We start from the raw sequence: 57,418 nt of genomic DNA on the forward strand, positions 1-57,418 counted from the left end.
CAGCTACGCTAGCTTCATCCGAACGTAAAGCAAGAACATCGCCATTATCCATAATGAAGCAATTTTCTTCAGGGATGCCACAATCATTTGCTATGTTCATGTGCATACGCTGCATACGATATTCACCATGAATTGGCATGAAGTACTTCGGTTTAATTAGACGTAACATTAACTTTTGTTCTTCTTGTCCACCGTGTCCACTTGTATGGATATTTGAAAGTTTCCCGTGAATTACATCAGCGCCAGCGCGGTACAACATGTTAATTGTACGACTTACGCTAATTGTATTTCCTGGAATTGGTGAAGAAGAGAAAACAACTGTATCTCCAGGAATAATTTGAATTTGGCGGTGTGTACCATTTGCAATACGTGAAAGTGCTGCCATCGGTTCACCTTGACTACCTGTACATAAAATAACAACTTTATTAGCTGGTAAGCGGTTTAGTTGAGATGCATCTATGAATGTATCTTTCGGGCAACGAATATAACCAAGGTTTTGTCCAATTTCAATCGCTGCTTCCATACTTCGACCAAACACAGCTACTTTACGGTTGTTTTCAACAGCAGCTTCAACAACTTGTTGTAAGCGGTGGATATTTGATGCAAAGGTTGCGAATATAATCCGTCCTTCTACTTTACGAAAAATGTCTTGAATGCTATCACCAACGCGACGCTCAGACATAGTAAAGTTTGGAACTTCACTGTTCGTACTATCAGATAATAGACATAGTACGCCATCTTTACCGATTTCAGCCATTTTTGTTAAATCAGCTGGTTCACCAACTGGTGTGAAGTCAAATTTGAAGTCACCTGTATGAACAACTTGACCTTGAGGTGTTTTCACAACAACGCCGTACGAATCTGGAATACTGTGAGTTGTACGGAAGAAGGATACAGACGTTTTTTTGAATTTAATAACGTCATCTTCTTGAATCTCGTAAAGTTTTGCTTTACGAAGTAAGCCGTGTTCTTCTAATTTGTTTTTGATGAGTGCAATTGCTAATTTTCCGCCGTAAATCGGAATGTTCACTTGACGTAATAGGTAAGGGATTCCGCCGATATGATCTTCGTGACCATGTGTAATGAATAACCCTTTAATTTTATCTTCGTTTCGCACAAAATAAGTGTAGTCTGGTATTACATAATCGATCCCGAGAAGTTCGTCCTCTGGAAATTTAATTCCAGCATCAATTATAATAATTTCATCTTGAAATTGAACAGCGTATGTATTTTTACCGATTTCACCAAGCCCACCGAGAGCAAATACAGCAACTTGGTCGTTTTTTAGAAATTTCATATCGCTATACGATTTCCGCTAATGTTAAATCAGCGTTTTCTTTTTCATATTCAAGATGAGCGCCAGTAACAGACTGAACAAACTCGATATTATATGCGAACTTATTTAACTTTGTACGAACATCCTTTTCAGACGTAGCCTCTAAATATAAAACTTTTGTATTTTCACGTACTGGAACCTCAGTTAATTTTTCTTGATAAAATACTTTAAAAATCATTTGGAAAACCTCTCCTTGTCTATGTTTTGCATTATCTGTTACTTATTATAAAGCAAACAGTCACGATTTTCATGTTTTTTCGAATGAGAATGAAGAAAAAGCCCGAAATGGGCACAATTTAAGCGATTGTCTTTTTACGGACTAGACCGTTTAAATAACGCTTGAGCTTTTTCTTCAGCTTCTTCAGCATGATTACTCCTTCCTTTCCTTATTTTAAACATGCCTATTACTAGTGAAAACTCTATCTCTGATATAAGAGATAGGACAAAAGTGAATGGTGAATCTTGTCCTTTCCCATACAGTGAAAGTTATTCTATAGTAACGATCAGTAGCCGTTAGTTATAGGTATAGTATGAGGAAGAATGGAAAAGAAAATTCATCCGAACAAGTATCTACATGTTTTACTAATATATATATGCAAAGTTTACAAATAAGGTCAGAAAGGGAACGCTTTCTTCACAGATGTTTAATATGTTATACTTTTTTTTAGAATTTGAAAAGTGATATTCAAAATAGGAATATAGAGTCCCAGAAAGGATTTTGACAAATGAATGATAAAATTGTCTTTTTTGATATTGATGGAACATTATTAGATCATGATAAAAAAATTCCGCAATCTACACGAGATGCAGTAAAACGGTTACAAGAAAAAGGTGTACATGTAGCAATTGCGACAGGGCGCGCGCCATTTATGTTCGAAGATATTCGCAGGGAACTTAATATACATAATTATGTTAGTTTTAATGGACAATATGTTGTCTTTGAAGATGAGGTAATATTTAATAATCCGTTACATCCAGATGCTTTACATAGGTTTACTCAGTTTGCAAAACAAGAAGGATATCCACTTGTATATCTTGACCATCAAGATATGAGAGCATCAGTGGAATATCATGATTATGTGAAAGAAGGCTTTGGAAGCTTAAACTTTGAGCATCCAGCATATGAGCCTAATTTTTATGAGGAACGTAATATTTATCAAACACTACTTTTTTGTGAAGTAAATGAAGAGGAAAAGTTTATTAATCATTATCCAGATTTTCATTTTATTCGTTGGCATGCATATTCAATGGATATCATTCCGAATGGTGGTTCTAAGGCAAAAGGAATTGAGAAATACATTGAAAAGTTAGGTTTTAATCGTGATCAAGTGTATGCATTTGGAGATGGCTTAAATGATTTAGAAATGATCGAAGCCGTTGGCACAGGTATTGTGATGGGAAATGGCCATGAAGACTTGAAAAAACTTGCAAATCATGTGACAAAGGATGTTAATGAAGACGGTATATATCATGGACTAAAGTGGGCTGGATTGCTATAAGTGAATATGGAACCCATTTCATAATAAAAAGGCGGAAGATTAACTTCCACCTTTTTATTATTATCGCTCTAGAGGTTTGGAATCATCAGGAGCGGCAAAAGGATTTTCTTTATTGATATGGTCATAGAACATAACGCCATTTAAATGATCAATCTCGTGTTGGAATACGATTGCTGGTAAACCTTTTAAACGCAATTTTACTTCTTCTCCGTTAATAGAAGTTGCTTTTACTGTAATTCTTGTATAACGAGGAACATAACCAGGTACTTCGCGGTCTACAGACAGACAGCCTTCACCACCCTGTAAATATGTACGTTCAACAGAATGGCTAATGATTTTTGGATTGAATAATGCATGGCTATATAATGTACCATCCGCATCGGTTACATGAACTGCAATCATTTTTTTTGAAACACCGATTTGCGGAGCCGCTAATCCGATTCCAGGGCGTAAACTATATTTTTCAGCCATTTCAGGATCTTGGCTATTTATTACGAATTCAATCATTTCTTTTAAGGTAGTTGTATCTTCTTCGCTTGCCGGTAATGACACCTCTTCTGCAACGTTGCGCAAAATAGGATCTCCTTCGCGAATAACATCTTTCATTGTAAGCATATGTAATCTCTCCTTTCCTCTTTAGTCTACCAAAGGAGATGGAAAAAGTCATCGGCAAGAAAGGGAAGGCATTTTGGAAATTGTTCTATTATAGAGTAGTTATGTATGTGATAAAACGAAAAAGACGGCAAAGCCGTCTTTTTCTTTCCATAGTTGTTTCGTTTTACATTAGCGAATGCAAGCAGCACCAACGATAATTAAAAGAATAAACAACACAACGATTAAGGCGAAGCCGCGTCCAGACCCGCCACAAGAACCGCCATAACCGTAGGAAGGATATGAACAAGTTGGATAGCAATATGAGTATCCGTACATGAGATGACCTCCTTTATCATTTCCCGCTAATACTGCGGTTACTATAATGTATGGAAGAGAGGGTAGAAATGTATAGGTATTTACCTAAAAAAGGAAGAGTAGTTTGTATATTTTTGTTACGAAGAGAGAAAAACTAAAGAGAATTAAATCGTTTACATATTATTCTAAGAGAAAAAATAAGTGAAAAAGGGAATAATATAACAGTAGGTCAATGCTTACTAATACAGATGTAAAAAATAAAAACACGTTTGTGTAGTAGAAACCTGCATATTATTTATAAAAAAACGTATTCAAAGTAATTGACATCGTAATTAGAATAGTTGTAAACTAAAAAACGTGATCAAGATTGTATTAATATGTTTCTGAAAAAACATTAGTACAGATTGTTAGGTACACAAAATTATTCTCAACCGACATACAAACATGTTGGTTTACATCGTTGCGCTTTTTAAACTGGAAAATAGCCAGTGAAAGCGTTTCAGAATATGGTTCAAGAGAGGAAGAGGTGAACGGAATGGGTACTAAAACAAAAAAGACCCTATTTAATGTTGATGAGCAAATGAAAGCTATCGCAGCTCAATTTGAAACATTACAAATTTTAAATGAAAACGGTGAAGTTGTGAATGAAGCAGCTATGCCTGAATTATCTGATGATCAATTAAAAGAATTAATGCGTCGTATGGTGTATACTCGCGTATTAGATCAACGTTCTATTTCTTTAAACCGTCAAGGACGTTTAGGTTTCTACGCACCTACAGCTGGACAAGAAGCTTCTCAATTAGCAAGTCATTTCGCACTTGAAGCAGAAGACTTCATCTTACCAGGATACCGTGATGTACCACAATTAGTATGGCACGGATTACCATTATACCAAGCATTCTTATTCTCTCGTGGACACTTCATGGGTAACCAAATGCCTGAGAATGTAAATGCATTAGCTCCACAGATTATTATCGGTGCGCAAATCATCCAAACTGCTGGTGTTGCGTTAGGTATGAAACTACGTGGTAAAAAATCTGTTGCAATTACTTACACTGGTGACGGTGGTGCTTCACAAGGTGACTTCTACGAAGGTATGAACTTTGCAGGTGCATTCAAAGCTCCAGCAATCTTCGTTGTTCAAAACAACCGTTATGCAATCTCTACTCCAGTAGAAAAGCAATCTGCAGCTAAAACTGTAGCACAAAAAGCAGTAGCAGCAGGTATTTACGGAATTCAAGTAGACGGTATGGATCCATTAGCTGTATACGCAGCAACTGCTTTTGCTCGTGAGCGCGCAGTAAATGGCGAAGGCCCTACTTTAATCGAGACTTTAACATTCCGTTACGGTCCACATACAATGGCTGGTGATGACCCAACTCGTTACCGTACAAAAGATATCGAAAACGAATGGGAACAAAAAGACCCAATCGTACGCTTCCGTAAGTTCTTAGAAGCTAAAGGCCTATGGTCTCAAGAAGTTGAAGAGACAGTAATCGAAGAAGCAAAAGAAGATATCAAACAAGCAATTGCTAAGGCTGACCAAGCTCCAAAACAAAAAGTAACTGATTTAATGGAAATCATGTACGAAAAAATGCCTTACAACTTAGCTGAACAATATGAAATCTACAAAGAAAAGGAGTCGAAGTAAGCCATGGCTCAAATGACAATGATTCAAGCAATCACTGATGCTTTACGCGTTGAAATGAAAAATGACCCTAACGTACTTGTATTTGGTGAAGACGTTGGTGTAAACGGCGGTGTATTCCGTGCTACTGAAGGTTTACAAGCTGAATTTGGTGAAGATCGTGTAATGGATACTCCACTTGCAGAGTCTGGTATTGGTGGACTTGCAGTTGGTCTTGCACTTGAAGGATTCCGTCCAGTTCCAGAAATCCAATTCTTCGGTTTCGTTTATGAAGTAATGGATTCAATTTCTGGTCAATTAGCTCGTATGCGTTACCGTTCTGGTGGACGTTGGACTGCTCCAGTAACAGTTCGTTCTCCATTCGGTGGTGGTGTTCATACTCCTGAACTACATGCTGATAGCTTAGAAGGATTAGTGGCTCAACAACCTGGTCTAAAAGTTGTTATTCCATCTACTCCATACGATGCTAAAGGTCTTTTAATCTCTGCGATTCGTGACAACGATCCAGTTATCTACTTAGAGCATATGAAATTGTACCGTTCATTCCGTCAAGAGGTACCAGAAGGTGATTACACAATTGATTTAGGTAAAGCTGATATCAAACGTGAAGGTACAGATGTATCTGTTATCGCTTACGGTGCTATGGTTCACGCTGCATTAAAAGCTGCTGAAGAACTTGAAAAAGAAGGTATCTCTTTAGAGGTTGTTGACTTACGTACAGTTCAACCATTAGATATCGAAACAATCATCGCTTCTGTTGAAAAAACAGGTCGCGTAGTTGTAGTTCAAGAAGCTCAAAAACAAGCTGGTATTGCAGCTAACGTTGTAGCGGAAATTAACGACCGTGCAATCTTAAACTTAGAAGCTCCAGTTGTACGTGTTGCAGCTGCTGATACAGTATTCCCATTCTCTCAAGCAGAGAGCGTATGGTTACCAAACCACAAAGATATTGTTGAAGCTGTAAACAAAGTAATGAACTTCTAATTTTTAGCTTTTCATGTGCAAAAGAAATCAGCACATGCTGGTTTCTTTTGTACATATTCCATAATAATGAAATGAATCAGGGGGCTGAATTCCGTGGCATTTGAATTTAAACTACCAGATATCGGTGAAGGTATCCACGAAGGTGAAATCGTAAAATGGTTTATTAAACCAGGCGATGAAGTAAACGAAGACGATGTACTTCTTGAAGTACAAAATGATAAAGCAGTAGTAGAAATCCCTTCTCCTGTTAAAGGTAAAGTACTTGAAGTACTTGTAGAAGAAGGAACAGTTGCAATCGTAGGAGATACATTAATTAAATTTGATGCTCCTGGATACGAAAACCTTAAATTTAAAGGTGACGATCATGATGAAGCTCCAAAAGCTGAAGAAGCAGCAGTAGAAGCTCCAGCAGCGGAAGCTACTCCAGCAGCAACTGCAGAAGTAGTAAATGAGCGCGTAATTGCTATGCCATCTGTTCGTAAATACGCTCGTGAAAAAGGTGTAGACATTCATAAAGTAGCTGGTACTGGTAAGAATGGCCGTATCGTAAAAGCTGACATCGATGCATTTGCAAATGGTGGACAAACTGTAGCAGCAACTGAGGCTCCAGCAGCAGTAGAAGCTACTCCAGCAGCAGCGAAAGAAGAAGCACCAAAAGCACAACCAATCCCAGCTGGTGAATATCCAGAAACTCGTGAGAAAATGAGTGGTATCCGTAAAGCGATTGCGAAAGCAATGGTTAACTCTAAACACACAGCTCCTCACGTAACATTAATGGACGAAGTAGATGTAACAGAACTTGTTGCTCACCGTAAGAAGTTCAAAGCAGTAGCAGCTGACAAAGGTATTAAATTAACTTACCTTCCGTACGTTGTTAAAGCTTTAACATCTGCATTACGTGAATACCCAATGTTAAACACTTCTTTAGACGATGCATCTCAAGAAGTAGTTCATAAACATTACTTCAACATCGGTATCGCAGCTGATACAGACAAAGGTCTATTAGTACCAGTTGTTAAAGATACAGATCGTAAGTCTATCTTCACAATCTCTAACGAGATCAATGATCTTGCTGGTAAAGCACGTGAAGGTCGTCTAGCTCCAGCTGAAATGAAAGGTGCTTCTTGCACAATTACAAACATTGGTTCTGCAGGTGGACAATGGTTCACTCCAGTTATCAACCACCCAGAAGTAGCAATCCTTGGTATCGGCCGTATCGCTGAAAAACCAGTTGTGAAAAACGGTGAGATCGTTGCAGCTCCAGTATTAGCATTATCTCTAAGCTTTGACCATCGTTTAATTGACGGTGCAACTGCTCAAAAAGCGTTAAACCAAATTAAACGTCTATTGAATGACCCACAATTATTAGTAATGGAGGCGTAATAACAATGGTAGTAGGAGATTTCCCAATTGAATTAGATACAGTCGTTGTTGGTGCAGGTCCTGGTGGATACGTTGCGGCAATTCGTGCAGCACAATTAGGTCAAAAGGTAGCAATCATTGAAAAAGCTAACCTTGGTGGCGTATGCTTAAACGTTGGATGTATTCCTTCAAAAGCGTTAATCAATGCAGGTCATCGTTATGAGAATGCAATGCATTCTGATGACATGGGTATTACTGCAGAAAACGTAAAAGTTGACTTTACAAAAGTTCAAGAATGGAAAAACGGCGTAGTTAAGAAATTAACTGGCGGTGTTGAAGGCCTTCTTAAAGGTAACAAAGTTGAAATCATTCGCGGTGAAGCTTACTTCGTAGATGCTAATACATTACGCGTTATGACTGAAGATGCAGCTCAAACTTATACGTTTAAAAATGCTGTTCTTGCAACTGGTTCTACACCAATCGAAATTCCAGGATTCAAATACTCTAAACGTGTTATCAACTCTACAGGTGCTTTAAGCTTACCTGAAATTCCTAAAAAACTTGTTGTAATCGGCGGCGGTTACATCGGTATGGAATTAGGTACTGCATATGCTAACTTCGGTACAGAAGTTACTGTAGTAGAAGCTGGCGACGAAATCTTAGCTGGTTTCGAAAAAGCTATGAGCTCTGTTGTTAAACGTGCTCTACAGAAAAAAGGTAACGTAAATATCCATACAAAAGCTATGGCTAAAGGCGTTGAAGAAACAGAAACTGGCGTAAAAGTTAGCTTTGAAGTTAAAGGTGAAATCCAAACTGTAGAAGCAGATTACGTATTAGTAACTGTAGGTCGTCGTCCAAACACTCAAGAAATCGGTCTTGAGCAAGTTGGAGTTAAAATGACTGACCGCGGCATCATCGAAATCGATGAGCAATGTCGTACAAATGTACCAAACATCTATGCAATCGGTGATATCGTTCCTGGACCACCATTAGCTCACAAAGCTTCTTACGAAGGTAAAGTAGCTGTAGAAGCAATTAGTGGCCATGCATCAGCTATCGATTACATCGGAATTCCTGCAGTATGCTTCACTGATCCAGAACTAGCATCTGTTGGTTACACTAAAAAACAAGCTGAAGAAGCTGGAATGACTGTAACTGTATCTAAGTTCCCATTCGCTGCTAACGGTCGTGCATTATCATTAAACAGCACTGACGGTTTCCTACAACTTGTAACACGTAAAGAAGATGGCCTTCTTGTAGGTGCTCAAGTTGCAGGTGCAGGTGCTTCTGATATTATTTCTGAGATTGGTTTAGCTATCGAAGCTGGAATGACAGCTGAAGATATCGCTCAAACAATCCATGCTCACCCAACATTAGGTGAAATCACAATGGAAGCAGCTGAAGTTGCTCTTGGAATGCCAATTCACATTGTAAAATAATTTAAGTAATGTAAATAGCCCTTCTCTTATTGTAAGAGAGGGGCTATTTTTATTTTCATCAAATGACTTGCAAGGTCTTTAAACGTACTTGTCGAATGAATATATAATACTTTAACAAATGATTCAGGCTTAACTTACTTCGAAGGTAATATATATCATCCTATAATATGTAATTGATTCAAACTTACCCCCATATATTAATAAAATAGAGCATGTCAAAGGAGAAGGTTCCATGAAAATATTACATGTTATATTTTATCATTTACTACTATGGAGTGGCTTTTCCACTGTATTAACATTATCGAATGGTGATAAGTTTCATTATAAAGTTATTCTTTTTTTCGTATTTCTATATTTAGCCTATGTAATAGCATATTTTGTATTGCACGTAAGAAAGCAAGCTTTATTTCTTACATGTTCGAATTGTATATTATTTTTAATCATATTATCTATTTTTTAAATTAGCGTTTATAAAAATACATTGTTCTTCCATTAAATAATTGTAACTCTCCTTCTAATTTCTTCGCTAAAAAACGGCAAAATTCATTTGCTTTCCCTTTGTCACCAAATGTTGCATTAGGTGGTAAAGAAACTTGGATGAAAGATTGTTCATTTTCTATACCAACACCAATATAAATTGAGTCATACCGGTCGTGAGTGGATTGAAGTTTTAATGTTGTTGTAGATGTATCTAAAATTTCATAAGGAAAAGCGGTATTTGTATACGTGTAATTAATTTGGGCACCAGTTTTAGAAGTAACTGTTTTATAATAATGAAAAAGTTGTTTTATATCATCTATTGAAACTGATTGTTGGTTGGATTTCGGTACAAGCGTAATAAAGGCGTGTTGCATATAAGTTCCCCCTAGCTTAGTAGAATACTATCATTCTACATCCTACTGAATTTTTTGACAATTAAAAGGAGTATTACATGTTTTGTTTAATATACTATTAATGAAACGTGATGTAGAAAGGTGGAAACCAATGTTTGAAAAATTGTATGATGAGCATGAAAGTGTGAAGGTACGATTTTTAGGGTTTATGACACATGATACACGTTATGATTTTGGTGTTATTTATACAAATATGTTTTTTGGAAAGCCGCTCATTGTTTGTATGCAAACAGGAAGGTCTACTTTACTCGGACGAGATGATGTAGAGAATGTTCAATATATACAGGAGATTTTTAAATTAGGATCAGAAGAGGAAGCAAAGGAGTTAGCTCAGTTTTTCAAATTTCTAGTTCCGTCAACTTCTTTACATGCGGAATATGAAGAATAATTAATGTGAAACAGTCGTACTTATAAATATGGCTGTTTTTTTATTTTAATATCGCATACTAATTTAAATTAAAAATATTTAATGTGTTATACTAAAAACCTATTGACGTAAAAAGTATAACATATTAAAATGAAGACAGAAAGTTAAGCGGTTACAAAAAGTTTTTGGGATTATAAACTTAGGGGGAAATGAAAAATGGGAACAATCGTATGTCAAGATTGTGAAGGTACAATTGCACACTTCGAAGATGAGAAAGTAACGGTACTTTACGGGAAATGTGGATCTTGCGGATGTGATCACACAGAGCATACAAAAGCCCAATAATTGATAGGAAATGGACAGCTAAAAGTTTTTAGGACCATAAACTTAGGGGGAAATGAAAATGGGAACAATCGTATGCCAAGTATGTGAAGGAACAATCGGACATTTTGAAGATGAGAAAACGACGGTACTTTACGGAAAATGTGGAACAAATTGTGACTGTGCTAGAAAAGATAATGCGAAAGCTTAATGATAAATAAATAGATTACTATTAAAACTCAGGGGGAAATGAAAATGGGAACAATCGTATGCCAAGTATGTGAAGGAACAATTGGACATTTTGAAGATGAAAAATCAACAGTACTATACGGGAAATGTGGATCTCATTGCGAATGTGACCATAAAGAACATACAAAAGCTTAATAATAAGAAAAAGCGCCTACATGTGTAGGCGCTTTTTTAATAAATTGTAGTTGTATGACCAACTGTTGCAACGATTGCATCATCTCTAATTGGAATAAAGCTTATGGATGTCTGTGGTGTACTAGAAGAAGCATATTGGCTCATTATACGGCTATCGATACGGGTAATAGTATCGGTCAAGAAAGCTGAAATAAAAGCGTAAGGGACTCTTCGTTCATTTAATGAATAAATAATTTCTTCTTTTGTTTTTACACCCACGCCATGTCCGTAAAAAAAGAAATTTCCTAAATAGATTGTGTTTTCTCCTTGCCACTCAATCGTAGCTGGATTCACTTGTGGGTTTTTAAAGTAAACGAGGTCACCTGGAACAAGATCGCCACCGTTTTTTGTTATGAGCCTTAGATCTTGATCGTAGTCCCATGTATAAAGTAAAAGATTTGCAAATAGACGATTGAAAGTTTCTTCCTCATACAATGATAGTAAAGCTTTATAAAAAATAATGATCATAGCGGTTGCGCATTCAGTTCCATATAGTTTTCCATTTTTAAAAATATCTTGTATGGCAATAGAAGATGGTATGTTTGGAAGAAGCTCGAATCCTCCAAGGGATGTTCTTTTCCAATACTGGGGGTTGCAAAAGGATTGTTGAAATGTGCGAAACTGAAATCCACTTTGAAAAAGCTCTAGTGCAGAGATAATAATATTAACTCGTAAATTGAGATCAAAGCTGAGTTCATCAGCTGTTCGGAAGGAATAAACTTCTTGATTTCCTGCCATTATTGATAAAATTTGTTGTTTCTCTGCTGCAAATGGCTCATATTCATTTGTAATATAAGGATGTACAATAGAACGGCCTATTACAATCATAATAGTATCCCCACCTATACGTTACATTCTTAAGTATCGTATGAAGAAAAGGAAAAAAGGTGAAAAAAAAGCCTATCAACTGATAGGCTTGTACTCTTTAATAACACGTAATGTTTGTAATGTCATATCTTCAGGACCTTGTACAGGTAAACCTGCTTCTAAGTTTTTCCGAATATACTCTAAGTTTTCTTGTGTAATAATTTCCCCCGGAGTAAAGATTGGAATCCCTGGCGGATAAACCATAACAAAATCAGCTATAATACGACCCGCTGCATTTTCAAATGGGATGACTTCTGTTTCCGAATAAAAAGCATCTCGAGGAGAAAGTGCTAGCACTGGAATTTCTGGAATCTCTACTTGTACTTGAACACCTTTATCTGCCCTATTTCTAAATGTTGCTGCTAAATCGTGTAAAGCTGCAATAAGTGTATTTGTATCACTTTCTGTATCTCCCAAAGTGATAAGACATAGTATGTTGTATAGATCTGAGAGTTCTACTTCAATGTTATATTGCTCTCTAAGCCATACTTCAGCTTGGTGGCCGGTAATACCTAAATCTTTTACAGATACAATTATCTTTGTAGGATCATAGTTAAAGGTAGCATCTGTACCTAACATTTCTTTTCCAGGACAGTAAAGATGCTCAATAGAATTTATAGCATCACGAACATGCTCAGCTAATTGTATTGTTTGTTCTATGAGTGCTGTTCCTTCTGTAGCAAGACGTTTTCTCGCAACATCAAGGGATGCTAACAAGATGTAAGAAGTTGATGTAGTTGTAAGCATACTAATAATAGATTGGACATGCTTTACATTCACTAAGCCTTCTTTCACATTAAGAATAGAACTTTGAGTTAAAGAGCCTCCTAATTTGTGAACACTTGTTGCTGCCATATCCGCACCAGCTTGCATCGCTGACATAGGTAATTCATCGTGAAAATGAATATGAACACCATGAGCCTCGTCGACTAGTACAGGGATGTCATAAGAATGTGCTAATTGTACAATCTGTTCTAAGTCTGCAGCAAACCCAAAGTACGTTGGGTTAATAACAAGTAAGCCCTTTGCATCTGAGTGCTCTTCAAGTGCTTTTTTGACAGATTGAATTGTGATTCCATGAGAAATACCGAGCTTCGGATCGATTTCAGGATGCATGAAAATCGGTTTTGCACCTGAGAAAATAATAGCTGACATTACTGATTTATGCACGTTTCGTGGTACTAGGATTTTGTCACCAGGACCGCAAACGCTCATCACCATTGTCATAATAGCGCCACTTGTACCTTGAATAGAAAAGAAAGTATGATCTGCACCGAATGCAGCGGCTGCTAAATCCTGTGCTTCTTTAATCATACCTTTTGGATGATGTAAATCATCGAGTGGCGCAATATTAATTAAATCAATTGCTAATGCATTATGCCCAATAAATTCGCGAAATGTAGGATCCATGCCCTGTCCTTTTTTATGACCAGGAATATGGAATTGAATTGGATTTCGCTTACTGTGCTCAACTAAAGCGGTAAACAATGGTGTTTCGTATTGGGACAATCTATACACCCCTTCTTCTTCATAATATTTAGTGTAATTTGTTTTATATAATCCTGCTCTAAAAAAGTGTAGCCTTTTTTAGAATAAGGCTTGTTTTTCTGCCATTCAAAAAATCGTTTTTGAGATGGTAGCTTCACTTTATTTTCTATAAAACAAAAGCATTATATCACCAATAATTATAGATGTATAGAAAAAAATGTTTTTAAGGTGAGTATGTTTAATAGTTAGCCTCAACTAATGAATAGAGGAAGACAATTCCATTAAAATGAATAAATAGTGTATAATGCAGAGTGGCTATAATGAAGAATAAAATATTCTCTTTAAGATAGCATAATGAAACAAGAAGAAATGATAAATGAGGTGCGAAATGGAATATCAATATCCGTTAGATTATGATTGGTCAAATGAGGAAATGGTTACAATTGTTAAGTTTTATGAAGCGATTGAGAAAGCTTATGAAAAAGGGATTATAAGAGAAGAGTTAATGGGTTTATATCGTCGTTTTAAAGAGATTGTTCCATCGAAAGCAGAAGAAAAGAAAATTGATAAAGAATTTCAAGAAGTAAGTGGATACTCTATATATCGTGCTATTCAAAGGGCAAAAGAAGTCGAAGAACAAAAGCTCGTAAAAATGTAAAAAATATTTTGAAAAATAAAAACTGAAGTGATATAATGTGATAACAACTAAAAACGGACAATATAAATTGTCCGTTTTCTACTATCGATTACACAGTGCATATAAAGGAAGGAGTGATTGCATCGTAGATTCAATCTTAGCAAGGAATTGTTCGTTGGTCATTGCTGAAAACTCCTCTGGTGATATATGAATACCAACTAATAATTCTGCTTTTTTTACAGTAGCTAATCGTTCAATCATCTTTTGTAAGTCTTCGGTTTCAAGTGTTTTATGTAATTTCACACTTGGTTTAGTATGGTCAATGGACCAAACGAAGTCATTTGGAATATTTGTTTTTAAATCATTTAAATGTTCTAAGAAGGCATGAGCCGTCTCAACTTTTTGTGGACACTCATAGATTAAACCAAAGTATATGAAGGCATGAGTACCCCATAAGCCGATTTGGAAATGCGGTAGCATTTTATATCCTCGTTTATTTGTTGAAAAAGCAACCCAAGTATCGTTTGGTGGATTGACTTTGCGGCGTGCGTGTTTTGCAACATGATAAAAAAAGTTCTCATCAGTTTGTTTGGATAAGTATTCTGCAAATTGTTCCCCTAAAGCTTCTAGCTTAGGATGAATGTTCGTTTTAATTGCACTCATTCGTTCTTCGAGACCATCAACTGTAAAGACATCAAAATCAGTTGACTTGAATGTTTGTATTGTCATGATTGTTCCTCCAACTCCTATTTTGCTTTTATTTTAGCATAGCTTGTACTATTCATAAAAAAAACAGCACAAAAAAATTTAAATAAAAAAATATAATTTTGTTGCATAGATGATTTATCCAACATAGTATAGTATAAAACAAAAAATCAGAAAATTGAATTAATTCTAGTCCGAGGGCAGACGAATATTGGGAGGAGGCAAATAATATGAGACAGGTGATTAATGCGTTAAAGAGAACAGATGCTGAAAAGAGAATACCGGTGCTACGTTTGGAGCTAGATTATGAATTAGCAACTTTATATGATGCGATGATGGAAGATGACAAACAGAAAAAAGAAGAGTGTGTACAAAAGTTAGAAGTGTTAAGACTTGAAATGATTCGTTTAGAAGCGTAATAATAGTATATGTATAAAAAATTAGTTGGTGCGAACCTTATAAAGGGTTCGTTTTTTCTGTGAACAGTATAGATCGGAGTGTTTAAACATGCAAGAAGTATGGAAAGACATTGATGCACACGCCAAACGGTGGATTCGGGATGCAGGAGAGCATTTAATGGCATCAATGAAAAAAGCACTTATTATAGAAACAAAATCAAATGCAGCTGACTTAGTTACAAATATGGACCGAGAGATAGAACAGTTTTTAATTGGGAAAATTAAAGAAACATTCCCGAATCATAATATTTTAGGAGAAGAGGGTTATGGAGACGAGATAACGTCTTCTGACGGGGTTGTTTGGTTAATTGATCCAATTGACGGCACGATGAACTTTGTTCATCAAAAAAGAAATTTTGCGATTTCAATTGGGATTTATGAGAACGGTATCGGAAAGATTGGACTTATATATGATCCAGTGCATGATGAACTATATCATGCAGTCAAGGGATATGGAGCTTTTTGTAATGATATATCAATTCCTACACTGAAAAAAGGAACTGTAGAGCAAGGTATTGTAGCTTTAAATGCGATATGGCTTACAGATAATCCATTGCTTAATATGGAAAGTATGATGGCACTTGTTAAGAAAGCAAGAGGCACAAGATCATATGGCTGTGCAGCGTTAGAGATGGTATACGTTGCAACAGGAAGAATAGATGCATATGTAACGCCGAGATTATCACCATGGGATTTTGGCGGAGGAAAGATAATTGTAGAAGAAGTTGGAGGTAAGGTGACGACATTCTCTGGAGCGCCACTTTCTATCATAGAGAAGAGCAGTGTGTTAGTTGCAAAACCAGGAGTGTATGAAGAAGTGTTATCGTTTATATGAGAGCAACAAAAAAAGTAAGAGGCTGTGTATAAGCTTCTTACTTTTTAGCGTTATTGTGATTTGCGCATTTTTCTTTTTGTTACAAAACCGTATCCAACTGTAACAAATGTGCCGATAATGCAAATAATAATACCGATTGGACTATTTTCAGCAATCATAATGCCGATACCGATTAAGAAAATAACACCGATAATTGCAGTTAATAAAAAGCGATATTGAATGTGTTCCATTTCTTCACCCTCCAATCTCATTTTACTTTCACAAAAGTAAGAATACAACTATATTTTCATTCTTGCTTTTATTTTAATTGCTATTGTATCCCCTTCGCTCTTATAATAGAGAAGGATTAAAAAGACATTAGGAGTTGGACATGTTGAAAAAACGACAAGATTTACGTAATATAGCAATTATTGCCCACGTTGACCATGGTAAAACAACACTTGTTGACCAGTTATTACGTCAAGCGGGGACTTTCCGTGCGAACGAACACGTTGAAGAACGCGCAATGGATTCAAATGATCTAGAAAGAGAACGCGGTATTACAATTTTAGCGAAAAATACAGCGATTCACTATGAAGATAAAAGAATTAACATTTTAGATACACCTGGTCACGCTGACTTCGGTGGAGAAGTAGAACGTATCATGAAAATGGTTGATGGTGTTTTACTTGTTGTTGATGCATATGAAGGTTGTATGCCACAAACACGATTTGTTTTAAAGAAAGCTCTTGAGCAAAACTTAACTCCAATCGTAGTTGTAAACAAAATTGACCGTGACTTCGCTCGTCCAGATGAAGTAGTTGATGAAGTAATCGACTTATTCATTGAGCTTGGTGCAAACGAAGATCAATTAGAGTTCCCAGTTGTATTTGCATCAGCAATGAACGGAACAGCAAGCTTAGATTCAAACCCAGCAAATCAAGAAGAGAATATGAAATCATTATTCGATACAATTATCGAACATATTCCAGCACCAATTGATAACAGCGAAGAGCCACTTCAATTCCAAGTAGCACTTCTTGATTACAACGACTACGTTGGACGTATTGGAGTTGGTCGCGTATTCCGCGGTACAATGAAGGTTGGACAACAAGTTGCTTTAATGAAAGTAGACGGAAGTGTGAAGCAATTCCGCGTAACGAAATTATTCGGTTACATGGGATTAAAACGTCAAGAAATTGAAGAAGCAAAAGCAGGGGACTTAGTAGCCGTTTCTGGTATGGAAGACATTAACGTAGGTGAAACAGTATGTCCAGTTGAACATCAAGATGCGTTACCATTATTACGTATTGATGAGCCAACACTACAAATGACGTTCCTTGTAAATAACAGCCCATTTGCAGGTCGTGAAGGTAAATACATTACATCTCGTAAAATTGAAGAGCGTCTTCGTTCACAATTAGAAACAGATGTAAGTTTACGTGTAGATAATACAGATTCTCCTGATGCGTGGATCGTATCTGGACGTGGGGAACTACATTTATCTATCTTAATTGAAAACATGCGTCGTGAAGGTTATGAATTACAAGTATCTAAGCCAGAAGTAATCATTAAAGAAGTTGATGGCGTAAGATGTGAGCCTGTAGAGCGTGTACAAATCGATGTACCTGAAGAATACACTGGTTCTATTATGGAATCTATGGGTGCACGTAAAGGTGAAATGTTAGATATGGTGAATAACGGAAACGGTCAAGTTCGCCTTACTTTCATGGTTCCAGCACGTGGTTTAATTGGTTACACAACAGAATTCTTAACATTAACTCGTGGTTACGGTATTTTAAACCATACATTCGATTGCTACCAACCAGTACACGCTGGACAAGTTGGTGGACGTCGTCAAGGTGTTCTAGTTTCACTTGAAACAGGAAAAGCATCACAATACGGTATTATGCAAGTTGAAGACCGTGGTGTAATCTTCGTTGAACCAGGTACAGAAGTATATGCTGGTATGATTGTAGGAGAACACACTCGTGAGAATGACTTAACAGTTAACGTTGTGAAAATGAAACAACAAACTAACATTCGTTCTGCGACGAAAGATCAAACTTCAACAATGAAGAAACCACGCCTAATGACTTTAGAAGAATCATTAGAGTACTTAAACGATGACGAGTTCTGTGAAGTAACTCCAGAATCAATTCGTCTACGTAAAAAGATTCTTGATAAGAGTGAGCGCGAAAGAGCTGCTAAGAAAAAGAAATCTGTCGAAGCGTAAAAATAAAAAAACAACGCCCTTTATAAAGGGCGTTGTTTTTTTATTTTGTTTATTTTTTAGAATATTTACTCATTTTTGTGGACAGTATTTTTTTTGCGAGTTACTCTTGTATTAAGTGTATAAAGAAAATTGCATTTTACTGCTAGGGGGGAAGAGTGTGTTAGAAAGGATGTCTTTTTTTGCAAAATTGTGTAAGGTAGATGAAAATCCAGAGTTAGGAATGTGGTTACTTTATGGGACGATTATTATATTAAGTGCTCTCGTTTATAATTTAGGGTTTGCTAGAAAGTTGTCTGTACTAAAAAATATTGTGATATACATATCATTAGCAATTGGATGCACAGTATTAACCTTTTTTGCTGTGTTTTTACCTGTTGGAGAAGGACTTGTTGTAGCGGCAATTGTACTTGGAATTTATAGATTGCGTTTGCGTCAAGCGAAACAACAAAAAGCAGGATAAGGAAGGGGAGTTTTCATGCGTTCAGTACAAGATGCACTATATAATTGGTTAACAATTAAAACAGTTGCGGAAGCACGCCCAGATGATAGTGCTGCAAAAGAAACATATTTGTTATTTCAAAATATGATATATGAAGAACATAAATTAAGAAATGTGGAAGTCGAAAAGAACGAGGAAATGTATTTAATTACATATGAAATGAATGGAGAACGGAAATCTGCAAGGTTTCCGTTAGAAGCCATTGATTGTTTTTTGGATCAGATGAATCGTGAACCAGAAAAATATAAATAAGTCCTTATCTATATGAGTAAGGACTTATTTACATTTTACCAATCATCTTCGATTTTTTTATCACGATATAATCGGAAATTACCACTTGCATGACGTTCCATTGTACGCTCTGCAATTCGTTCCGAACATTCCATGCACATATATGTATGAATAGGGCGATTACGCAGTTTTTTTGCCATAGGATTTTCATCATCTAACATATCTTTTTTATCACAAATCATACATTTGACTCTCATTTCGTCACCTCAATACGAATTCTATCAGTATAAGTATATCATGGAAGTATAATGTTTTTGAATAATAGTGGGAAAAAATAATATTTTCGCAATTCAAAAAATAAGTTATGATAAGGATATACCAAGTATGTTTGGAGGTGAAAATATGGCGAATGTAGTAGAGCCTACCTTAACAGAGGATTTAGTACAAACGTTGCGTAAAGAGTGTATTGTTATGATAGCAACGACAGATTTCGAAAAGCAAGTTCCTAACGTAAGTGCTATTTCTTGGGTGTATGCAGTGAGTAAAACTAGTATTCGATTTGCAGTAGATCAACGTTCACGTATTGTGGAAAATATACGGCATAATACAGGTGTGGTATTGACTATAATGGCGAATGAATCCGTATTTTCTATAAGTGGTGCAGGTGAAATTTTGACAGATAGAATGGAAGGTATTTCTCTAAAATTAACTGTAATAGAAGTAAATGTGCAAGAAGTGCGTGATGTTATGTTTTATGGAGCGAAACTTGCAATTGAACCAACATATGAAAAAACATATGATCTTCGGGCAGCGAAAAAGCTGGATAATGAAGTGTTAGTAGGGATAAGAGAATTATAAAGATGCTAAATAGGAAATTCGTTTATTCACTTTTGTAATCGGTTATTGTGATTTAACGTTAATAATTATAATAAAAAGTAATATATTGAATAGAAATGAATAAAGAATAAATAAAAGGTTTAATGACTATGATTTTCGATTCTACCTCGTTTACACGGTACATATAATTATAACAATGGTTCGTCCATATTGTATGGATGAAACCCTTGTTCTACAAATTTAAAAGTGGAGTCAGGGGGTAACAGGTTGGATAAAATTTATGTGTTAGATACGAATGTACTTTTGCAGGATCCTTTATCTATTTTTTCATTTGAAACCAATGAAGTAGTGATTCCAGCAGTTGTATTAGAAGAGGTTGATTCGAAAAAACGTTATATGGATGAAGTAGGACGAAACGCTCGTTATGTATCTAAGTTAATAGATAAATTTCGTGAAATAGGAAAGCTGCATGAAAGTATCCCGCTAGAAAACGGCGGAACATTTCGTATTGAATTGAACCATCGTTCATTCGTGCAACTACAAGATATTTTTGTAGAAAAAACAAATGATAATCGAATTTTAGCTGTAGCAAAAAATCTATCTTTAGAAGAACAGGAAAAAGAGGACGGGAAGTCTGTTATTTTAGTAAGTAAAGATGTACTCGTAAGGGTAAAAGCTGATGCAATTGGTTTGAAGGCTGAAGATTATTTAAGTGATCGCGTAATTGAAGTAGAAAATATATATTCTGGCTTTTTAGAAGGATATATATCAAAAGAACAATTGGATTATTTTTATGAGAAAGGTGAATTGCCTCTATCTGAAATTGCGAATCATCCTTTTTACCCAAATCAGTTTGTAGTGATGAAAGATGCATTAGGGGGCTCTAGTTCTGCTCTTGGCATTGTGGATCACTTAGGTAAGAAGGTAAAGAAACTTATTTTTCACAATGAACAAGTATGGGGGATACGACCACGAAACGTGCAGCAAATTATGGGATTAGAATTGTTGCTTCGTGAAGATATTCCGCTTGTAACGTTAACGGGGAAAGCCGGCACAGGAAAAACGTTACTTGCGTTAGCTTCGGGACTTATGCAAACAGAAGACTTAGGGTTATATAAAAAATTACTTGTGGCAAGACCAATTGTTCCAGTCGGAAAAGATATCGGTTATTTACCAGGAGAAAAAGAAGAAAAGTTAAGACCATGGATGCAGCCAATTTTTGATAACCTAGAGTATTTATTTAATACGAAAAAGCCAGGAGAGTTAGATGCTATTTTAGCTGGAATGGGTTCGATTGAAGTAGAAGCCCTTACTTATATACGCGGGAGAAGTATTCCAGATCAGTTCATTATCATTGACGAAGCACAAAATTTAACAAAGCATGAAGTGAAAACGATATTAACTAGGGTAGGGGAAAAGAGTAAGATTGTATTGATGGGAGATCCTCAGCAAATTGATCACCCATATTTAGATGAATATAATAATGGCTTAACATATGTTGTAGAGAAGTTTAAAGAACAGCGTATTAGTGGTCATGTGAAGTTTGTTAAAGGTGAGCGATCTAATTTAGCTCAACTAGCAGCAGATTTATTGTAAAAAGGAGTGAGCTTAAGCTCACTCCTTTTCTTTAAATAATTGTAAATTTACGGATGTTACGGATTGGATTTTGTTGATTAGATCCATCATTGAAATAGAGATGAACAGGTCCGTCTTCTTTTAATGGTTTTCCTTCTTTTGAAAAGCCTAGTATAGCATTTTTGACAGTTTCTAATGGAAGTGTCATTGTATGATCTACCGTTTCAATTTCAACTTGCGTAGCGTCCTCTAAAATTTCAGCGTTAGCAAGAAATGGATGAAATGGTATACCAAATGTTCCAGTAATCAGCTGTTCTTTTTTATATTTCTTCACACTTTGTTGTATTGGAGGAAAAGCGGCACCATCACGGATTTCGCGATCCCAATGTTCTGAAGTGTTTTTTAAATAAGTTTCTAGTTCAGACGTGTTTTCTCTAGTTTCATCAAAGTAAGTTGTCAAATCTACTTTTCGATCATCAAAGATCCAAACAGTTGGATCAATAGTGATTGGAAAACGTACTTTTCCGTTAATAAATAAAATTTCGCTCATTGTTGTTCCCCCATTTGTGTTATACTCCCACTTTTCAGTATAATAGTATTAGACACTGTTGTCACAAAAAATGTTTCTATTGCAATTTATTAAAACTATCGCTAATATTAATAGATAGGATAGAGGAGAGTAGGACGGAAACGGAGGGAATCAATTTGGCGTCTGAGACAGTAGCAAATCATCAGGAAAAGGCACTAGCCCTTCTACAAGCGGATGCAGAGAAGATTTTAAGACTTATTAAGGTGCAAATGGACCATCTTACAATGCCGCAATGTCCATTATATGAAGAAGTGTTAGACACACAAATGTTTGGACTATCCCGCGAGGTCGATTTTGCGGTTCGCCTTGGTCTTATTGCAGAAGAACAAGGGAAAGCAATGTTAGGTGAGCTCGAACGTGAGTTATCTGCACTTCATGAAGCATTTACAAACAAACAACAATAACGGGTTCAAATAAGGGGGCTCAAACTAAATTAGTTTGAGCTTTTTATTTGTATAATAAAGCAGGAAGAATCAATGTACATATGGAATACAACAATAATTAAATTGAAACAGAAAGAGGAAATGAAATGAAAAAAGTATGGAAATCAATGGATTATTCATTATTACTTCCTCTTGTTATCTTATGTGTGCTGGGAGTAATAATGGTATATAGTTCTAGTTCCATTGTTGCGATTTCGAGGCATAACTGGCCGGCAAATTACTTTTTTAAAAAACAATTAATAACTTTAGCTATTGGAACGGTATTGTTAGTAATTGTAGCTTCGTTACCTTATAAGTTTTGGAGAAAACGAATAATTTTATCGGCGATGGGGCTAGGGAGTATTGCTTTACTAGCAGCAGCCTTGATTTTTGGTAAGGAAATAAATGGTGCAAAAGGTTGGATATTAGGTATACAGCCCGCTGAATTTGTTAAATTATCGATTATTATTATATTAGCTCGCTTTTTTGCAAGGAGACAAGAAACAAATACACCTGTTTTTAAAGGGTCGGGACTTACACTTGGTTTTGTTGGAATGGCAATGTTTTTAATTTTAAAGCAAAATGATTTAGGTACCGATTTGTTAATTGCAGGAACAGTAGGGATTATGTTTCTTTGTTCAGGAGTAAGGATTAATTTATGGATTAAACGAATTGTTTTAACTTCTATAGTATGGATTCCAGCTCTATATTTTTTGGCTAATTATAAATTAAGTGGATATCAAAAGGCACGTTTTTCAGTTTTTCTTGATCCATTCAATGATCCTCAGAATGATGGATTCCAATTAGTAAATTCTTTTATTGGAATTGCTTCAGGAGGGCTAAATGGTCGAGGATTAGGAAATAGTGTGCAAAAATATGGTTATTTACCAGAACCTCAAACAGATTTTATTATGGCTATTATATCTGAAGAATTAGGTTTTATTGGTGTAGCTATTATTTTAATTTGCTTGCTACTTATTATTATTCGTTCATTCAGGATTGCTCAAAAATGTAACGATCCTTTTGGAAGTTTAATTGCAATCGGAATTGCAAGTTTAATAGGAGTACAAACTTTTGTTAATGTTGGTGGTATGTCTGGATTAATACCGCTTACTGGAGTGCCTTTACCGTTTATTAGTTATGGTGGAAGTTCCTTAATAGCTAATCTACTTGCAATGGGAATACTACTTAATATTGCTAGTCACGTGAAACGACAAGAGAAACAACAGAATGGTGTAATGAAAGAAAGAGAACAAAATGGACCACATCTTGTAGTTGTAAAATAAAAACACATTGTGCTTTAGAGCATGATGTGTTTTTTATTTTTAAGTAGTTTTAAATATGATGTACTAATTTCTCTTTCAGTTAAAAGATATATCACATTAAGTTAAATGTGATATACAATTAAGTTGTTAGAAAAGGAAGAGGTATGCTATACTATTTTTGTGAAACAAATTGCACAGAAAACTTATCATTTGTTAGAAAATAAGGTATGATGGATAAAAATAAAGTGAAGCTTTCTAAGTATAATATAATGTGGAAAGTGAAGAACTTCACGCTTTTTAAGGTGTGTATATATTTTATCTCTAGAGTGGTAGGAAAGTAGAGGGGGAAAATCATGACAAAGCTGCAACGTATTCAAAAAGTATTGGTAGCTAACCGTGGAGAGATTGCAATTCGTGTGTTTCGAGCTTGTTCGGAACTTGGATTAAAAACAGTTGCAATCTATTCTAAAGAGGATAGTGGTTCTTATCATCGCTATAAAGCCGATGAGTCCTATTTAGTTGGGGAAGGAAAAAAACCAATTGATGCTTATCTAGATATTGAAGGCATTATTGAGATTGCAAAAAGTAATCATGTAGATGCAATCCACCCTGGATATGGTTTCTTATCAGAAAATATTCAATTCGCTAAACGTTGTGAAGAAGAAGGAATTATCTTTATCGGTCCGAAAAGTAAGCATTTAGATATGTTTGGAGATAAAGTGAAAGCAAGAACACAAGCGCAGCTAGCACAAATTCCAGTTATACCTGGTAGTGATGGTCCAGTAAATTCATTAGAAGAAGTCGAAAAATTTGCTGAAAAGTATGATTACCCGATTATTATTAAAGCATCCCTTGGGGGTGGCGGTCGTGGTATGCGTATTGTGCGTACTAGTGAGGAATTAGGAGAATCATATAATCGAGCGAAATCAGAAGCGAAAGCAGCTTTTGGTAATGATGAAGTTTACGTCGAAAAATTCGTTGAAAAACCTAAACATATAGAAGTACAAATTTTAGCAGATGAAGAAGGCAATGTTGTTCATTTATACGAGCGTGACTGTTCTGTACAACGTCGTCATCAAAAAGTTGTAGAAATTGCACCGAGTGTATCACTTTCAGATGATCTGCGTCAGCGTATTTGTGATGCTGCTGTGAAGTTAACGAAAAATGTAAACTATTTAAATGCAGGAACAGTAGAATTCCTTGTAAAAGATGATGAGTTTTACTTTATTGAAGTAAATCCACGTGTTCAAGTAGAACATACGATTACAGAAATGATTACGGGAGTAGATATTGTTCAATCACAAATTTTAATAGCGGATGGACATTCATTACATAGCAAAATGGTAGGTGTTCCGAAGCAAGAGGAAGTAGTTGTACATGGATTTGCAATTCAATCTCGTGTAACAACTGAAGATCCGCTAAATAATTTTATGCCGGATACAGGAAAAATTATGGCGTATCGATCAGGTGGTGGTTTTGGTGTGCGTCTTGATACAGGGAATAGCTTCCAAGGTGCAGTTATTACACCGTACTACGATTCTTTACTTGTAAAAGTTACAACTTGGGCACTTACTTTTGAGCAAGCTGCTGCAAAAATGGAACGTAACTTAAAAGAATTCCGTATTCGTGGTATTAAAACAAATATTCCATTCCTAGAGAATGTAGTAAAGCATAAAAACTTCTTATCAGGAGAATATGATACTTCATTTATCGATGCGTCACCTGAATTGTTCTTGTTCCCGAAACGTAAAGACCGTGGAACGAAAATGTTAAATTACATTGGTACAGTAACAGTAAATGGTTTCCCAGGAGTAGGGAAAAAAGAAAAACCAATATTCCCAGATGCTCGTATTCCATGTTTAAAACATTCAGAGCCAATCCAAAATGGAACGAAACAAATTTTGGACGAGCGTGGAGCGGACGGATTAGTAAAATGGGTACAGGATCAAAAACGTGTACTTTTAACGGATACAACATTCCGTGATGCACACCAGTCATTACTTGCAACTCGTATTCGTACAAAAGATTTACATCAAATTGCGGAGCCAACAGCGAGAATGTTACCGAACCTATTCTCAGCGGAAATGTGGGGCGGTGCAACGTTTGATGTTGCGTATCGTTTCTTAAAAGAAGATCCATGGGAACGATTACTAGATCTTCGTGAAAAAATGCCGAACGTGTTATTCCAAATGTTACTTCGTTCTTCAAACGCAGTTGGATACAAAAACTATCCAGATAATTTAATTCAAAAATTTGTGGAATGTTCTGCTCAAGCAGGCATTGATGTATTCCGTATTTTTGATAGTTTAAACTGGGTGGAAGGCATGAGAGTTGCAATTGACGCTGTACGAGACACTGGTAAAATTGCAGAAGCAACAATGTGCTACACAGGGGATATTCATGATCCACTGCGTAGTAAATATGATTTAAATTATTATAAAAATTTAGCAAAAGAGTTAGAAGCATCAGGAGCTCACATTTTAGGTATTAAAGATATGGCGGGCTTACTAAAACCAAATGCAGCATATGATTTAGTTTCTGCATTAAAAGAGACAGTGTCGATTCCAATTCATCTGCACACGCACGATACGAGTGGAAATGGTATATTAACGTATACGAAGGCAATTGAAGCAGGTGTTGATATCGTCGATGTAGCAGTGAGTTCTATGGCTGGTCAAACGTCACAACCAAGTGCGAACACGCTATACTATGCGTTAGGTGGAAACGAAAGACAACCAGATGTTAATATAGATTCTTTAGAAAAACTATCTCACTATTGGGAAGATGTACGCAAATACTATGCACCGTTTGAAAGTGGTATGAATGCCCCTCATACAGAGGTATATATGCATGAAATGCCGGGTGGGCAGTATAGTAATCTTCAGCAACAAGCGAAGGCGGTTGGTTTAGGAGATCGCTTCGATGAAGTGAAAGTAATGTACCGCCGTGTGAATGACATGTTTGGAGATATTGTAAAAGTAACACCATCATCAAAAGTTGTTGGTGATATGGCATTATTTATGGTTCAAAACCATCTGACAGAACAAGATGTTTTAGAGCGTGGACATGCGATGGACTTCCCAGGGTCTGTTGTTGAAATGTTCTCTGGTGATTTAGGTCAACCGTACGGTGGTTTCCCGAAAGAATTACAAAAGATTATTTTAAAAGGGAAAGAGCCATTAACAGTAAGACCAGGTGAATTACTAGAGCCAGTAGATTTCGAAGCGTTAAAAGAAGAATTATTCCATAAACTTGGACGCGAAGTAACGATTTTTGATGTAGTAGCATATGCTTTATATCCAAAAGTATTTATGGATTATGAAAAAGTTGCTGAGCTTTATGGAAATGTATCTGTACTTGATACACCGACGTTCTTCTATGGTATGAGACTAGGTGAAGAAATTGATGTAGAAATTGAACAGGGTAAAACATTGATGGTTAAACTAGTATCAATTGGAGAACCTCAGCCGGATGGAAACCGTGTTCTTTACTTGGAATTTAACGGTCAACCACGTGAAATTATCGTGAAAGACGAGAGTGTAAAAGCAACAGTTGCACAACGTGTGAAAGGAAACCGTGAGAATCCAAATCATATTAGTGCAACGATGCCAGGAACGGTAATTAAAGTAGTTGTAAAAGAAGGCGACGAAGTGAAAAAAGGCGATTCTATGGCAATTACAGAAGCGATGAAAATGGAAACGACAGTTCAAGCGCCGTTCAATGGTAAAGTGAAGAAAGTATATGTTAACGATGGTGATGCGATTCAAACGGGTGATTTACTTATTGAATTAGATCACTAAAATAAGAAAAGAGCTGTGTAAATACAGCTCTTTTTTTATTGCAAAAAATCCCTTGCCGAATTGGCAAGGGATTTTAGTTTTAAATTATTTTGTTTGTTTAGAAGTTGATTCGGCTTCTTTGGCATTCACTTTACTTCTTGTTCCTAGCATAACTAAATAGCATAGTACGGCAAACAAGCAAGAAATGAATAGAGAATGTAACAATGCCATTGCTAAACTAGCGTTTGTAAATACAACTAAAACTCCTACTACAGCTTGAAGTGTAACAAGGATAAATGAAATAATCCATCCCCAATATACTACAGATTGCTGCTTGTAATGGCGAATAGCGAGAATCATCGCGTATAGTATCCAAGCGAAAATTAACATCGCTGCAACTCTATGGCCCATTTGAACCCATTCATGTAGTTGAGTTGGCATAGGTCTGTTTTTGCTACATAAAGGAAAGTCTGGACAGGCTAAGCTAGCTCGTTCGTGACGTACTAAAGCACCTGTGTAGACGACGATATAACTGTAAATTGTTACACCATAAATATGAAATTTCATTTTTTTGTCCATAATAAGTGAACGTGCATCAAATTTTTGGTCAATTTCAAAGATAAGACACGTTAATAAAATGACAGAAGCAAATGAAATTAAGGAAATACCGAAATGGATAGCAAGTACAGCTGGCATTTGTCCCCAAACAACTGCTGCTGCTCCCATTAATGCTTGTGCAACTAAAAATACGAAGGATAAAATTGCTAACGTTTTTGTTTCACGCACATGTTTATAATATTTCCAGGACAAAATACAAAGTAGAGTGACAAGAATTCCAGCTGATCCTGATGTTAATCGGTGGCTAAGTTCAATAATAGTTTCCATTGATAAATTAGATGGAACAAATTCACCGTTACAAAGTGGCCATGATTTACCACAACCTTGACCAGAACCTGTTTTTGTAACTAAAGCGCCTCCTAATAAAACTATTAATAAATCAAGGCTTGTAATGACTGCTAACCATTTAATAAAGCGTTGCAATCTCTTTCACCATCTTTCTGCTATGAAGTTATTGCGAAATATTTTCATTCCATTATGTATAGAATAAAACGCGCTAGTTCCTATGATATATAAAAAATAATAAAATAGCAAAGAAATGGAGGGGGAAGGAAAGGGAGAGAAAATAGGTGTAAAAACAGGGTTCGAAAGGAAAATTTTGGGTGGAAAATAGGCTATTTTGAAAAGAAATGGGGAGAATACGTGTTAAATAGGACAAAATAGTTTATTATAGAAGGTAACATCATGTTATGATAAGGACAAGTCAGAATGAAGTTTTTTATATTCGACACAAAAAGTTCATGTTTTCTTCACAAAATGTTCGGGAAATATGATTTAATATATTGGAGTATGGGCGTAGATTAGTAGTAGAATGGGTTAACAATGTTTCTACTGTAATAATATTGCTATATAGAAGCGAATTATTTCATTTGAAATAGGCGCAAAAAGAAAGATGAAAGTTTTAAGAGGGGGTTAGAGTGATGAACCATGCAACAAGTGAGCTGCATGATGAGTCCGCTGTTACAAGTGTACCGGAAACAACTCGGTTACAAGATTTAAAAGCACTCGTTAAAATGGGGATTGTAAACTCAAATACACTTACTGTATTTACAGGATTTTGGTTGGCATTACACTTTAATGGATTAAGTGTAATGGATAATCTGGATAAGTTATTCTTTACAATCGTTGGTTCAGGATTAATTATGGCAGGGGTATGTTGTTTAAACAACTACATTGATCGAGACATCGATCCATTAATGGAAAGAACAAAGACCCGTCCAACGGTTACTGGAAAGTATAAACCAGGATTTGCACTTACATTTGGACTAGTCATATTACTTCTTGGTTTTGTATTTTTATTATTAACAACACCAATGGCAGTCTTAATGGGATTTATTGGTGCTTTCACATATGTTGTTCTATATAGTTTATGGACAAAGAGAAAGTATACACTAAATACTGTTGTAGGTAGTATATCTGGTGCAGTTCCTCCTTTAATTGGATGGGCAGCAATCGATCCATCTTTAGGCCATCCAATTGCTTGGATGTTATTTTTAATTATGTTTATTTGGCAAATCCCACATTTCCTTGCATTAGCAATGAAACGTGTTGATGAATATCGAAATGCAGGAATTCCAATGCTTCCTGTAGTTCATGGATTTGAAATTACGAAACGCCAAATTATGATTTGGACAGTATGTTTATTACCACTACCATTTTATATGAGTGGACTAGGGATAACATTTATGGTAATTGCAACACTGCTTAACATCGGATGGATCGTTTTAGGATTTTATGGCTTCCGTAAGAAAGATGACATCAAATGGTCCGTGCAAATGTTTGTTTATTCCCTAAATTATTTAACAATCTTATTTGTATCAATGATTGTAGTTACATTCTTCTAAGACAACGACATAATTGGATTTCTTTACGTTGAGATTTACTTTACTTAACTATAAAGTACAATCTAATTCACAAGGAAAGTGGGGGTTGTTTGTATGAAGAAACAGTGGCGACTGCTTTCGTTCGTTTCACTGCTGGCTTTACTGTTAGGGGGATGCGGTAAAGCCTTTCAATCTACTTTAATTCCGCAAGGAGAAGTAGCAAAAATGCAATATGATTTACTTCTACTGGCGAGTGCAATCATGGTAGGAGTAGTACTAGTAGTTACTATTATTTTCTTATATGTAATTGTGCGTTTCCGACAAAAGAAAGGTCAGGAAGATTATATTCCAGAGCAAGTTGAAGGGAATCACAAGCTAGAAATTATATGGACAGTTATTCCGATTATTCTTTTACTAATCTTAGCTGTTCCAACAGTTACATATACATTCAAACTTGCTGATGTAAGTGCGATGGAGAAAAAGAATATTGATAAAGATACTATCGTTGTTGATGTAACAGCGAATCTTTATTGGTGGGAATTTTCTTATAAATCAGAAAAGATAGTAACTTCGCAAGATTTGGTCATCCCCACAGGTAAGAAAGTGTATTTAAATTTGAAGGGTGCCGATATTAAACACTCATTTTGGGTTCCATCTTTAGCAGGGAAAATGGATACAAATACAGACAATGTGAACAAAATGTGGTTAAAGGCAGATAAATCGGGCACTTATAATGGTTTTTGTACAGAATTTTGCGGCCCATCACATTCTTTAATGCAATTTAAAGTGAAAGCTTTAGATGAAAGCGAGTACAAAAAATGGCTTGCTGATATGAAGAAGATTGATGGGAAGAAAGAAGTAGTTTCAACAAAGGCGCAAGAGGGCCAAGAAATATTTAATAAAAGCTGTATTGGTTGTCACGCAGTTGGATCTAATGATAGTAGACCACCTTCCGCTCGTATCGCACCAAACTTAGCAAACTTTGCGGATCGCGATATGGTTGCCGGTATTGCCGAAAACAATGAAGAAAACTTAAAAAAATGGCTGAAAGATCCTGAAAATATGAAGCCAGGAAACAAAATGACTGGCAAATATGGCAACTTAACGGATGATCAAATTGATGCATTAAATGCATACTTACAAACGTTAAAAGTTGAAAAGTAAAGAGGGACTATTCGCGAAGGGGAGGTTGAAAACGTGAGTTCTGTAGCAAAAAAACAGGGGATGGGTGCTGTCATATGGGATTATTTAACGACAGTAGACCATAAAAAGATTGCCATTCTCTATTTAATTGCAGGTGGATTGTTTTTTGTAATAGGCGGAATAGAAGCTCTATTTATTCGCCTTCAATTAGCGATTCCTAACAACGCTTTTCTTGTTGGGGATGCTTATAATCAAGTATTAACGATGCACGGTACAACAATGATTTTCCTCGCAGCTATGCCACTCGTGTTTGCATTTATGAACGCCGCTGTACCACTTCAAATTGGTGCACGTGATGTAGCGTTCCCGTTTTTGAATTCACTCGGATTTTGGTTATTTTTCTTTGGTGGAGTATTTTTAAATTTAAGTTGGTTTTTAGGTGGAGCACCTGATGCAGGATGGACATCTTATGCATCTTTAGCTTTAGCCTCTAAAGGTCATGGTGTTGATTTCTATGTACTCGGCTTGCAAATCTCAGGTATTGGTACACTAATTGGAGGAATTAACTTCCTTGTAACCATTATTAATATGCGCGCTCCAGGAATGACGTATATGCGTATGCCGATGTTTACATGGACAACATTTGTAACATCTTCGCTTATATTATTCGCTTTTCCGCCGTTAACTGTAGGATTAGGACTTTTAATGTTAGATCGTTTATTTGGAACAAGTTTCTTTAATCCGGCATTGGGCGGGAATACAATTATATGGGAGCATTTATTCTGGATTTTCGGTCATCCAGAAGTATACATTCTTATACTCCCAGCTTTCGGAATATTCTCAGAAATCTTCGCAACATTTTCGAAAAAACGATTGTTTGGTTATTCATCGATGGTGTTTGCGACTGTATTAATTGGATTTTTAGGATTTATGGTATGGGCGCACCATATGTTTACTGTTGGACTTGGTCCAGTTGCTAATGCTATTTTCTCAGTTGCAACAATGGCGATTGCGGTTCCGACTGGTATCAAAATATTCAACTGGCTCTTTACAATGTGGGGCGGAAGTATTCGTTTTACGACACCAATGATGTGGGCAGTAGCTTTCATTCCATCATTCGTAATGGGTGGAGTTACAGGGGTTATGCTAGCATCTGCACCAGCTGATTATCAATTTCATGATAACTATTTCGTAGTAGCACATTTTCATTATGTAATCGTTGGCGGTGTTGTATTTGGTTTACTTGCAGGAGCTCATTATTATTGGCCACTGATGTTTAATAAAGTATTAAATGAAACATTAGGAAAGATAACGTTTTGGCTATTCTTTATCGGCTTCCATTTAACTTTCTTTATTCAGCATTTCCTTGGCTTGATTGGTATGCCACGCCGTTACTACACATATCTTGAAGGGCAAGGGTTGGAAATGGGGAATATGATTAGTTCCATCGGAGCGGTGTTTATGGCTCTTGGAACGATTGTTCTTCTATTCAATGTAATTAAAACGACAGTATCAAAAGAAAAAGCTGGTCGTGATCCGTGGGATGCACGTACATTAGAATGGACAATGCCAGCACCGACACCAGAATATAACTTTAAACAATTACCATTTGTTCGCGGATTAGATCCGTTTTGGATTGAAAAACGTGAAGGTAATAAAGAAATGACAGCAGCGGAACCAGTTGGTGATATTCATATGCCAAATCCTTCGTTTTCACCATTTGTCATTTCTTTCGGATTGTTTATAGCGGCATTTGGTGCGATGTATATGCAGGGCGGAAAAGATAAGTTCTGGTTATTAGTAGCAATTATTGGTTTAATCATTACATTTGGCACAATGTTCCTACGTTCAGTAATTGATGATCATGGGTATCATATTCATAAAGAAGATTTAGAGGATAAGGGGGGCAAGGCATAATGCATGTAGATGAAAAATTAACGAATGAAACATTTCCAGCAGAGCCTGAAAAAGCAACCCTTGAAGGGAAAAATAAGTTTGTCGGTTTTTGGTTATTTCTTGGAGGCGAAACAGTGTTGTTCGCTTCCTTATTCGGAACATATTTAGCGTTAAAGAATTCTACAAATGGTGGACCAACATCTCAAGAGATGTTCCAAATGCCACTCGTTTTCATTATGACGATGCTTTTATTAACGAGTAGCTTAACGAGTGTATATGCGATGTATCACATGAAAAACTTTAACTTTAAGAAAATGCAGCTTTGGTTACTAGTAACAGTATTGCTAGGTTTAGGGTTTTTAGGATTTGAGATATATGAGTTTTATCATTATACACATGAATTTAAGCATACTATGAGAAGTAGTGCCTTTGGCTCTGCGTTTTATGCTCTTGTTGGTACACATGGACTCCACGTATTGTTTGGGTTATGTTGGATTTTAACATTAATCTTTAGAAATGCGAAGAGAGGTCTAAATTTATACAATGCACCGAAGTTTTATGTTGCATCGATTTATTGGCACTTTATTGACGTAGTTTGGGTGTTTATTTTCACTGTAGTATATTTAATGGGAATGGTGGGATAAACAATGGCGATAAAGCAAACGAATAATCCTAAAGTTGATCTTGTTTATCGGAAGAGAAAAAGTGCGGAGGAAATGAGGCATCAAGTTATTACGTTTGCATTAATGATTTTTTTAACATTAGTTGCATTTGTAGCAGTGGCGTATCCAAAAACTTTTAGTCCGATTTTCTCTGTACCGTTTATTTTACTATTAGCAGTGGTACAAGTAATTTTTCAATTGTATTATTTTATGCATATGAGTCATAAAGGACATGAAGCAGCAAGTTTCTTTCTTTACTCTGGTCTGCTAATAGGGTTAATTACAATTTTAGCTTTTATGACAATCGTGTGGATTTGAAAAGTGAAAAATAAGGGAGCTTGTGTTGTCACAGCTCCCTCTTCATATTATGAGATAACCTTACGAAGGCAGGTGTGAAAATGAGTAACTTGTGGATATTTGGTTTTCAGGCTTTATGGAGTCCAATCTTTTTATTATTTATGCTTTCGATTCTTATTGGGTACTTCTTAATTATTGGACCATATAGAATGCGATTTGAAAATGCGACGAAGGTAAGTAAGAAGCAAATTTTTTATTTTACGACTGGTATTGTTCTTTTGTATTTTGTAAAGGGAGGGCCTATTGATTTAATTGGCCATATTATATTTAGTGCTCATATGTTTGAAATGGCAGTCATGTATATTGCAGTTCCACCGTTACTGTTGCTTGGTATACCAATTTGGTTATATCGTTACATTACTTCTTTTAAGTTCGTTCAAATTATATTAAAGGCATTTGCTAAACCACTTATTGCGTTGTTTGTATTTAACGGCCTGTTTTCTTTTTATCATTTACCAGTTGTTTTTGATACAGTAAAACAAAGTCAAATAGCTCATCCTATTTGTCTCGCTATATTGTTTTTTACAGCAATCATGATGTGGTGGCCGATGTTAAATCCATTACCAGAATATCAAACGTTAAGTGATATAAAGAAACTTGGTTATATGTTTGCTAACGGCATATTATTAACGCCTGCATGTGCGTTAATCATTTTTGCGACAGCCCCGTTATTTGCAACGTATACGGATCCGGCTGCTTGGATGAAGGCGATGGAACTATGTGTACCAGCGGGCACTTTATCAGATTTAAATATAACGGGACCAGAATTTTTGCACTGGATGCCAGTCGTACAAGATCAGCAAACTGGTGGTATCATAATGAAAATTGTCCAGGAAATAGTGTACGGTACAATTATAGGTTATGTATTCTTTAGATGGGCACGTAGAGAACGTGAAAAGGATAAGGAGCAGTTGCAACAATTGCCGCCGTATTTACAGATTAAGTAAAAAAGTGTATGGGATTCCATGCGCTTTTTCTTTTTTAGTTACCTTAAAAAGATTGAATTTTCTAACTTTTTATGTTAAGTTAGTGTAGGCGTGTACTAAAAGTGGAGATAAAATTTACTACTAGCTTTCATGCGTAATAATTCCATATGTAGTGCAAGTTTTTTAGAGAGTTACAAATATATATTGTTATCTTTAATAAACACGAACTATTTTAAGGGGGAGTTTAAATGGGTAGTAGTGGAAGTATGGTAAAGCCGATTAGTGGTTTTTTGACAGCACTAATTCAATATCCAGTACCAGTAGTAGAATCGCGTACAGACATTGATAAACAAATTCAACAAATCATAAAAACAATTCATTCGACCAAATCAGGTTACCCTGGTTTAGAATTGATAGTATTTCCTGAATATAGTACACAAGGGCTCAATACAAAAAAATGGACTACAGAAGAATTTTTATGCACAGTGCCTGGGCCAGAAACAGACTTATTTGCTGAGGCATGTAAAGAATCTAAAGTATATGGTGTTTTTTCAATAATGGAGAAAAATCCTGATGGTGGAGAGCCGTATAATACAGCAGTTATTATTGATCCACAAGGTGAAATGATTTTGAAGTATCGAAAGCTAAATCCTTGGGTGCCAGTCGAGCCTTGGAAAGCTGGAGATTTAGGCTTACCTGTTTGTGATGGACCTGGAGGAAGTAAATTAGCTGTTTGTATTTGTCATGATGGCATGTTCCCTGAAGTAGCTCGTGAAGCGGCCTATAAAGGTGCAAATGTCTTAATTCGTATTTCTGGATATAGTACACAAGTTAGTGAACAATGGATGCTAACGAATCGTTCAAATGCATGGCAAAATTTAATGTATACATTGTCGGTAAACTTAGCGGGTTATGATGGTGTATTTTATTACTTTGGTGAAGGACAAGTATGTAATTTTGATGGGACTACTTTAGTACAGGGTCATCGAAATCCTTGGGAGATTGTTACTGCTGAAGTATATCCAGAACTAGCAGATCAGGCTAGATTAGGATGGGGATTGGAAAATAATATATATAATCTAGGTTCAAGAGGATATGTAGCAACTCCTGGTGGGGTGAAAGAAAATCCATATACGTTTGTAAAAGATTTAGCTGAAGGTAAATATAAGGTCCCTTGGGAAGATGAGATTAAAGTAAAAGATGGATCTATTTATGGATATCCAGTAAAAAAAACGATTCATTCTTAGGGAAGGGAAATGAAACAAGCGCATCATATTGATGCGCTTGTTTTTGTTAATCAATAATTTGAAATTCTTTTAACTCTTTTTCGACATTTTGTAGGAGTTGTTCGCTTTTTTGAAGTACATTCGTTGGGAAAGTCTCATCATCACCATATTCAACGCCGTGAGGATAATAATGTTTTCCTAATAAGGGGGGGAGTAGTTTTACTTCAGCGTGTCTACTGCCAATGTCACCTTCAACAGCAACTCCTTGCACTCGTAAATAATAAACATCCTTTAATATTTCAAATTTATAATCGTATGTAACTCGTTCATAATCCCACTGTCCGGCAAGTACGAAGTGGTTGTTTTCCATGATTTCAGTTAAAAGAGTTAATTCAACGACGGCTCCATTAAATTTCGTATTTGTAAATTGCATATAATACCTCCTTTTTTAATGTTACACCATTATTTTTATAATAGTATGAATAATAAGAAAGTGCAATTCATATTGAGAGAAAAGGGATAATCCAGACTTTTTTCACAAAAATATGATATAGTGAAAAGAGTACGGTACACACAAAAAGAAAGAAAAGGATTTGTGTATATCTCAATTTTATGTTTTGTTCAGGAGGTATATCGTTTGAAGAAATTATTGCGTATCGTAATGATTACATTTTTAATTTTAGCTGTTGATTTATACGGGAAATTACTCGTTTCACAATATATATTAACCCCATCTCAATCAAAGCAAGAAAATAAAATTGTGAAAAAGAAAAAGCAAATTAAGGAAGACTCCTCAGACACTGTTTTAAATATGATTGGTGAAGACTCTGAAAACCTATTAGCGAAGTGGGGAGAACCCTCTCGAATAGAGCCATCTGCATACGGATATGAATGGTGGGTATACAACCAGGATTTAACTCAGTATGTTCAATTTGGAGTTTCTGAACGTAAAGTTGTAACGGCATACGCAGCTGGTGAACAAGTTAAGGTTCCACCTTATTATATAAATGAAAAATATGAAGAAGTATATAAAAAAAGTCCGCTTTCGCATGAAATTTCATTAAAAAGAGGGAAAAATAGTTATCAATTTGAGCTATCTGATACCGAAGTCATGGAACAACCGTTAATACCTGTAGAAGATGGATGGGCGCAATTGTATTTTGATCAATTTACACATGAGCTTGTTGGTGTTCGTTATATGGATGATGAAACTTTATTACGCCAAAGACCGTATCAGCTCGTTTATTCAGGTGAATTAATAGCAGAACAACCATTGACTCCAGAAAAAATAAAACAAGTAGAAAATGGGAATATGCAACAAATTTTTGATTTAACAAATATCATTCGAAGTCGTCATAAATTACCATTATTAACATGGGATCAGGAAACAGCAGATGTTGCTGTTGGTCACAGTAAAGATATGAAAGACAATAATTATTTTTCTCATGACTCACCTACATTAGGTACACTAGGAGATCGTTTGCAGCGCGGGAAAGTAGGATTTCAACTTGCTGGTGAGAACATAGCGGCGCAACATAGTGATGGAATTGCGGCAGTGCAAGGTTGGTTAAATAGTGAGGGGCATAGAAAGAATTTATTAAATGAACAATTTACAGGATTAGGTGTTGGTGTATACGATAAATTTTATACACAAAACTTTATTCGAAAATAAAGCGAAACTGTAAGCGGTGGGGTGTTACATCACCTAATTAGTTACTTCGTATTCACTGAATTGTAGGTGGGAATCTGACCGTATGCAAATAGCAGAAAAAAAGGTGCATGAATCGTCTAAAAATAGGCGAACCATGCGCCTTTTTTTTCTTACTATATAGTAGATATACATGGAGAGGTGAGGATTATGCCAACAACAAAAGGACCGTTACATCCATCGGTTCAACAGTTTAAAGAATTTGTAAACCATCACCCTAAAATGGTTCATGAGGTTAGAAGTGGTCATAAAACATGGCAACAATTTTATGAAGAATGGTACTTACTTGGTGAAGAAGATCCAATATGGGCAACTTATAGACCGGATGGAGCGCCTGCTTTTTCTTCGGTAAAAGAAAATAAAAAAGAAAAAGATAATCGAACTGAAGAGGAAAAAACTGCTGATGTGATGGGGCAAATGCTTTCTTTTTTTAAAAAGTTGGACGTGGAACAAATGCAGAACCATTTAGCCAATGTGACGAGTGCAATTGGGAGCGTGCAACAAGTTATTCAGCAATTTCAAGGTAACCGTACGCAGCAAGAGCAAAGTACTTCAGAAAATAACCCGTTTTTCTTTCAAAAGGATTAGGGGGAAAGATGATGAGAGCAGAAATTATGGAGTTTATAAAAGCTGATGAGGATTTATCTCGTTATATTAGAGAGCAACCGTACTGGTATAGAAAATTAACACGAAATCCTGAAGAAAAAGAGGCTTTTGAGTTAGCGGCGATGCAACATTTCAAAAAAACGATACCAGATAAAGTGGAAAAGTTTCAAAATCAATTGGCCGTTGCTTCGATCATGATTGATATGTTTCAGTATATGAAGCAACAAAACGCAACCTAATTGGAAGTGAAAAATATGTCCGTCATGCAGAACTTTTGTTACAATAGAAGTTGATTATTTAAAAAGGAGTTGCAGCATGACGGAAATTTGTTTAGTACGACATGGACAAACTGATTGGAATTTTCAAGAAATTATTCAGGGGCGAGAAGATATTCCGCTTAATGAAGTTGGTAAGAAGCAAGCGAGTCAAAGTGCAGCTGCTTTACAAGAAGAAACGTGGGATATCATTATAAGTAGCCCGTTAATTAGAGCGCAAGAAACGGCTAATGAAATCGCAACGGCAGTTGGATTACAATCGATTTTATTAGATGAGCGATTTGTTGAACGGAATTTTGGAGAAGCTTCAGGGAAGCCGGTTGCGGCTGTTAGAGAGTTGATTGCTGAGGGTAAAGTAGAAGGTATGGAGCGAGATGAAGAGATTGTAGCTCGTTGCTTTGCTGCTTTAGAAGATGTTGCGACAACTCATTTTGGCAAACGTATTATTATTGTTGCTCACTCACACGCGATAAAAGCGATTTTACATGCCATTGAACCAGATGAAATTACATTTAAGACACCATTAAAAAATGCGTGTATTAGTTATGTGAAACAAAATAGTGGAAAATGGGATGTTCTTAAATATAATATAGCGGAACATATTAATGTATAAGTGTGTACGGATATAGTGTAAAAATAGTTACGTTATATCTTTCTTTTGAGTAAGTCACTTCAATTAGTAGTTCTAATCTAAATGTGGTATGATGGATACTCGGAGGTGTCTCTCATGATTGTAGCGACGCTAGAAAGCGTATTAATATTAGATAAGGCAGAGCAGCTTGCAAAAGCGATTATCTGTTCAGATATAGCAGAAGATTATCGTAAGTATTATAGAGAATTACATGAAGATATGGAACTTCAGACGCTAATTCAGCAATTTACAGCGATGAAAGAACGGTATGAGGAAGTACAGCGTTTTGGAAAATACCATCCTGACTATACTACCGTGTCGATGAAAATGAGAGAATTAAAGCGTTCTGTGGACTTACATGATAAGGTTGCAGCTTTTAAAAGAGCAGAAACTGCTTTGCAGAAGTTATTAGACGAAGTTAGTGTAGCAATCGGTTCGGAAGTGTCTTCTTCCATTAAAGTGCCAACAGGAAATCCATTCTTTGATGCTGGTGGCTGTGGTGGAGGTTGTGGTACTGGCGGAGGTTGTGGTTGTAAAAAAACGGGGTGATGTACCCCGTTTTTTAGAAGTTGGAAGAAAACGTATACAGAGTTTGTCCTGTAATGTTATAAATTTCTGATTGGTTTTCATAGAATATAAAATATATGTTTTTAAAAGGAGAAGATGGAGAAGATTATGTTCGGGCAACGACAAAGTATGATTGTTTATTTACATTCATTGAAACATGCCAAGATTTTAAGGAAATATGGTAACATACATTACATATCAAAACGATTAAAATATGCTGTAGTATATTGTGATATGGAACAAATTGAGCATATGATGCATAAGTTGAACAAACTTCCTTTTGTGAAAAAGATAGAACAGTCGTATCGCCCGTATTTAAAAACGGAATTTGAAAATTCCCGTCCTGATCGAGCAAAAGAATACGATTATAGCTAATAGAAAAAATCCCCTGCTAAATTTAGCGGGGGATTTTTCACTTGAAATAACGTGTTATTTCATCGGAGGAATGAAATTGTTCATTCGTAAAATACCAATTAAATGATTAAAAAATAGTTCTTTTTCTGGGAAAGTTGTAGATGGTTTTACAGTAAAGGTAGCCACTTTTTTTCCGAGTTGTTCTGCCGTTTCTTCAAATAAAATGACACGTTTACTTTTTTTATTTTCAAATACAGGAATGCCTTCACGACATATGTATAATGGTTGGAAATCACCAGTAGTAGTTGGTTTTAATATTACAACAAGCGAACACACTTTTTTATCGTTTTTTATCGTTTCAAATTGTAACATATGTGCTATACGTTCTTGATTTGTTTTGGCAATTTCAAGTAATTCATATAAATCAGAGTAGCCTTCTCCAAGTTCTATAAAGCGTTGAATCATATCTTTTCCTCCTCTTTCTTTTACTGTACCATTTCACTTTTTAAATGAAAAGCACACAAAGAAAAAAAACCCTGCATAGCAGGGCCCTTCTTATACTAGCATGTACTAGTAAGAAGGCAAAGGGAGAGGAGAAACCGGAGGAAGAACTTATGGGGAAACGTAAGTCTTCTCCGCGGTTGGCAACAACATCGAAGGTGATGTTGTTATAATTATTTATGTCCAATCTAAATGAAGATATACATAATGAAATTAAATTTTATGTTGGGCTTTTTATTTTTCTTTTTTTTATTTTGTGATAGGATAAAAAAGATAAAGTGGAACTAATATACATATTGGGTTCATATTAGTGAATGATGAGATGAATACATAAAAATAACGAGAGGTTATTTGAGGCCGAGTTTTTCTATAGTTAGGTGAATGTGGTTTGTTAACGGTTACCGAAGTGGGAATGGCTTTCTATAATCGCTCGATAGATTGAAATAAAGGTAGTGACAACAGATGAGAGTAGTTTCAGGAAAATGTAAAGGACACCCACTTAAAGCGGTTCCTGGTAATACAACACGTCCAACGACAGATAAAGTAAAAGAATCTATTTTTAATATGATAGGTCCTTATTTTGATGGTGGTATCGCCCTTGATTTATTTGGTGGTAGTGGTGGTCTTGGAATTGAGGCTTTGAGCAGAGGGATCGATAAAGCAATTTTTGTTGATCGGGATAGTAAAGCGATAAAAGTAATTCATCAAAATTTAGAAAGTTGTAGAGTACAGGAACAAGCTGAAGTATATCGAAATGATGCTGAACGTGCAGTAAAGGCGTTAATAAAACGTGAAATGTCATTCGATCTTATATTAATAGATCCTCCATATAAAGAGCAAAAAATTGTATCTTTAATTAGTGTAATGGATCAACATGGATTGCTACATAGTGATGGATTAATTATGGCAGAGCATGGTAATGATGTAGTTTTACCTAATTCAATAGGAAGGCTTGTAAAAGTACGAGCTGAGAATTATGGGATTACTGCAATATCGATTTATAAGTATGAAGGTGAGGGGACAGAATGACAAGTATAGCTATTTCTTCAGGAAGTTTTGATCCAATTACCCTTGGGCATCTGGATATTATTAAAAGGGGAGCAAAAGTATTTGATGAGGTGTACGTAGTCGTTTTAAACAATTCATCAAAAAAACCATTCTTTTCAGTTGAAGAGCGATTAGAACTAATTCGAGAAGCGACAAAGGATATCCCGAATGTAAAGGTAGATTCGCATAGTGGGCTATTAGTAGAGTATGCAAAAATGCGTAATGCAAATGCAATATTACGTGGTTTACGAGCAGTTTCTGATTTTGAATATGAGATGCAAATTACTTCTATGAATCGAAAATTAGATGAAAATATTGAAACATTTTTTATTATGACAAACAACCAATATTCATTTTTAAGCTCGAGTATTGTAAAAGAAGTTGCGAGGTATGGAGGAAGTGTAGTGGATCTTGTACCTCCTATTGTAGAGCGTGCTTTAAAAGAAAAGTTTCAAACCCCGTTAAAGTGAACGGGGTTTTTCTTTATACGTGCGCAAAAATAATAAAATAACATATAAGTATAGACAAAATAATGTAAAAATTGGTCCATAATGTATAAAAGATGTCCAAATTTCATGTAGTATAGAAGGATGCTCGGATAAAAATACAGGAATATCTTTTGGCATAGGTGAGAAAGAACTCACTTTCTCATAAAATGGTGTCCAAAATACAAATGTAAAAATAGGGGCAAGAATACTTTGAATAATTCGTGCGAAAAAATAGGGTTTAAATCGGATATCTGTTTCAGCTAATATGCTAGCAACTTGTGCCTGAATAGAAAGACCGCTAAATGCTAAAATGAAGCTTGTTACCATAGCTTGTTGTAAGAGCGGTGTTTCATTTATTTGACTAATCATTTGGCTTCCGAGTGTCATTTCGAAAATACCTGATAATATAGGTATACTAAAATCTGTACTTAGTTGGAAGAATGATAAAATATGTTGCATAATAAAAGAAAGAGCTGCTGTAATGTGGAATACAGTAATCATTTTATTTAACACAGAGAATAAAATAATAAATCCGCCAATCATAAGTAATGTTTGAATAGAAGAAACAATGGCATCCCCAAGTAATTTACCAATTGGTCTTTTTTCTTGTAAGCGTGTCTCGTGAAGAATTAAAAAAGGGTTTTGAAAGCGACGTTTTTTTGTAGTGTGTGTATTATTTTTGTAAGCGGTATTATCGCCGTAAAAACGCATAATTAATCCGACAGCAAAGTTACTGAAATAATGGGCAGCGGCTAATATAATTCCTAATTTCGGATTATTAAAAAAACCGATAGACACAGCACCGAAAATAAAAAGTGGATTAGAAGAATTTGTGAAAGAAACGAGGCGCTCTGCTTCAATCTGAGTTAAAAGATTGCTTTTTCGTAGTCTAGCGCTTAATTTGGCGCCTGCAGGGAAACCAGAAGCCATTCCCATCGCCCAAACAAATCCGCCTATCCCTGGAACGCGAAAAAGTGGGCGCATGAGTGGTTCTAATATAACGCCAATAAATTTTACAACACCGATACTAATTAGAAGTTCCGCAATGATGAAAAACGGTAGTAGTGAAGGGAATACAACTTCCCACCATATATTTAACCCGCGAATAGAAGCTTGCAAAGCGGCTTGGGGGTGGAGTACAAGAGAAAAGGTTAAAAATAGCGTTGATATGGTAAGGAAAGCGGTTTTCCATTTTTCATACATGTAAGTAAATCCCCCTTTGTCCCAAAAAACGTTCATTTCAGTATACGTGGATACGTAGTGAATTTAGACCATAAGTATGAAAAAGGAATGAAAAAAATTAAAGGGTGAGAAAAATGAAAGAACCAAAGATTGGTTTAGCACTTGGGTCTGGAGGAGCCAAAGGGTTTGCTCATATTGGTGTAATAAAGGTTTTAAGGGAAGCTGGTATCCCTATTCACATGATTGCAGGAAGTAGTATGGGGGCGCTAATAGGTACGTTTTATGCGGCAAGTAGTAACGTTGAAAGATTGTATAAATTGGCATCTGTTTTTAAGCGGAAGTATTATTTAGATTTCACGGTACCGAAAATGGGATTTATTGCTGGAAAACGTGTCAAAGATATGATTAAAATGTTTACATATAATAAAAATTTAGAAGAGTTAGATATCCCGACGGCTGTTGTGGCTACTGACATATTGAAGGGGGAAAAAGTGGTTTTTACAAGTGGGCCAGTTGCAGATGCGGTGAGGGCTAGCATATCTGTTCCTGGAGTGTTTGTACCAGAAAAAATAGATGGAAGATTATTAGTGGATGGTGGAGTCATTGATCGCATCCCAGTATCGGTTGTGAAAGAGTTAGGGGCCGATATTGTTATCGCTGTTGATGTATCTCCAATTAAGGTGAATGGCGATGTTACGTCCATTTATGACGTAATCATGCAAAGTATTGAAATTATGCAGCATGAGCTTGTAATGAATCGGCAAATTGCATCGGATTTAATGATGCGACCAGCTGTAGAGCAATTTAGTTCACGTGCTTTTACAAACATTGAAGACATTATTCGAGTTGGAGAAGTAGAAGCAGAAAAACATGTTTCAAATATTTATTTATTAATTGAGCAGTGGAAGGAGAAACATAATGTTTAAGCGTTTTCGGTTTATATATGCAATCTTAATAGGGGTTATATTGGCGATGTTACTTGTTTACGTACGTTTACCGTATTATATAACAAAACCAGGAATGGCTGCCAAATTAGAGCCTTATGTTCAAGTTGAGGGTGGAACGAAAGAATCTGGTGATTTTATGCTTGTTACGGTTTCAATGGGACCAGCAAATGTGGTGAATTTAATAGCGGCACAGTTTAATAAATATACACATATTTCGAAAGCGGAAGAAATATTGCAAAAAGGTGAGAGTGATGAAGAATATCAATTTCGCCAAAATTATGCGATGAAAGATTCGCAAAATGCAGCAATTTATAATGCATATAAACGTGCAAATCGCTCAGTATCTTTTGAAAATAAAGGTGTATTAGTTGCTGGTGTGGCAAAAGGAATGCCGTCAGAAGGAAAGCTTAAGCTTGGTGATGTTATTATAGCTGTTGACGGAAAAACATTTGAAAAGACGGAGCAATTTATTGAATATATGACAGGGAAAAAAGAAAACGATGCTGTAAGTATTGAGTACATGAGAAATGGAAAACAATTGAAAGAGAATTTAAATGTAAAGACGATTCCTAATGGGAATGGGCGTGTCGGCATAGGTGTTTCTATCGTTACGGAAAGAGAATTAGTGGTCGATCCGAAAGTGAAAATTAATTCTCATGAAATTGGTGGACCATCCGCAGGTTTAATGTTCACATTAGAAATATATAATCAACTTGTGGAAGAAGACTTAACGAAAGGACATGAAATAGCTGGAACAGGTACAATTAATGAAAAAGGAGAAGTGGGCCCAATTGGTGGTATAAATCAAAAAGTGGTGGCTGCTAGCGATGCCGGGGCTGAAGTGTTCTTTGCGCCAAATGAAAAAGGTGCGGAGAAATCGAACTATAAAGATGCACTTGAGACTGCAAAGGATATTAAAACAAAAATGAAAATTGTACCAGTAGATACGCTGGATGATGCGTTAACATATTTAGAAAAGATGGATAAGGAAAAAACCTCTCTGAAATAGAGAGGTTTTTTTATAGGAATTTTGTAGTTGTTTCATCATAGCGAACAGGATGGTGTGTTATATCCTGTTTTAATAGTTGTGTGCGTAACGGTTCGTGCATGATGGAGAAATATACAGAGTTTGCTTTTTTCTCTATATCTAAAGCGGCATGGTCGAATGTTTTTGTATGAGTAAGGATTGGAAGTTCGATTTTTTTCTTGTTTTTTGAAAGGTAAGTTTGTCCTTTTTGTGACATACCTAGCAGGCGAATATATGGTGCGTGTTGTTCTATATTTGCGCTACGTATTTCCTCTTTTGTTGTGTTTGTTAAAATGTGTGTACAAGCTCTTTGTAATCTAGTCCATGTATAACGTTTTGTTTTTAATGCTTCCATGAATGAATAGAAGGAGGAACTGTTTTGTATTTTTGATAAAATACGATGCTCTAAACCTTCTTCTATTTCATATATATGTCGTAAGTCCCCTGGAGACATCGTCATGAGTCTATATTTAAAAAATGAAAAGTATTGTTCCCAATTATGTAATATCCCGTAGTTTTGTTTGTAATTTGCTAAAAGCGAAGTGGTTGCCTGTGGGAGAAAAGGTTCAATTGTTGTAAATGATCCTTCTTCGCTAAAGAGTTGTTTTCGGATGCTTGTCGCGCTTGCAATATGTTGGTCATTAAATGTTTCATCATGATAATGAGAGGCAAATCTTTTTATAGTTTGAGCTTGTATAGAGCTATTTTGTGACAGAATTGCTTTCATATATTGGAAGCCTAAAATATTATTTGGTTGTGACATATCTATGTTTTTTTCAGATGTTAAAATGTGTGAGAAAGCATCCGATGTTGCTTTTGCATAACTATTACCAGCGTCCATGAATTGTTTTACAAGGCAGTTAAAAGTCTCATCTTCGTTTTTTTGTACGGAGATGGTATTATAAAAATTTTCGATTTGTCCATCCTCACTACCGAAACAAATTTCAGAAACACGTAGGGCATTTAAAATGGAAATAGCACCATTTGCGAAGGTTTCAGCCTTTTGTGTTGCAAAGACGTATGGAAGCTCTACAACAAGGTCTACGCCGTTTGCTAAGGCCATTTTAGTGCGATACCATTTGGAAATGAGTGCGGGCTCACCACGCTGTAAAAAAGGACCACTCATAACGGCAATTATTATATCGGATTGTGTTAACTTTTTTGTCTGTTGCACATGATAAAGATGACCGTTATGAAAAGGGTTATATTCAACAACAATACCACCAGCTTTTATGGTAATCTCTCCTTTCGATGTAGCATCTTTTTGAAAAACGTGATACTCTATATATTATTTACTATGATGACTTCATTATAGTGTAAAGAAAAAACATTGACAAATATAAAATGGCTAGCTATAATTTTGTTTGTTGCCTTGAGGTGATATGATATGAAATGGTCCATCCATCAATTGAATAAATTGAGAAATAAAGGATTGACATTGGATGAGATGGTAGATGTAAGTGAGCTAAAAGAGGTCGAGAAAGATATTCGTGAAATTAATCCTGTTCATGTAACGGGAAGAGTTGATTTTGGCTCCGGTAAGTTTACGTTTCATCTACATATAACTGGAAGCATGGTTTTACCATGTTCTCGCTCTTTAGTAGATGTGACATTACCATTTGACATTAAAACAACTGAGGTGTTCCAAACTTCACAAGAAGAATTTGAAACTGAAGCTGAAATTCATTCTTTAGAAGGAGAAGTACTTGACTTACTGCCCGTAATCAAGGAAAATATACTTTTGGAGATTCCAATGCAAATTTTCAGTGATGATGTTTCTGGTGGAGCACCGACGCAAGGTCAAGACTGGCAAGTGATTTCGGAAGAAGACAAAGAAAAGACTGTTGATCCAAGATTGGCAGGACTTGCAAAGTTTTTTGACAAATAATCGGAAGACTGGTTCAGGCCTTCATATGAAAATAACTATTTCTTTTAAGGAGGTGGGAAGAATGGCTGTACCTTTTAGAAGAACTTCTAAAACAGTAAAAAGAAAGCGTCGTACGCATTTCAAATTATCAGTACCTGGTATGGTAGAGTGCCCAAGCTGTGGTGAAGCGAAATTAGCTCACCGTGTATGTAAAGCATGCGGTACTTACAAAGGTAAAGAAGTAATCAGCAAGTAATTGCGGGAAAATAAACGCAGAAGATATCTTCTGCGTTTATTTTTTTTGTCTTAATCTTTAGTTGTTGTATTCTATCTTTTCTAGTAACTGCATATGCTTAATAAAAAATGCATAGGGAGGACTAGAGAGATGGCGACAACAAGACAAGATGCTTGGACTGATGATGAAGATTTGCTTCTGGCAGAAGTAGTACTCCGGCATATTCGAGAAGGTGGAACACAACTTTCTGCCTTTAAGGAAGTGGGGAAAAATTTATCTCGTACACCAGCAGCATGTGGGTTTAGATGGAATTCTTACGTAAGAAAGCAATATAAAGAACGTATTGAGGAAGCAAAGCAACTTCGTAAAGTAGAAAATTATGAAGTGAAAGAGACAAAGGTGTTAGAACCTACGTCAATTACGTTGAATGATGTTATTGATTTCTTGCAAAATTATAAAGATGAAAACTCTTTAACGGTGTTGCAACAACAAGTTGAATCATTACAAACAGAAAGAGAGCGTCTTCTGGATCGATTATCAGTATATGAAGAAGAGTATAGAACACTACTTGATTATATCGATCAAAAAAGAAGTGTAATGGTAGCGGAAAGAAACAATGCTCGCTCGAATGAGAAGTTAGAGAAGCTTAAGAAATAAAAAAACAGCTGTTATACAGCTGTTTTTTTATTTCTTAAGCCGATTCTTCGTTTGTAACCGCATTCAAATTTGCTTCTGGATGCCAAATATAAAAATCTCCATCAGTTACTGATACGGGGTTGAAATTTAATTTATCCCAAAAACCAGCTGAATGAATACGTGCTATCGTTTTAATAGGAAATTGCATTTGTTTCGCATGATTTACAAGCATTTGCCCGAATCCTTGTTTTTGAAAAGTTGGTAATACTTCAAGTTTATAAAGTTCTAGGTAGGGACCTGTAATTTCGAATGGTTCTCCGCCGTTTCTTTTCATATATAGACTCATACGTGCGATTAGTGATCCGCCATAATAAATACCGTAAAATGGAGATTCACTGTCGTTTTCAATAATGTTTGCTTGTAATTCTTCCAGCATAGATAGTTCCTGGGCTCCGCACCCTTTAAATTTTTTGAATTCATCTAACGTTTTATAATTGATGAGCAAGCGCTCAACTTTTGGGAATCCCATTACATCACATCCTTTTCTTGTCTCGTTGAATGCAGAAAAGTAAAAATATTTATAATAATAGTATAACTCATTTTTTTATTTTTATGAAGAAGATAGTATATTTCTTTTTTTATTTTTTTGAGGATTTGCTAAACTAAGAGTAGAAGCGTATTAATAGGTGGTACATACATAGTGAAAAATGAGAGTATATTTGTTGGGCAGAGGACAGCGGAATTATAGGGCGTGCTCAGGTGCTTTAAAAAGATATAAAGGGGGGAAGGCAAGGGCACTTAGTGTGAATTCCTTGTGTGAAAATGAAAATTGGAATTGTCGGACCAGGTGCTATTGGTCTATTGTATACATTTTATTTACAAAAAAATAACCAAGATGTTACGTTGTTTACAAGAACAGCTAAGCAAGCTGAAGAATTAAATGAAACAGGTGTAACTTGTATTAGAGATGGAAGATGTGAAACAGTATATCCATCTGTTTTACCGATAGAAAGTATGGTAGCGCAAAATTTAGATTATATATTTATTGCTGTGAAGCAATATCATATAGATGACGTACTACCGTTTGTGGAAGGGGCATCATCATTAATCTTTTTGCAAAACGGAATGTCGCATCTTCAAAAGATGCTGAACATAGGGAGTAAAAATATAGCTGTTGGTATTGTAGAACATGGTGCGAAAAAAGAGGGAGGGCATATCGTTTATCATACTGGGATAGGGGTAACAAAATTTGGAGTGGTTTGTGGTCAATCTATACATTTTAAAAAAATATTCAATTATTTTCCTGTTGCTTATTTTCCAGTTCAAATAGAAACGGATTGGGAAGAGATTATGCATAAAAAATTAGTAGTAAATGTATGTATCAATCCGTTGACAGCACTATTGGGAGTTAAGAATGGTGAATTAATCACGAATCGTTTTTTTTATCAAATGATGGAGCAAGTGTTTCAGGAGGCAGCATTTCTTATTAGAGGAGAAAAAGAAATGGTATGGCAAATGGTACGAAATGTGTGTGAAGGAACGTCTCGTAATACATCTTCTATGCTAGCGGATGTAAGAGCGAGTAGACAGACGGAAATTAATGCGATTGTTGGATATGTATTAGAAGAAGCTAAGAAACAGCAACGACCAGTTTCGACACTTCAATTTTTGTTCGATGCAATAAAAGGTTTAGAAACAAGAGTATAAGTGTTATTCTTTGCTTTTACGTGAAACATTGACTACAATGTGGATTGGTGAGAGAACTGGATACGAAAGGAAGAATTATATGGAGATAAAAGAAATCTCTGTTCCGCAACAAGGTATTGTAGCGGACTATATGAACGGTAAAAAAGAGATACAGTCATGTTTTGATTATATGTTAACAGAAGATGCTTTTAAACAACGTTTACATGATTTGCGTGAAAGGGAGTTTTTCCGCCAAGATTTAGTAGCGCATTTATTAGAATATAATACAAAATTACAAGCGGGAGAATCTACACTTCAAAATGTAAAAGCGCTTGGAGATGAAAATACATATGTTGTTATAGCTGGACAACAAGCGGGGTTATTAACTGGACCGCTTTATACAATTCATAAAGTTATTTCAATTTTACAGCTTGCAAAGGAAAAGGAAGAAAGTTTAGGAGTTAAAGTTGTCCCTGTCTTCTGGATTGCGGGTGAAGACCATGATATGGATGAGATTAATCATACTTTTGTAGCGAAAAATAAAAAGATGAAAAAAACTATTTTTTATGACCGTAATCCGAAAAAGGCAAGTGCTTCTGAGTCTGAACTTTCTGTTGAAGATTGTAGAAATTGGATTGAAGAGATTTTTAAAACATACCCAGAAACAAATTTTACAAAAGATGTATTAAAATTTGTTGATGATGCTTTGAAAAAATCGAATACGTATGTAGATTTCTTTGCTCATCTTATTACGAAAATCTTTGTTAATTCTGGTTTAATCCTTGTTGATTCACATCATCCTGAATTAAGAAAGTTAGAAATTCCATTTTTCAAGCGAATTATAAGTAAGTATAAAGAGGTACAAGAGGGCCTTCGTAATCAGCAGGAAGTAATTAAAGAACTAGGATACAAACCGATTATTGAAACGAAGTCTCATGCAGTGCATATATTCATGGAAATAGATAATGAACGAGTATTGCTTGAAGAGCATCAAGGTAAGTTTGTTGGAAAGGATGGGGCGCATTCCTTTTCATACGAAGAGTTGATTGAAGAGATGGAGAGAAATCCGGCACGTTTTAGTAATAATGTTGTAACACGTCCTCTTATGCAAGAGTATGTATTTCCTACGCTCGCATTTATTGGAGGTCCAGGGGAATTAGCTTATTGGAGTGAATTACAACAAGTATTCCATACTGTCGGTTTTCAAATGCCACCTGTCGTTCCTCGTCTTACAATTACTTATGTGGAGAGAGATATAGCGACAGATTTATTCGATCTGCAATTGAGAGAAATTGATCCGTTTTTAAATGATGTCGATAAACTGCGTGAAAACTGGTTGTCTAATCAAATAGAGGAACCGATTGATGATCATTTTGAAAAGGCGAAAAAAGAAATTGCCGATATTCATACATCTTTACAGCAATTTGTAAAGAAAATAGAGCCAGGGTTAGGTGCGTTTGCAGGGAAAAACGAATTGAAAATTAATGAACAAATTGAACTGTTGGAAAGAATGTTGAAAAGAAATGTTGAGAAAAAGTATGAGGTTCAGCTAAATAAATTCCGCCGTATACAATTCGCACTTCGTCCATTAGGTGCGCCGCAAGAACGTGTGTGGAATGTATGTTATTATTTAAATCAGTTTGGTTTGGATTTCGTTGATCGTGTAATGGAAAACCCTTTTTCTTGGGACGGAAAACATCATGTTATAAAACTATAAAATCTTGCTCTTTGGAGCAGGATTTTATTTTTATTCCGTTGAATTTACTGTGAAGTGATTTTTTTCTGAATTATCAATCAAAAAATGTTAGATATGGCAATTGTGTTGGATACTTAAATATATGACAAAATAGCACAAAATGTAAACGTATTATTCGCTTTTTCGACAGTTTTTTATTTAAATTCCCGCAAAAGATGATAAAATTTAGTATATAATAAAAGAAAATAGCGATTTGTATAGTATGTTGCCTTTGTTGGTAAGTTAAATGAGTCGTTCTTTCGTATTATTTCATTCTCTAAGCGTGAAATATGTGTTTAGAGGAAGGGATACATTCAACATAATTAATTGGAAAAAGAGTAGGTGCAACAATGTTTAAACACGTAACAGTGCTTTTAAAGGAAACAGTAGACGGCTTAGATATAAAGCCAGATGGTACATATGTAGATTGTACACTGGGGGGAGGAGGACATAGTTCTTATTTATTATCCCAATTAACTGAAGGTGGAAAATTAATAGCGTTTGATCAAGATGAGATAGCGATTCAAAACGCGAAAGAAAAGTTCTCTTCATACGGTGAACAGTTTATAACAGTAAAGAGTAACTTCCGTTATTTAGCTGAAAAACTGCAGGAAATAGGTATAACAGAAGTAGATGGTATTTTATTTGATTTAGGTGTTTCATCCCCACAATTAGATACACCAGAACGAGGCTTTAGTTATCATCATGATGCACCGCTAGATATGCGGATGGATCAAGATGCCCCATTAACAGCGTATGATGTTGTAAATAGCTGGTCATATGAACAACTTGTAAGGATTTTCTTCCAATACGGTGAAGAGAAATTTTCAAAACAAATTGCAAGAAAAATTGAAGCTTATCGTGAGAATAAAGCTATTGAAACGACAGGAGAATTAGTAGAGCTAATTAAAGAAGGTATTCCGGCTCCAGCTCGTAGAACGGGTGGGCATCCTGCTAAGCGAGTGTTTCAGGCAATTCGTATAGCTGTAAATGATGAATTAAAAGTATTTGAAGAAGCATTGGAATCTGCTATTGAGATGGTTAAGCCAGGTGGAAGAGTTAGTGTTATAACATTCCATTCATTAGAAGATCGTATTTGTAAAACAACGTTTAAGCGAAATAGTACAACGCCACAATTGCCGCCAGGATTACCGATTATTCCTGATGAATTTAAGCCGAAATTAAAGCTTATTACAAGAAAACCGATTTTACCTTCTGATATAGAGCTAGAAGAAAATAATCGTGCGCGTTCTGCGAAGTTGAGAATCGCTGAAAAACGATAAAAGGGAGAGAGAGGTATGACTAATTTAGCTGTAAAGTACAAACAACAAGCGCAAGAAGAGGTGCAAATTCAAACGCCCCCACAGCAGATGGCTAAGCCGAAGGTTAAAGCGAAAATTACAAGAATCGAAAAACTGTTGTATGTAGCGTTTATTGGCTTTTTATTGTATGCCTGTGTCGCGTTTATTGGAAATAAAGCAGGCCTTTATCAAGTTAATGTAGAAGCAGCGACGATAGAAGAAAAAATTGTACAGCAGCAAAAAGAAAATCAAGAATTACAAGCTGAAGTAGAGAAGCTAAGTCGCTATGAACGAATCGCTGAAGTTGCAAAAAAACACGGGCTAGAAATTAATGCGAATAATGTGAAAGGCCTCAAATAAGGCAATAGGTGTGAAGGAACGATGAAGAAGAATATGACTAAATTTCATACCAATAAGGGAGCAGGTTATTTTATGATATTTTTCCTCCTGCTCTTTTTGCTGTTATTAGCCCGATTTTTTTACATACAATCAACAGGAACAGTTCATAATCAGGATTTAGATGCACTTGCTAAACAAAAGCATAGTAAAAAAGGAGTTCTTGAAGCGAACCGAGGAACCATTTATGATCAAAACGGTCATGTGTTAGCGCAAGACGCAAACTCTTACAAAATGGTAGCTGCACTAAAAGGTGCTAACTCAGTTGAGAATAAAGAAGATACTGCAAAGAAAATTGCAGGAGTACTTGGAAAAGGCGAAGAGGATATTTTAGCTGCTTTAAATAAGGAAGGTAGAAGTCAAGTCGAATTTGGAACGTTAGGCAAGGATTTGACGAAAGAAAAGAAGGAACAAATAGAAGCGTTGAAGTTGCCGGGAATATCTTTTATTACAGAAAATGCAAGGGTGTATCCAAACGGTGATTTTGCATCTTACGTTATAGGTCATGCAAAACCAAATGAGAATGGAACCTCGGTAGGTCAATTTGGCATAGAGAAAAGCTTGGATAAATACTTAAGTGCCTCGAACGGAGAAGTAGCATATACAGGTGATCGTAAAGGTGTGTCCCTTGATGGGGGAAAAGTTAATGTAAAGGCACCTAAAAATGGAGATAACGCTTATTTAACAATCGATCAACGTGTCCAAAGTTATTTAGAAGACGCGATGAAAGCAGCAAGTAAGCAATATGAGCCAGAAAGTTTAATAGGGATTGTTGCAGATCCGAAAACTGGGAAAATATTAGCGATGTCTACTAAACCTAGTTATGACCCTAATGATCGTCAAATTAAATATTTCTTCAATGACGCAATTGCCAATGCATTTGAACCTGGATCAACAATGAAAATTTTCACGTTAGCGGCAGCTATTAATGAAGGTGTGTACAAAGGCCAAGATTATTATCAGTCCGGGACATATCAAGTCGGAAATAGGAAAATAAAAGATCATAACGGTGGTGCTGGTTGGGGCTCTATCACGTTTGATGAAGGGGTAGAGCGTTCTTCAAACGTAGCGTTTGCAATTTTAGGAGATCAAAAACTTGGTCCAGAACGTTTCCGAAAATATATTCATAGTTTTGGATTAGATGAAAAAACGAACATTGATTTATCAGGTGAAGGATCGAATACAATTTTATTTGATCAGCAAATACAACAAGTGACAACAGCTTTTGGACAAGGTTCCACTGTAACACCAATTCAGCTTGTACAAGCTGCAACGGCCATTGCAAATGATGGGAAAATGATGAAACCTTATGCAATTGATAAAATTGTAGATCCGATAACAGACAAAGTAAAATTAGAACATAAGCCAGAAGAAGTAGGAAAACCTGTTACAAAGGAAACAGCAGCGCAAGTAAGACAATTATTAGAACGTGTTGTTACATCTCCGAAAGGTACAGGGACAGCTTATAAAATTGATGGATATTCAGTTGGTGGTAAAACAGGTACAGCGCAAATTCCGGATGGAAAAGGCGGCTATATGACAGGGAGACAGAATTATATATTCTCATTCTTAGGTATGGCACCAATGGACGATCCACAACTTGTTGTGTATGTAGCTGTTAAACAGCCTAAATTAAAAGATGATGAGAACGGTGCACAACCGTTAGCTGATATTTTTAAATATGTAACAAAAAATAGTTTAGAGTATTTAAAGATTAAGCCAAATGAAGTTAAAGATCCGAAAAAACATCTGAAAGAACAACAAACTACTGTTCCGGATGTAAATGGTAAAACGATGGCTGAAGCGGGGAAAGCGATTGATAAAGCAAAACTTCGTCCAATCGTACTAGGTGAAGGGAAAGTACAGCAACAAGTACCAAAAGCGACTGAACAAACATTAAAAGGCGACCGAGTCTTCTTGGTAGGAGATAAGCCTACAATGCCAAATATACAAGGATGGGCACTGCGTGATGTTATGAATTTAGCGAAGACATTACAGCTTAACTTGAAACCTTCTGGTACAGGATACGTAACAGAACAAAGTGTGGCGGAAGGAACATTATTACAACCTGGTACAGAATTAGGTGTCACACTCGTACCGCCACTCGAACCACAGCAAGAAGCAGAAAAGCCGTAATGGTAAAAGAGAATAAGTTCTAATTAAATAAGTACAAGCATATATTGGAACAAGCTAGGCGTAAGGGAGGCTTGTTCCAATATGCGTGTATCAAATGTAACAGTTAGAAAACGACTTATTTTTATACTTATATCAGGTATACTTATTTTCACGATTATCGATATTCGTCTTGGATATGTGCAATTTTTTCTTGGGAATATGTTAACGGATCGTGCGAAAGATTCATGGAGTCGTAATATTACTTTCGAACCCGAACGTGGGAAAATTTTAGACCGAAATGGTGTGGAACTTGCCACGAATAAAAGTGCTCCAACTGTCTTTGTTGTACCGAGGCAAATTGAAAAACCAGCGGAGACTGCAGAGAAGTTAGCTGCAGTATTAGGTGTGGAAAAAGATGAGATTTATAAAAGGATTACAAAAAAAGAATCGATTGTAAGGTTAGATAAAGGCGGAAGGAAAATATCACATGACAAAGCGAAAGAAGTACGAGGATTAAGTCTGAAGGGCGTGTATATCGCAGAGGATTCTATCCGGTACTATCCATTTGGAAACTTTTTATCACATGTATTAGGTTTTGCAGGTAGCGATAACCAAGGTCTTATGGGACTAGAAAAATATTATGATAAAGAGCTAAATGGGGACAAAGGTCATGTGCGTTTTTTTGCAGATGCGAAAGGACAAAGGATGCCTAATGTTGGTGATGATTTCAAAAAGCCAGAAGCCGGTTTAAATTTAGGATTAACAATCGATGCGCGTATTACAAGGATTATGGAAAGAGAAATGAATATTGCGGAGTCAACTTATAATCCTGACGGTATGATTGCGATTGCAATGAACCCTAAAAATGGTGAAGTTTTAGGGATGTCTAGTCGACCGAGTTTTGACCCAGCGGATTTTCAAAGTGTCTCTCCAGAAGTGTATAACAGAAATCTACCTGTATGGAGTACGTATGAGCCTGGTTCAACATTTAAGATCATTACATTAGCTGCAGCATTGAATGAAAATTTAGTAGACTTAGAGAAGGATACGTTTTATGATGATGGAGCAGCTGAAGTAGGTGGAGCTAGATTGAAATGCTGGAAAGCAGGAGGTCATGGCAGTCAAACGTTTTTAGAAGTCGTTCAAAACTCATGTAACCCGGGATTTATTGAACTTGGTGATCGCCTTGGTAAAGACCGATTATTTAAATACATTCGTAATTTTGGTTTTGGGCAGAAGACTGGAATTGACTTGCAAGGTGAAGGCAGTGGGATTTTATTTAATTTAGATAAAGTTGGTCCAGTAGAGCAAGCAACAACTTCATTCGGCCAAGGAGTTTCTGTTACGCCGATTCAACAAGTAGCAGCTGTAGCGGCGGCTGTAAATGGTGGAACATTGTATCAGCCGTATATAGCTAAGGAGTTTATTGATCCGAAAAATAATCAAGTTGTTAGTAAAAAGACACCTGTTGAGAAAAGAAAAGTTATTTCCAAGGAAACTTCAGAAAAAGTTCGTTATGCATTAGAGAATGTTGTAGCGAAAGGTTCTGGTAAAGGTGCTTATATTGATGGATATCGCGTAGGTGGAAAAACGGGTACTGCTCAAAAGGTGAAGGATGGTAAATATTTAGAGAATAATTATATAGTATCTTTTATCGGATTTGCTCCAGCGGATGATCCAGAGATTGTTGTGTATGTAGCTGTTGATAATCCAAAAGGGGTTACACAGTTTGGTGGAGTGGTAGCAGCTCCGATTGTCGGGAATATCCTTCGAGATGCGCTTCCTGTTATGGGAGTGAAACCGAGAAAAGAACAAGTTGAGAAAGAATATAAATGGGGCGATACACCAACTGTGGAAGTTCCGAATTTAATTGGAATGAA

At 35.9% G+C, this 57,418-nt stretch carries 64 protein-coding genes (2 of these 64 cut by a window edge); 47 read left to right on the forward strand and 17 right to left on the reverse strand.

Going from position 1 to position 57,418, the window contains the following annotated elements; translation table 11 throughout:
* A protein-coding gene (gene rnjA / locus ES895_RS04080) for a ribonuclease J1 (RefSeq protein WP_000670377.1) crosses the window boundary here: on the reverse strand, nt 1–1,297 show its 5' portion. The gene continues 371 nt to the left of window position 1, outside the view; the window shows 1,297 of its 1,668 coding nt (coding positions 1–1,297); its start codon is at nt 1,295–1,297; the stop codon falls past the left edge of the window.
* 4 nt (nt 1,298–1,301) lie between these two features.
* On the reverse strand, nt 1,302–1,514 hold the full coding sequence (locus ES895_RS04085) for a DNA-dependent RNA polymerase subunit epsilon (RefSeq protein ID WP_000576435.1): 213 nt from the start codon (nt 1,512–1,514) through the stop codon (nt 1,302–1,304).
* A gap of 547 nt (nt 1,515–2,061) precedes the next feature.
* Here ES895_RS04085 and ES895_RS04095 point away from each other — a divergent pair.
* Nucleotides 2,062–2,835, forward strand: a complete 774-nt coding sequence (locus tag ES895_RS04095; protein WP_135238169.1) for a Cof-type HAD-IIB family hydrolase — start codon at nt 2,062–2,064, stop codon at nt 2,833–2,835.
* Nucleotides 2,836–2,895: 60 nt separating this feature from the next.
* On the opposite strand, the gene def is transcribed toward ES895_RS04095, so the two are convergent.
* Both def and ES895_RS04105 read right to left on the reverse strand, forming a co-directional pair.
* Nucleotides 2,896–3,450: a peptide deformylase gene (def, locus tag ES895_RS04100; RefSeq protein ID WP_000957048.1), complete on the reverse strand. Its 555-nt coding sequence runs from the start codon at nt 3,448–3,450 to the stop codon at nt 2,896–2,898.
* A 168-nt stretch (nt 3,451–3,618) separates the two neighbouring features.
* Entirely contained in the window at nt 3,619–3,765 is a 147-nt protein-coding gene (locus ES895_RS04105) for a YjcZ family sporulation protein (RefSeq protein ID WP_000274562.1), read from the reverse strand.
* 514 nt (nt 3,766–4,279) lie between these two features.
* On the opposite strand from ES895_RS04105, the gene pdhA reads away from it, so the two are divergent.
* The 5 genes from pdhA to ES895_RS04130 all read left to right on the forward strand — a co-directional run bounded on the left by pdhA (nt 4,280) and on the right by ES895_RS04130 (nt 9,637).
* Entirely contained in the window at nt 4,280–5,395 is a 1,116-nt protein-coding gene (pdhA, locus tag ES895_RS04110) for a pyruvate dehydrogenase E1 component subunit alpha (RefSeq protein ID WP_000536895.1), read from the forward strand.
* 3 nt (nt 5,396–5,398) lie between these two features.
* Complete coding sequence (pdhB, locus tag ES895_RS04115; RefSeq protein WP_000068168.1) at nt 5,399–6,376, forward strand: pyruvate dehydrogenase complex E1 component subunit beta; 978 nt, start codon at nt 5,399–5,401, stop codon at nt 6,374–6,376.
* Between the two features lie 93 nt (nt 6,377–6,469).
* Nucleotides 6,470–7,759, forward strand: a complete 1,290-nt coding sequence (pdhC, locus tag ES895_RS04120; RefSeq protein ID WP_000863419.1) for a pyruvate dehydrogenase complex dihydrolipoyllysine-residue acetyltransferase — start codon at nt 6,470–6,472, stop codon at nt 7,757–7,759.
* Between the two features lie 5 nt (nt 7,760–7,764).
* On the forward strand, nt 7,765–9,177 hold the full coding sequence (gene lpdA, locus ES895_RS04125; protein ID WP_000260104.1) for a dihydrolipoyl dehydrogenase: 1,413 nt from the start codon (nt 7,765–7,767) through the stop codon (nt 9,175–9,177).
* Between the two features lie 232 nt (nt 9,178–9,409).
* Entirely contained in the window at nt 9,410–9,637 is a 228-nt protein-coding gene (locus tag ES895_RS04130) for a hypothetical protein (RefSeq protein ID WP_000697469.1), read from the forward strand.
* Nucleotide 9,638: 1 nt separating this feature from the next.
* Here the strand turns inward: ES895_RS04130 and ES895_RS04135 are convergent, their stop codons facing one another.
* Nucleotides 9,639–10,031 (reverse strand): DUF1885 family protein, encoded by a 393-nt coding sequence (locus ES895_RS04135; RefSeq protein WP_001163302.1) that lies wholly within the window; start codon nt 10,029–10,031, stop codon nt 9,639–9,641.
* A gap of 130 nt (nt 10,032–10,161) precedes the next feature.
* On the opposite strand from ES895_RS04135, the gene ES895_RS04140 reads away from it, so the two are divergent.
* The 4 genes from ES895_RS04140 to ES895_RS04155 all read left to right on the forward strand — a co-directional run bounded on the left by ES895_RS04140 (nt 10,162) and on the right by ES895_RS04155 (nt 11,142).
* Nucleotides 10,162–10,458, forward strand: a complete 297-nt coding sequence (locus ES895_RS04140; RefSeq protein ID WP_000462038.1) for a DUF3055 domain-containing protein — start codon at nt 10,162–10,164, stop codon at nt 10,456–10,458.
* Between the two features lie 195 nt (nt 10,459–10,653).
* Nucleotides 10,654–10,782: a GapA-binding peptide SR1P gene (locus ES895_RS04145; RefSeq protein WP_000536778.1), complete on the forward strand. Its 129-nt coding sequence runs from the start codon at nt 10,654–10,656 to the stop codon at nt 10,780–10,782.
* Between the two features lie 58 nt (nt 10,783–10,840).
* A complete protein-coding gene (locus tag ES895_RS04150; protein ID WP_000536803.1) occupies nt 10,841–10,969 on the forward strand; it encodes a GapA-binding peptide SR1P in 129 nt (42 codons plus the stop codon).
* A 44-nt stretch (nt 10,970–11,013) separates the two neighbouring features.
* Nucleotides 11,014–11,142 carry a GapA-binding peptide SR1P gene (locus tag ES895_RS04155; RefSeq protein ID WP_000536796.1) on the forward strand — a complete coding sequence of 43 codons (129 nt, stop codon included), beginning with the start codon at nt 11,014–11,016 and terminating at the stop codon, nt 11,140–11,142.
* 36 nt (nt 11,143–11,178) lie between these two features.
* On the opposite strand, the gene ES895_RS04160 is transcribed toward ES895_RS04155, so the two are convergent.
* Together ES895_RS04160 and speA are read right to left on the reverse strand one after the other, a co-directional pair.
* Nucleotides 11,179–12,009, reverse strand: a complete 831-nt coding sequence (locus ES895_RS04160) for a protein-glutamine gamma-glutamyltransferase (RefSeq protein ID WP_000635342.1) — start codon at nt 12,007–12,009, stop codon at nt 11,179–11,181.
* Nucleotides 12,010–12,084: 75 nt separating this feature from the next.
* Entirely contained in the window at nt 12,085–13,557 is a 1,473-nt protein-coding gene (gene speA / locus ES895_RS04165) for an arginine decarboxylase (protein ID WP_000084898.1), read from the reverse strand.
* Between the two features lie 367 nt (nt 13,558–13,924).
* On the opposite strand from speA, the gene ES895_RS04170 reads away from it, so the two are divergent.
* Nucleotides 13,925–14,194, forward strand: coding sequence for a UPF0223 family protein (locus tag ES895_RS04170; protein WP_000456552.1), 270 nt, complete (start codon nt 13,925–13,927; stop codon nt 14,192–14,194).
* 81 nt (nt 14,195–14,275) lie between these two features.
* On the opposite strand, the gene ES895_RS04175 is transcribed toward ES895_RS04170, so the two are convergent.
* Nucleotides 14,276–14,902, reverse strand: a complete 627-nt coding sequence (locus ES895_RS04175; protein WP_000155317.1) for a YktB family protein — start codon at nt 14,900–14,902, stop codon at nt 14,276–14,278.
* A 206-nt stretch (nt 14,903–15,108) separates the two neighbouring features.
* On the opposite strand from ES895_RS04175, the gene ES895_RS04180 reads away from it, so the two are divergent.
* Both ES895_RS04180 and ES895_RS04185 read left to right on the forward strand, forming a co-directional pair.
* Nucleotides 15,109–15,297, forward strand: coding sequence for a hypothetical protein (locus ES895_RS04180; protein ID WP_001250164.1), 189 nt, complete (start codon nt 15,109–15,111; stop codon nt 15,295–15,297).
* An 88-nt stretch (nt 15,298–15,385) separates the two neighbouring features.
* On the forward strand, nt 15,386–16,171 hold the full coding sequence (locus tag ES895_RS04185; protein ID WP_001158705.1) for an inositol monophosphatase family protein: 786 nt from the start codon (nt 15,386–15,388) through the stop codon (nt 16,169–16,171).
* A gap of 50 nt (nt 16,172–16,221) precedes the next feature.
* On the opposite strand, the gene ES895_RS04190 is transcribed toward ES895_RS04185, so the two are convergent.
* The gene (locus tag ES895_RS04190; RefSeq protein WP_000400127.1) at nt 16,222–16,401 is read right to left on the reverse strand and encodes a DUF5325 family protein; all 180 of its coding nucleotides are present in this window, start codon (nt 16,399–16,401) and stop codon (nt 16,222–16,224) included.
* A 140-nt stretch (nt 16,402–16,541) separates the two neighbouring features.
* On the opposite strand from ES895_RS04190, the gene typA reads away from it, so the two are divergent.
* The 3 genes from typA to ES895_RS04205 all read left to right on the forward strand — a co-directional run bounded on the left by typA (nt 16,542) and on the right by ES895_RS04205 (nt 19,137).
* Nucleotides 16,542–18,386 (forward strand): translational GTPase TypA, encoded by a 1,845-nt coding sequence (gene typA / locus ES895_RS04195; RefSeq protein WP_000914762.1) that lies wholly within the window; start codon nt 16,542–16,544, stop codon nt 18,384–18,386.
* 157 nt (nt 18,387–18,543) lie between these two features.
* A complete protein-coding gene (locus tag ES895_RS04200; RefSeq protein ID WP_000893662.1) occupies nt 18,544–18,846 on the forward strand; it encodes a YlaH-like family protein in 303 nt (100 codons plus the stop codon).
* A gap of 15 nt (nt 18,847–18,861) precedes the next feature.
* Nucleotides 18,862–19,137 carry a hypothetical protein gene (locus ES895_RS04205; RefSeq protein ID WP_001258147.1) on the forward strand — a complete coding sequence of 92 codons (276 nt, stop codon included), beginning with the start codon at nt 18,862–18,864 and terminating at the stop codon, nt 19,135–19,137.
* Between the two features lie 35 nt (nt 19,138–19,172).
* Here the strand turns inward: ES895_RS04205 and ES895_RS04210 are convergent, their stop codons facing one another.
* Entirely contained in the window at nt 19,173–19,373 is a 201-nt protein-coding gene (locus tag ES895_RS04210) for a YlaI family protein (RefSeq protein WP_002082250.1), read from the reverse strand.
* A gap of 145 nt (nt 19,374–19,518) precedes the next feature.
* On the opposite strand from ES895_RS04210, the gene ES895_RS04215 reads away from it, so the two are divergent.
* Complete coding sequence (locus ES895_RS04215; protein ID WP_000024597.1) at nt 19,519–19,974, forward strand: pyridoxamine 5'-phosphate oxidase family protein; 456 nt, start codon at nt 19,519–19,521, stop codon at nt 19,972–19,974.
* Between the two features lie 246 nt (nt 19,975–20,220).
* Entirely contained in the window at nt 20,221–21,549 is a 1,329-nt protein-coding gene (locus tag ES895_RS04220) for a PhoH family protein (RefSeq protein WP_000358083.1), read from the forward strand.
* A 31-nt stretch (nt 21,550–21,580) separates the two neighbouring features.
* Here the strand turns inward: ES895_RS04220 and ES895_RS04225 are convergent, their stop codons facing one another.
* Entirely contained in the window at nt 21,581–22,078 is a 498-nt protein-coding gene (locus tag ES895_RS04225; protein WP_001289809.1) for a molybdopterin-binding protein, read from the reverse strand.
* A gap of 155 nt (nt 22,079–22,233) precedes the next feature.
* Here ES895_RS04225 and ES895_RS04230 point away from each other — a divergent pair, with 155 nt between their 5' ends.
* The 3 genes from ES895_RS04230 (at nt 22,234) to pyc (ending at nt 27,604) form a co-directional block, all read left to right on the forward strand.
* Nucleotides 22,234–22,521 (forward strand): Fpa/YlaN family protein, encoded by a 288-nt coding sequence (locus ES895_RS04230; RefSeq protein WP_000135694.1) that lies wholly within the window; start codon nt 22,234–22,236, stop codon nt 22,519–22,521.
* 125 nt (nt 22,522–22,646) lie between these two features.
* Nucleotides 22,647–23,825 (forward strand): FtsW/RodA/SpoVE family cell cycle protein, encoded by a 1,179-nt coding sequence (locus tag ES895_RS04235; RefSeq protein WP_000758413.1) that lies wholly within the window; start codon nt 22,647–22,649, stop codon nt 23,823–23,825.
* 332 nt (nt 23,826–24,157) lie between these two features.
* Nucleotides 24,158–27,604: a pyruvate carboxylase gene (pyc, locus tag ES895_RS04245; RefSeq protein WP_000164087.1), complete on the forward strand. Its 3,447-nt coding sequence runs from the start codon at nt 24,158–24,160 to the stop codon at nt 27,602–27,604.
* 84 nt (nt 27,605–27,688) lie between these two features.
* On the opposite strand, the gene ctaA is transcribed toward pyc, so the two are convergent.
* On the reverse strand, nt 27,689–28,624 hold the full coding sequence (gene ctaA, locus ES895_RS04250) for a heme A synthase (RefSeq protein WP_001188747.1): 936 nt from the start codon (nt 28,622–28,624) through the stop codon (nt 27,689–27,691).
* Between the two features lie 497 nt (nt 28,625–29,121).
* Here ctaA and ctaB point away from each other — a divergent pair, with 497 nt between their 5' ends.
* From ctaB to ES895_RS04285, 7 genes are all read left to right on the forward strand, one after another.
* Nucleotides 29,122–30,045 carry a protoheme IX farnesyltransferase gene (gene ctaB, locus ES895_RS04255; RefSeq protein WP_001015056.1) on the forward strand — a complete coding sequence of 308 codons (924 nt, stop codon included), beginning with the start codon at nt 29,122–29,124 and terminating at the stop codon, nt 30,043–30,045.
* A gap of 93 nt (nt 30,046–30,138) precedes the next feature.
* Nucleotides 30,139–31,188, forward strand: coding sequence for a cytochrome c oxidase subunit II (gene coxB / locus ES895_RS04260; RefSeq protein ID WP_000745272.1), 1,050 nt, complete (start codon nt 30,139–30,141; stop codon nt 31,186–31,188).
* Between the two features lie 60 nt (nt 31,189–31,248).
* A complete protein-coding gene (ctaD, locus tag ES895_RS04265; protein ID WP_153578907.1) occupies nt 31,249–33,084 on the forward strand; it encodes a cytochrome c oxidase subunit I in 1,836 nt (611 codons plus the stop codon).
* Nucleotides 33,084–33,707: a cytochrome c oxidase subunit III gene (gene ctaE, locus ES895_RS04270; protein WP_000557861.1), complete on the forward strand. Its 624-nt coding sequence runs from the start codon at nt 33,084–33,086 to the stop codon at nt 33,705–33,707. Before ctaD ends, ctaE begins: the two co-directional genes overlap by 1 nt.
* Nucleotides 33,708–33,710: 3 nt before the next feature.
* Nucleotides 33,711–34,043, forward strand: coding sequence for a cytochrome c oxidase subunit IVB (gene ctaF, locus ES895_RS04275; RefSeq protein WP_000985706.1), 333 nt, complete (start codon nt 33,711–33,713; stop codon nt 34,041–34,043).
* A gap of 80 nt (nt 34,044–34,123) precedes the next feature.
* A complete protein-coding gene (ctaG, locus tag ES895_RS04280) occupies nt 34,124–35,029 on the forward strand; it encodes a cytochrome c oxidase assembly factor CtaG (protein ID WP_000069022.1) in 906 nt (301 codons plus the stop codon).
* Between the two features lie 227 nt (nt 35,030–35,256).
* Entirely contained in the window at nt 35,257–36,255 is a 999-nt protein-coding gene (locus tag ES895_RS04285; RefSeq protein WP_000535813.1) for a formamidase, read from the forward strand.
* A 46-nt stretch (nt 36,256–36,301) separates the two neighbouring features.
* On the opposite strand, the gene ES895_RS04290 is transcribed toward ES895_RS04285, so the two are convergent.
* On the reverse strand, nt 36,302–36,667 hold the full coding sequence (locus ES895_RS04290) for a YugN family protein (protein WP_001160947.1): 366 nt from the start codon (nt 36,665–36,667) through the stop codon (nt 36,302–36,304).
* Between the two features lie 204 nt (nt 36,668–36,871).
* Between ES895_RS04290 and ES895_RS04295 the strand changes: the two genes are divergently transcribed.
* The 6 genes from ES895_RS04295 to ES895_RS04320 all read left to right on the forward strand — a co-directional run bounded on the left by ES895_RS04295 (nt 36,872) and on the right by ES895_RS04320 (nt 40,396).
* On the forward strand, nt 36,872–37,906 hold the full coding sequence (locus ES895_RS04295) for a CAP domain-containing protein (RefSeq protein ID WP_000735378.1): 1,035 nt from the start codon (nt 36,872–36,874) through the stop codon (nt 37,904–37,906).
* A 186-nt stretch (nt 37,907–38,092) separates the two neighbouring features.
* Nucleotides 38,093–38,530 carry a YlbD family protein gene (locus ES895_RS04300; protein WP_001143346.1) on the forward strand — a complete coding sequence of 146 codons (438 nt, stop codon included), beginning with the start codon at nt 38,093–38,095 and terminating at the stop codon, nt 38,528–38,530.
* An 11-nt stretch (nt 38,531–38,541) separates the two neighbouring features.
* Entirely contained in the window at nt 38,542–38,787 is a 246-nt protein-coding gene (locus tag ES895_RS04305) for a YlbE-like family protein (protein ID WP_001200990.1), read from the forward strand.
* A gap of 76 nt (nt 38,788–38,863) precedes the next feature.
* On the forward strand, nt 38,864–39,436 hold the full coding sequence (locus tag ES895_RS04310; RefSeq protein ID WP_000134947.1) for a histidine phosphatase family protein: 573 nt from the start codon (nt 38,864–38,866) through the stop codon (nt 39,434–39,436).
* A 114-nt stretch (nt 39,437–39,550) separates the two neighbouring features.
* Entirely contained in the window at nt 39,551–40,003 is a 453-nt protein-coding gene (locus tag ES895_RS04315; RefSeq protein WP_000634366.1) for a YlbF/YmcA family competence regulator, read from the forward strand.
* A gap of 126 nt (nt 40,004–40,129) precedes the next feature.
* The gene (locus ES895_RS04320) at nt 40,130–40,396 is read left to right on the forward strand and encodes a YlbG family protein (RefSeq protein ID WP_002082261.1); all 267 of its coding nucleotides are present in this window, start codon (nt 40,130–40,132) and stop codon (nt 40,394–40,396) included.
* 54 nt (nt 40,397–40,450) lie between these two features.
* Here ES895_RS04320 and ES895_RS04325 read toward each other — a convergent pair whose 3' ends face one another.
* Entirely contained in the window at nt 40,451–40,840 is a 390-nt protein-coding gene (locus ES895_RS04325) for a DUF7147 family protein (protein WP_000616017.1), read from the reverse strand.
* 498 nt (nt 40,841–41,338) lie between these two features.
* Here ES895_RS04325 and rsmD point away from each other — a divergent pair, with 498 nt between their 5' ends.
* Both rsmD and coaD read left to right on the forward strand, forming a co-directional pair.
* Nucleotides 41,339–41,905 (forward strand): 16S rRNA (guanine(966)-N(2))-methyltransferase RsmD, encoded by a 567-nt coding sequence (rsmD, locus tag ES895_RS04330; RefSeq protein ID WP_001266979.1) that lies wholly within the window; start codon nt 41,339–41,341, stop codon nt 41,903–41,905.
* Nucleotides 41,902–42,393, forward strand: a complete 492-nt coding sequence (gene coaD / locus ES895_RS04335; protein WP_000200601.1) for a pantetheine-phosphate adenylyltransferase — start codon at nt 41,902–41,904, stop codon at nt 42,391–42,393. Before rsmD ends, coaD begins: the two co-directional genes overlap by 4 nt.
* Here the strand turns inward: coaD and ylbJ are convergent.
* Entirely contained in the window at nt 42,385–43,614 is a 1,230-nt protein-coding gene (gene ylbJ, locus ES895_RS04340; protein WP_000273083.1) for a sporulation integral membrane protein YlbJ, read from the reverse strand. The two genes, coaD and ylbJ, sit on opposite strands and share 9 nt — an antisense overlap.
* 113 nt (nt 43,615–43,727) lie before the next feature.
* Here ylbJ and ES895_RS04345 point away from each other — a divergent pair, with 113 nt between their 5' ends.
* Complete coding sequence (locus ES895_RS04345; protein ID WP_000662590.1) at nt 43,728–44,519, forward strand: patatin-like phospholipase family protein; 792 nt, start codon at nt 43,728–43,730, stop codon at nt 44,517–44,519.
* Entirely contained in the window at nt 44,512–45,549 is a 1,038-nt protein-coding gene (locus ES895_RS04350; protein ID WP_000476280.1) for a SepM family pheromone-processing serine protease, read from the forward strand. Before ES895_RS04345 ends, ES895_RS04350 begins: the two co-directional genes overlap by 8 nt.
* Nucleotides 45,550–45,559: 10 nt before the next feature.
* On the opposite strand, the gene ES895_RS04355 is transcribed toward ES895_RS04350, so the two are convergent.
* Nucleotides 45,560–46,741, reverse strand: a complete 1,182-nt coding sequence (locus ES895_RS04355; RefSeq protein WP_002062184.1) for a nucleotidyltransferase — start codon at nt 46,739–46,741, stop codon at nt 45,560–45,562.
* Between the two features lie 213 nt (nt 46,742–46,954).
* Between ES895_RS04355 and ES895_RS04360 the strand changes: the two genes are divergently transcribed.
* The 3 genes from ES895_RS04360 (at nt 46,955) to ES895_RS04370 (ending at nt 48,326) form a co-directional block, all read left to right on the forward strand.
* Entirely contained in the window at nt 46,955–47,455 is a 501-nt protein-coding gene (locus ES895_RS04360; protein ID WP_000872149.1) for a YceD family protein, read from the forward strand.
* A 61-nt stretch (nt 47,456–47,516) separates the two neighbouring features.
* Nucleotides 47,517–47,690, forward strand: a complete 174-nt coding sequence (gene rpmF / locus ES895_RS04365; protein WP_001984764.1) for a 50S ribosomal protein L32 — start codon at nt 47,517–47,519, stop codon at nt 47,688–47,690.
* A gap of 129 nt (nt 47,691–47,819) precedes the next feature.
* A complete protein-coding gene (locus tag ES895_RS04370; RefSeq protein WP_097999118.1) occupies nt 47,820–48,326 on the forward strand; it encodes an RsfA family transcriptional regulator in 507 nt (168 codons plus the stop codon).
* Nucleotides 48,327–48,360: 34 nt separating this feature from the next.
* On the opposite strand, the gene ES895_RS04375 is transcribed toward ES895_RS04370, so the two are convergent.
* Nucleotides 48,361–48,834, reverse strand: a complete 474-nt coding sequence (locus ES895_RS04375) for an N-acetyltransferase (RefSeq protein ID WP_000506692.1) — start codon at nt 48,832–48,834, stop codon at nt 48,361–48,363.
* 293 nt (nt 48,835–49,127) lie between these two features.
* Between ES895_RS04375 and panE the strand changes: the two genes are divergently transcribed.
* The 6 genes from panE to ES895_RS04405 form a co-directional block, all read left to right on the forward strand.
* Nucleotides 49,128–50,012, forward strand: a complete 885-nt coding sequence (gene panE / locus ES895_RS04380) for a 2-dehydropantoate 2-reductase (RefSeq protein ID WP_135238182.1) — start codon at nt 49,128–49,130, stop codon at nt 50,010–50,012.
* A 79-nt stretch (nt 50,013–50,091) separates the two neighbouring features.
* Nucleotides 50,092–51,708 carry a bacillithiol biosynthesis cysteine-adding enzyme BshC gene (gene bshC, locus ES895_RS04385; RefSeq protein WP_087875686.1) on the forward strand — a complete coding sequence of 539 codons (1,617 nt, stop codon included), beginning with the start codon at nt 50,092–50,094 and terminating at the stop codon, nt 51,706–51,708.
* A gap of 368 nt (nt 51,709–52,076) precedes the next feature.
* Nucleotides 52,077–53,009, forward strand: a complete 933-nt coding sequence (gene rsmH, locus ES895_RS04390) for a 16S rRNA (cytosine(1402)-N(4))-methyltransferase RsmH (RefSeq protein WP_000472508.1) — start codon at nt 52,077–52,079, stop codon at nt 53,007–53,009.
* Between the two features lie 15 nt (nt 53,010–53,024).
* A complete protein-coding gene (ftsL, locus tag ES895_RS04395) occupies nt 53,025–53,387 on the forward strand; it encodes a cell division protein FtsL (protein WP_000182804.1) in 363 nt (120 codons plus the stop codon).
* A gap of 21 nt (nt 53,388–53,408) precedes the next feature.
* Nucleotides 53,409–55,559 carry a penicillin-binding protein gene (locus ES895_RS04400; RefSeq protein ID WP_481747512.1) on the forward strand — a complete coding sequence of 717 codons (2,151 nt, stop codon included), beginning with the start codon at nt 53,409–53,411 and terminating at the stop codon, nt 55,557–55,559.
* A gap of 81 nt (nt 55,560–55,640) precedes the next feature.
* Nucleotides 55,641–57,418: the 5' portion of a stage V sporulation protein D gene (locus ES895_RS04405; protein WP_001266237.1), read on the forward strand. It continues 139 nt past the right edge of the window; only the first 1,778 of its 1,917 coding nucleotides appear in the window; the start codon lies at nt 55,641–55,643; the stop codon falls past the right edge of the window.

It is taken from the genome of Bacillus sp. 007/AIA-02/001 (genome assembly GCF_004634455.1).
Lineage (GTDB): Bacteria > Bacillota > Bacilli > Bacillales > Bacillaceae_G > Bacillus_A > Bacillus_A cereus.

Coding starts and splice junctions, on each gene's coding strand:
- ES895_RS04205 (WP_001258147.1), top strand. CDS start 18,862: ATGCGTTCAGTACAAGATGCACTATATAATTGGTTAACAATTAAAACA.
- ctaB (WP_001015056.1), top strand. CDS start 29,122: ATGAACCATGCAACAAGTGAGCTGCATGATGAGTCCGCTGTTACAAGT.
- rpmF (WP_001984764.1), top strand. CDS start 47,517: ATGGCTGTACCTTTTAGAAGAACTTCTAAAACAGTAAAAAGAAAGCGT.
- ES895_RS04180 (WP_001250164.1), top strand. CDS start 15,109: ATGAGACAGGTGATTAATGCGTTAAAGAGAACAGATGCTGAAAAGAGA.
- ES895_RS04215 (WP_000024597.1), top strand. CDS start 19,519: ATGGCGAATGTAGTAGAGCCTACCTTAACAGAGGATTTAGTACAAACG.
- ES895_RS04325 (WP_000616017.1), bottom strand. CDS start 40,840: ATGATTCAACGCTTTATAGAACTTGGAGAAGGCTACTCTGATTTATAT.
- pdhA (WP_000536895.1), top strand. CDS start 4,280: ATGGGTACTAAAACAAAAAAGACCCTATTTAATGTTGATGAGCAAATG.
- rsmD (WP_001266979.1), top strand. CDS start 41,339: ATGAGAGTAGTTTCAGGAAAATGTAAAGGACACCCACTTAAAGCGGTT.
- ctaG (WP_000069022.1), top strand. CDS start 34,124: ATGAGTAACTTGTGGATATTTGGTTTTCAGGCTTTATGGAGTCCAATC.
- ylbJ (WP_000273083.1), bottom strand. CDS start 43,614: ATGTATGAAAAATGGAAAACCGCTTTCCTTACCATATCAACGCTATTT.
- ES895_RS04225 (WP_001289809.1), bottom strand. CDS start 22,078: ATGAGCGAAATTTTATTTATTAACGGAAAAGTACGTTTTCCAATCACT.
- def (WP_000957048.1), bottom strand. CDS start 3,450: ATGCTTACAATGAAAGATGTTATTCGCGAAGGAGATCCTATTTTGCGC.
- ES895_RS04190 (WP_000400127.1), bottom strand. CDS start 16,401: ATGGAACACATTCAATATCGCTTTTTATTAACTGCAATTATCGGTGTT.
- typA (WP_000914762.1), top strand. CDS start 16,542: ATGTTGAAAAAACGACAAGATTTACGTAATATAGCAATTATTGCCCAC.
- ES895_RS04155 (WP_000536796.1), top strand. CDS start 11,014: ATGGGAACAATCGTATGCCAAGTATGTGAAGGAACAATTGGACATTTT.
- ES895_RS04175 (WP_000155317.1), bottom strand. CDS start 14,902: ATGACAATACAAACATTCAAGTCAACTGATTTTGATGTCTTTACAGTT.
- ES895_RS04085 (WP_000576435.1), bottom strand. CDS start 1,514: ATGATTTTTAAAGTATTTTATCAAGAAAAATTAACTGAGGTTCCAGTA.
- coxB (WP_000745272.1), top strand. CDS start 30,139: ATGAAGAAACAGTGGCGACTGCTTTCGTTCGTTTCACTGCTGGCTTTA.
- ES895_RS04185 (WP_001158705.1), top strand. CDS start 15,386: ATGCAAGAAGTATGGAAAGACATTGATGCACACGCCAAACGGTGGATT.
- ES895_RS04135 (WP_001163302.1), bottom strand. CDS start 10,031: ATGCAACACGCCTTTATTACGCTTGTACCGAAATCCAACCAACAATCA.
- rsmH (WP_000472508.1), top strand. CDS start 52,077: ATGTTTAAACACGTAACAGTGCTTTTAAAGGAAACAGTAGACGGCTTA.
- ES895_RS04150 (WP_000536803.1), top strand. CDS start 10,841: ATGGGAACAATCGTATGCCAAGTATGTGAAGGAACAATCGGACATTTT.
- ctaD (WP_153578907.1), top strand. CDS start 31,249: ATGGGTGCTGTCATATGGGATTATTTAACGACAGTAGACCATAAAAAG.
- pdhB (WP_000068168.1), top strand. CDS start 5,399: ATGGCTCAAATGACAATGATTCAAGCAATCACTGATGCTTTACGCGTT.
- ES895_RS04320 (WP_002082261.1), top strand. CDS start 40,130: ATGTTCGGGCAACGACAAAGTATGATTGTTTATTTACATTCATTGAAA.
- bshC (WP_087875686.1), top strand. CDS start 50,092: ATGGAGATAAAAGAAATCTCTGTTCCGCAACAAGGTATTGTAGCGGAC.
- ES895_RS04305 (WP_001200990.1), top strand. CDS start 38,542: ATGAGAGCAGAAATTATGGAGTTTATAAAAGCTGATGAGGATTTATCT.
- ES895_RS04235 (WP_000758413.1), top strand. CDS start 22,647: ATGAAAAAAGTATGGAAATCAATGGATTATTCATTATTACTTCCTCTT.
- ES895_RS04140 (WP_000462038.1), top strand. CDS start 10,162: ATGTTTGAAAAATTGTATGATGAGCATGAAAGTGTGAAGGTACGATTT.
- ES895_RS04105 (WP_000274562.1), bottom strand. CDS start 3,765: ATGTACGGATACTCATATTGCTATCCAACTTGTTCATATCCTTCCTAC.
- ES895_RS04310 (WP_000134947.1), top strand. CDS start 38,864: ATGACGGAAATTTGTTTAGTACGACATGGACAAACTGATTGGAATTTT.
- panE (WP_135238182.1), top strand. CDS start 49,128: ATGAAAATTGGAATTGTCGGACCAGGTGCTATTGGTCTATTGTATACA.
- ES895_RS04290 (WP_001160947.1), bottom strand. CDS start 36,667: ATGCAATTTACAAATACGAAATTTAATGGAGCCGTCGTTGAATTAACT.
- ftsL (WP_000182804.1), top strand. CDS start 53,025: ATGACTAATTTAGCTGTAAAGTACAAACAACAAGCGCAAGAAGAGGTG.
- ES895_RS04170 (WP_000456552.1), top strand. CDS start 13,925: ATGGAATATCAATATCCGTTAGATTATGATTGGTCAAATGAGGAAATG.
- ctaE (WP_000557861.1), top strand. CDS start 33,084: ATGCATGTAGATGAAAAATTAACGAATGAAACATTTCCAGCAGAGCCT.
- ES895_RS04130 (WP_000697469.1), top strand. CDS start 9,410: ATGAAAATATTACATGTTATATTTTATCATTTACTACTATGGAGTGGC.
- ES895_RS04160 (WP_000635342.1), bottom strand. CDS start 12,009: ATGATTGTAATAGGCCGTTCTATTGTACATCCTTATATTACAAATGAA.
- ES895_RS04375 (WP_000506692.1), bottom strand. CDS start 48,834: ATGGGATTCCCAAAAGTTGAGCGCTTGCTCATCAATTATAAAACGTTA.
- ES895_RS04400 (WP_481747512.1), top strand. CDS start 53,409: ATGAAGAAGAATATGACTAAATTTCATACCAATAAGGGAGCAGGTTAT.
- ES895_RS04360 (WP_000872149.1), top strand. CDS start 46,955: ATGAAATGGTCCATCCATCAATTGAATAAATTGAGAAATAAAGGATTG.
- pyc (WP_000164087.1), top strand. CDS start 24,158: ATGACAAAGCTGCAACGTATTCAAAAAGTATTGGTAGCTAACCGTGGA.
- ES895_RS04095 (WP_135238169.1), top strand. CDS start 2,062: ATGAATGATAAAATTGTCTTTTTTGATATTGATGGAACATTATTAGAT.
- ES895_RS04350 (WP_000476280.1), top strand. CDS start 44,512: ATGTTTAAGCGTTTTCGGTTTATATATGCAATCTTAATAGGGGTTATA.
- ctaF (WP_000985706.1), top strand. CDS start 33,711: ATGGCGATAAAGCAAACGAATAATCCTAAAGTTGATCTTGTTTATCGG.
- ES895_RS04315 (WP_000634366.1), top strand. CDS start 39,551: ATGATTGTAGCGACGCTAGAAAGCGTATTAATATTAGATAAGGCAGAG.
- ES895_RS04370 (WP_097999118.1), top strand. CDS start 47,820: ATGGCGACAACAAGACAAGATGCTTGGACTGATGATGAAGATTTGCTT.
- ES895_RS04345 (WP_000662590.1), top strand. CDS start 43,728: ATGAAAGAACCAAAGATTGGTTTAGCACTTGGGTCTGGAGGAGCCAAA.
- coaD (WP_000200601.1), top strand. CDS start 41,902: ATGACAAGTATAGCTATTTCTTCAGGAAGTTTTGATCCAATTACCCTT.
- ES895_RS04145 (WP_000536778.1), top strand. CDS start 10,654: ATGGGAACAATCGTATGTCAAGATTGTGAAGGTACAATTGCACACTTC.
- ES895_RS04285 (WP_000535813.1), top strand. CDS start 35,257: ATGGGTAGTAGTGGAAGTATGGTAAAGCCGATTAGTGGTTTTTTGACA.
- ES895_RS04300 (WP_001143346.1), top strand. CDS start 38,093: ATGCCAACAACAAAAGGACCGTTACATCCATCGGTTCAACAGTTTAAA.
- lpdA (WP_000260104.1), top strand. CDS start 7,765: ATGGTAGTAGGAGATTTCCCAATTGAATTAGATACAGTCGTTGTTGGT.
- ES895_RS04210 (WP_002082250.1), bottom strand. CDS start 19,373: ATGAGAGTCAAATGTATGATTTGTGATAAAAAAGATATGTTAGATGAT.